At 73.5% G+C, this 55728-nt stretch carries 52 protein-coding genes (2 of these 52 cut by a window edge); 31 read left to right on the top strand and 21 right to left on the bottom strand.

Annotated elements, in window-relative coordinates:
* Positions 1–49 carry the 3' end of an MFS transporter gene (locus NLU66_RS14580; RefSeq protein WP_259360354.1) on the top strand. Its footprint begins 1289 nt before the window's first position, so 49 of the gene's 1338 nt are visible here — the last part of the coding sequence; its start codon lies off the left edge, out of view; it ends in the stop codon at positions 47–49.
* 111 nt (positions 50–160) lie between these two features.
* On the opposite strand, the gene pgi is transcribed toward NLU66_RS14580, so the two are convergent.
* A complete protein-coding gene (pgi, locus tag NLU66_RS14575) occupies positions 161–1861 on the bottom strand; it encodes a glucose-6-phosphate isomerase (RefSeq protein ID WP_259360353.1) in 1701 nt (566 codons plus the stop codon).
* A gap of 188 nt (positions 1862–2049) precedes the next feature.
* Here pgi and NLU66_RS14570 point away from each other — a divergent pair, with 188 nt between their 5' ends.
* The 7 genes from NLU66_RS14570 (at position 2050) to NLU66_RS14540 (ending at position 10611) form a co-directional block, all read left to right on the top strand.
* Positions 2050–3699 carry a peptide ABC transporter substrate-binding protein gene (locus tag NLU66_RS14570; protein WP_259360352.1) on the top strand — a complete coding sequence of 550 codons (1650 nt, stop codon included), beginning with the start codon at positions 2050–2052 and terminating at the stop codon, positions 3697–3699.
* A gap of 119 nt (positions 3700–3818) precedes the next feature.
* Entirely contained in the window at positions 3819–4748 is a 930-nt protein-coding gene (locus tag NLU66_RS14565) for an ABC transporter permease (protein ID WP_137771204.1), read from the top strand.
* A complete protein-coding gene (locus tag NLU66_RS14560; protein WP_259360351.1) occupies positions 4738–5694 on the top strand; it encodes an ABC transporter permease in 957 nt (318 codons plus the stop codon). Before NLU66_RS14565 ends, NLU66_RS14560 begins: the two co-directional genes overlap by 11 nt.
* The gene (locus NLU66_RS14555; protein WP_259360350.1) at positions 5691–7502 is read left to right on the top strand and encodes a dipeptide ABC transporter ATP-binding protein; all 1812 of its coding nucleotides are present in this window, start codon (positions 5691–5693) and stop codon (positions 7500–7502) included. The genes NLU66_RS14560 and NLU66_RS14555 overlap by 4 nt, the downstream gene beginning before the upstream one ends.
* A 162-nt stretch (positions 7503–7664) precedes the next feature.
* A complete protein-coding gene (gene typA, locus NLU66_RS14550; protein WP_259360349.1) occupies positions 7665–9581 on the top strand; it encodes a translational GTPase TypA in 1917 nt (638 codons plus the stop codon).
* Entirely contained in the window at positions 9578–10030 is a 453-nt protein-coding gene (locus tag NLU66_RS14545; RefSeq protein ID WP_259360348.1) for a hypothetical protein, read from the top strand. Before typA ends, NLU66_RS14545 begins: the two co-directional genes overlap by 4 nt.
* On the top strand, positions 10027–10611 hold the full coding sequence (locus NLU66_RS14540; RefSeq protein WP_259360347.1) for a CDP-alcohol phosphatidyltransferase family protein: 585 nt from the start codon (positions 10027–10029) through the stop codon (positions 10609–10611). The genes NLU66_RS14545 and NLU66_RS14540 overlap by 4 nt, the downstream gene beginning before the upstream one ends.
* Here the strand turns inward: NLU66_RS14540 and NLU66_RS14535 are convergent.
* On the bottom strand, positions 10550–10810 hold the full coding sequence (locus NLU66_RS14535; protein ID WP_259360346.1) for an acetyltransferase: 261 nt from the start codon (positions 10808–10810) through the stop codon (positions 10550–10552). The genes NLU66_RS14540 and NLU66_RS14535 overlap by 62 nt on opposite strands.
* Positions 10811–10951: 141 nt before the next feature.
* On the opposite strand from NLU66_RS14535, the gene fdxA reads away from it, so the two are divergent.
* From fdxA to NLU66_RS14520, 3 genes are read left to right on the top strand one after another with little or no spacing between them, the layout of a single operon-like run.
* Positions 10952–11281: a ferredoxin gene (gene fdxA, locus NLU66_RS14530; protein ID WP_259360345.1), complete on the top strand. Its 330-nt coding sequence runs from the start codon at positions 10952–10954 to the stop codon at positions 11279–11281.
* Positions 11281–12441, top strand: a complete 1161-nt coding sequence (gene dapC / locus NLU66_RS14525) for a succinyldiaminopimelate transaminase (RefSeq protein WP_259360344.1) — start codon at positions 11281–11283, stop codon at positions 12439–12441. Before fdxA ends, dapC begins: the two co-directional genes overlap by 1 nt.
* A 29-nt stretch (positions 12442–12470) precedes the next feature.
* Positions 12471–13868: a citrate synthase gene (locus tag NLU66_RS14520; RefSeq protein ID WP_259360343.1), complete on the top strand. Its 1398-nt coding sequence runs from the start codon at positions 12471–12473 to the stop codon at positions 13866–13868.
* 114 nt (positions 13869–13982) lie between these two features.
* Here the strand turns inward: NLU66_RS14520 and NLU66_RS14515 are convergent, their stop codons facing one another.
* The 5 genes from NLU66_RS14515 to NLU66_RS14495 are packed head-to-tail and all read right to left on the bottom strand — an operon-like array spanning position 13983 to position 18160.
* Positions 13983–14747, bottom strand: coding sequence for a glycerophosphodiester phosphodiesterase (locus tag NLU66_RS14515; RefSeq protein ID WP_259360342.1), 765 nt, complete (start codon positions 14745–14747; stop codon positions 13983–13985).
* A gap of 10 nt (positions 14748–14757) precedes the next feature.
* Complete coding sequence (locus NLU66_RS14510; protein ID WP_259360341.1) at positions 14758–15693, bottom strand: hypothetical protein; 936 nt, start codon at positions 15691–15693, stop codon at positions 14758–14760.
* Between the two features lies 1 nt (position 15694).
* Complete coding sequence (gene dapD / locus NLU66_RS14505; RefSeq protein ID WP_259360340.1) at positions 15695–16672, bottom strand: 2,3,4,5-tetrahydropyridine-2,6-dicarboxylate N-succinyltransferase; 978 nt, start codon at positions 16670–16672, stop codon at positions 15695–15697.
* A 10-nt stretch (positions 16673–16682) separates the two neighbouring features.
* Complete coding sequence (locus tag NLU66_RS14500; RefSeq protein ID WP_259360339.1) at positions 16683–17408, bottom strand: alpha/beta fold hydrolase; 726 nt, start codon at positions 17406–17408, stop codon at positions 16683–16685.
* A 47-nt stretch (positions 17409–17455) separates the two neighbouring features.
* The gene (locus tag NLU66_RS14495; protein ID WP_259360338.1) at positions 17456–18160 is read right to left on the bottom strand and encodes a winged helix-turn-helix domain-containing protein; all 705 of its coding nucleotides are present in this window, start codon (positions 18158–18160) and stop codon (positions 17456–17458) included.
* Between the two features lie 152 nt (positions 18161–18312).
* On the opposite strand from NLU66_RS14495, the gene NLU66_RS14490 reads away from it, so the two are divergent.
* Entirely contained in the window at positions 18313–18579 is a 267-nt protein-coding gene (locus NLU66_RS14490) for a hypothetical protein (RefSeq protein ID WP_259360337.1), read from the top strand.
* Between the two features lie 72 nt (positions 18580–18651).
* Positions 18652–20031: an APC family permease gene (locus NLU66_RS14485; RefSeq protein WP_259360336.1), complete on the top strand. Its 1380-nt coding sequence runs from the start codon at positions 18652–18654 to the stop codon at positions 20029–20031.
* Between the two features lie 10 nt (positions 20032–20041).
* On the opposite strand, the gene NLU66_RS14480 is transcribed toward NLU66_RS14485, so the two are convergent.
* Entirely contained in the window at positions 20042–20995 is a 954-nt protein-coding gene (locus NLU66_RS14480) for a hypothetical protein (RefSeq protein ID WP_259360335.1), read from the bottom strand.
* Between the two features lie 48 nt (positions 20996–21043).
* On the opposite strand from NLU66_RS14480, the gene NLU66_RS14475 reads away from it, so the two are divergent.
* The 6 genes from NLU66_RS14475 to NLU66_RS14450 all read left to right on the top strand — a co-directional run bounded on the left by NLU66_RS14475 (position 21044) and on the right by NLU66_RS14450 (position 26549).
* Positions 21044–22825, top strand: a complete 1782-nt coding sequence (locus NLU66_RS14475; protein ID WP_259360334.1) for an FAD/NAD(P)-binding protein — start codon at positions 21044–21046, stop codon at positions 22823–22825.
* Between the two features lie 5 nt (positions 22826–22830).
* Entirely contained in the window at positions 22831–23973 is a 1143-nt protein-coding gene (dapE, locus tag NLU66_RS14470; protein WP_416232161.1) for a succinyl-diaminopimelate desuccinylase, read from the top strand.
* A 10-nt stretch (positions 23974–23983) separates the two neighbouring features.
* Positions 23984–25282, top strand: a complete 1299-nt coding sequence (locus NLU66_RS14465; protein ID WP_259360332.1) for a polysaccharide deacetylase family protein — start codon at positions 23984–23986, stop codon at positions 25280–25282.
* 23 nt (positions 25283–25305) lie between these two features.
* Entirely contained in the window at positions 25306–26130 is an 825-nt protein-coding gene (locus NLU66_RS14460) for a TIGR00730 family Rossman fold protein (protein WP_259360331.1), read from the top strand.
* Positions 26127–26300: a hypothetical protein gene (locus tag NLU66_RS14455; RefSeq protein ID WP_168198113.1), complete on the top strand. Its 174-nt coding sequence runs from the start codon at positions 26127–26129 to the stop codon at positions 26298–26300. Before NLU66_RS14460 ends, NLU66_RS14455 begins: the two co-directional genes overlap by 4 nt.
* Positions 26301–26378: 78 nt before the next feature.
* Positions 26379–26549: a DUF3117 domain-containing protein gene (locus NLU66_RS14450; protein ID WP_137771188.1), complete on the top strand. Its 171-nt coding sequence runs from the start codon at positions 26379–26381 to the stop codon at positions 26547–26549.
* 74 nt (positions 26550–26623) lie between these two features.
* On the opposite strand, the gene NLU66_RS14445 is transcribed toward NLU66_RS14450, so the two are convergent.
* Entirely contained in the window at positions 26624–27277 is a 654-nt protein-coding gene (locus tag NLU66_RS14445) for an O-methyltransferase (RefSeq protein ID WP_137771187.1), read from the bottom strand.
* 146 nt (positions 27278–27423) lie between these two features.
* Between NLU66_RS14445 and NLU66_RS14440 the strand changes: the two genes are divergently transcribed.
* Positions 27424–27834 carry a twin-arginine translocase TatA/TatE family subunit gene (locus tag NLU66_RS14440; RefSeq protein ID WP_259360330.1) on the top strand — a complete coding sequence of 137 codons (411 nt, stop codon included), beginning with the start codon at positions 27424–27426 and terminating at the stop codon, positions 27832–27834.
* 34 nt (positions 27835–27868) lie between these two features.
* Here the strand turns inward: NLU66_RS14440 and NLU66_RS14435 are convergent, their stop codons facing one another.
* The 4 genes from NLU66_RS14435 to NLU66_RS14420 are packed head-to-tail and all read right to left on the bottom strand — an operon-like array spanning position 27869 to position 32477.
* On the bottom strand, positions 27869–29017 hold the full coding sequence (locus tag NLU66_RS14435; protein ID WP_259360329.1) for an Mrp/NBP35 family ATP-binding protein: 1149 nt from the start codon (positions 29015–29017) through the stop codon (positions 27869–27871).
* Complete coding sequence (locus tag NLU66_RS14430) at positions 29014–29628, bottom strand: DUF1003 domain-containing protein (protein WP_137771184.1); 615 nt, start codon at positions 29626–29628, stop codon at positions 29014–29016. Before NLU66_RS14430 ends, NLU66_RS14435 begins: the two co-directional genes overlap by 4 nt.
* A gap of 3 nt (positions 29629–29631) precedes the next feature.
* A complete protein-coding gene (locus tag NLU66_RS14425) occupies positions 29632–30939 on the bottom strand; it encodes a magnesium transporter MgtE N-terminal domain-containing protein (protein WP_259360328.1) in 1308 nt (435 codons plus the stop codon).
* On the bottom strand, positions 30936–32477 hold the full coding sequence (locus tag NLU66_RS14420) for an aminopeptidase P family protein (RefSeq protein WP_259360327.1): 1542 nt from the start codon (positions 32475–32477) through the stop codon (positions 30936–30938). Before NLU66_RS14420 ends, NLU66_RS14425 begins: the two co-directional genes overlap by 4 nt.
* 37 nt (positions 32478–32514) lie before the next feature.
* Here NLU66_RS14420 and NLU66_RS14415 point away from each other — a divergent pair, with 37 nt between their 5' ends.
* Entirely contained in the window at positions 32515–33390 is an 876-nt protein-coding gene (locus NLU66_RS14415; RefSeq protein ID WP_259360326.1) for a PHP domain-containing protein, read from the top strand.
* Positions 33372–34001 (top strand): MarC family protein, encoded by a 630-nt coding sequence (locus tag NLU66_RS14410; protein ID WP_137771180.1) that lies wholly within the window; start codon positions 33372–33374, stop codon positions 33999–34001. The genes NLU66_RS14415 and NLU66_RS14410 overlap by 19 nt, the downstream gene beginning before the upstream one ends.
* Positions 34002–34081: 80 nt before the next feature.
* On the opposite strand, the gene NLU66_RS14405 is transcribed toward NLU66_RS14410, so the two are convergent.
* The 4 genes from NLU66_RS14405 to NLU66_RS14390 are packed head-to-tail and all read right to left on the bottom strand — an operon-like array spanning position 34082 to position 38302.
* A complete protein-coding gene (locus NLU66_RS14405; RefSeq protein ID WP_416232160.1) occupies positions 34082–35824 on the bottom strand; it encodes a DEAD/DEAH box helicase in 1743 nt (580 codons plus the stop codon).
* A 1-nt stretch (position 35825) separates the two neighbouring features.
* Positions 35826–37403, bottom strand: a complete 1578-nt coding sequence (locus NLU66_RS14400) for a metallophosphoesterase (RefSeq protein ID WP_259360324.1) — start codon at positions 37401–37403, stop codon at positions 35826–35828.
* A gap of 15 nt (positions 37404–37418) precedes the next feature.
* Positions 37419–37640 (bottom strand): DUF3107 domain-containing protein, encoded by a 222-nt coding sequence (locus NLU66_RS14395; protein ID WP_137771178.1) that lies wholly within the window; start codon positions 37638–37640, stop codon positions 37419–37421.
* A 47-nt stretch (positions 37641–37687) separates the two neighbouring features.
* The gene (locus tag NLU66_RS14390) at positions 37688–38302 is read right to left on the bottom strand and encodes a TetR/AcrR family transcriptional regulator (RefSeq protein WP_259360323.1); all 615 of its coding nucleotides are present in this window, start codon (positions 38300–38302) and stop codon (positions 37688–37690) included.
* Between the two features lie 89 nt (positions 38303–38391).
* Here NLU66_RS14390 and NLU66_RS14385 point away from each other — a divergent pair, with 89 nt between their 5' ends.
* Both NLU66_RS14385 and NLU66_RS14380 read left to right on the top strand, forming a co-directional pair.
* A complete protein-coding gene (locus NLU66_RS14385; protein WP_259360322.1) occupies positions 38392–41571 on the top strand; it encodes a UrvD/REP family ATP-dependent DNA helicase in 3180 nt (1059 codons plus the stop codon).
* A complete protein-coding gene (locus NLU66_RS14380; protein WP_259360321.1) occupies positions 41568–44825 on the top strand; it encodes an ATP-dependent DNA helicase in 3258 nt (1085 codons plus the stop codon). The genes NLU66_RS14385 and NLU66_RS14380 overlap by 4 nt, the downstream gene beginning before the upstream one ends.
* 79 nt (positions 44826–44904) lie before the next feature.
* On the opposite strand, the gene NLU66_RS14375 is transcribed toward NLU66_RS14380, so the two are convergent.
* Entirely contained in the window at positions 44905–45948 is a 1044-nt protein-coding gene (locus tag NLU66_RS14375; protein WP_259360320.1) for a phosphotransferase, read from the bottom strand.
* A 49-nt stretch (positions 45949–45997) separates the two neighbouring features.
* Here NLU66_RS14375 and nudC point away from each other — a divergent pair, with 49 nt between their 5' ends.
* The 3 genes from nudC to NLU66_RS14360 all read left to right on the top strand — a co-directional run bounded on the left by nudC (position 45998) and on the right by NLU66_RS14360 (position 49623).
* On the top strand, positions 45998–46921 hold the full coding sequence (gene nudC / locus NLU66_RS14370) for an NAD(+) diphosphatase (RefSeq protein ID WP_259360319.1): 924 nt from the start codon (positions 45998–46000) through the stop codon (positions 46919–46921).
* Positions 46921–49017 (top strand): ATP-dependent helicase, encoded by a 2097-nt coding sequence (locus NLU66_RS14365; protein WP_259360318.1) that lies wholly within the window; start codon positions 46921–46923, stop codon positions 49015–49017. Before nudC ends, NLU66_RS14365 begins: the two co-directional genes overlap by 1 nt.
* Before the next feature lie 318 nt (positions 49018–49335).
* Positions 49336–49623, top strand: coding sequence for a WhiB family transcriptional regulator (locus NLU66_RS14360; protein WP_137771172.1), 288 nt, complete (start codon positions 49336–49338; stop codon positions 49621–49623).
* A gap of 135 nt (positions 49624–49758) precedes the next feature.
* Here the strand turns inward: NLU66_RS14360 and NLU66_RS14355 are convergent, their stop codons facing one another.
* Positions 49759–49917, bottom strand: a complete 159-nt coding sequence (locus NLU66_RS14355; RefSeq protein ID WP_010551122.1) for a DUF5679 domain-containing protein — start codon at positions 49915–49917, stop codon at positions 49759–49761.
* Between the two features lie 483 nt (positions 49918–50400).
* Here NLU66_RS14355 and NLU66_RS14350 point away from each other — a divergent pair, with 483 nt between their 5' ends.
* On the top strand, positions 50401–51015 hold the full coding sequence (locus NLU66_RS14350) for a M48 family metallopeptidase (protein ID WP_259360317.1): 615 nt from the start codon (positions 50401–50403) through the stop codon (positions 51013–51015).
* Here NLU66_RS14350 and NLU66_RS14345 read toward each other — a convergent pair.
* Positions 50994–51620, bottom strand: coding sequence for an NUDIX hydrolase (locus NLU66_RS14345; protein WP_259360316.1), 627 nt, complete (start codon positions 51618–51620; stop codon positions 50994–50996). The genes NLU66_RS14350 and NLU66_RS14345 overlap by 22 nt on opposite strands.
* The gene (locus tag NLU66_RS14340) at positions 51610–53064 is read right to left on the bottom strand and encodes a zinc-dependent metalloprotease (protein WP_259360315.1); all 1455 of its coding nucleotides are present in this window, start codon (positions 53062–53064) and stop codon (positions 51610–51612) included. Before NLU66_RS14340 ends, NLU66_RS14345 begins: the two co-directional genes overlap by 11 nt.
* An 83-nt stretch (positions 53065–53147) precedes the next feature.
* On the opposite strand from NLU66_RS14340, the gene NLU66_RS14335 reads away from it, so the two are divergent.
* The 3 genes from NLU66_RS14335 to ettA form a co-directional block, all read left to right on the top strand.
* Positions 53148–54224, top strand: a complete 1077-nt coding sequence (locus tag NLU66_RS14335; RefSeq protein ID WP_259360314.1) for a PDZ domain-containing protein — start codon at positions 53148–53150, stop codon at positions 54222–54224.
* Positions 54225–54235: 11 nt separating this feature from the next.
* Positions 54236–54922, top strand: coding sequence for an HAD family hydrolase (locus NLU66_RS14330; protein ID WP_259360313.1), 687 nt, complete (start codon positions 54236–54238; stop codon positions 54920–54922).
* A 137-nt stretch (positions 54923–55059) separates the two neighbouring features.
* A protein-coding gene (gene ettA / locus NLU66_RS14325) for an energy-dependent translational throttle protein EttA (protein WP_259360312.1) crosses the window boundary here: on the top strand, positions 55060–55728 show its 5' portion. The gene runs 1014 nt beyond the window's last position; the window shows 669 of its 1683 coding nt (coding positions 1–669); it begins with the start codon at positions 55060–55062; its stop codon lies beyond the right edge, outside the window.

The following is a 55728-nucleotide window of genomic DNA, read 5'->3' as shown; positions in this document are numbered from 1 at the left end:
CTCCATCACGATCGGCAAGGAGACCAAGGACGTCGACTTCCTCCAGTGAGGGCCCTCCGCCACCGACGCCGACGGGGCGCCGTCACCGGGATGCTCCCGGCGACGGCGCCCCGTCGTCATGCAGCGCAGCTGTGCCGCTCTGCCGCTGTGAGCGCTCCGATCAGGCGCGGTGCTCGCGGTAGTAGCGGATGAGCGCCGCGGTGGAGGCGTCCTCCGCGGCGATCGCGGACTCGTCACCCGCGACCGCGGGGGCGAGGCCCTTGGCGAGCTGCTTGCCGAGCTCCACGCCCCACTGGTCGAAGGAGTTGATGCCCCACACGGCGCCCTGGACGAAGGTGATGTGCTCGTACAGTGCGATGAGCTGGCCCAGCACGGACGGGGTCAGCGCGGGCGCCATGATCGACGTCGTCGGACGGTCGCCGGAGAACTCGCGGGCCGCGACGAGCGCACCCTCGGTGCCCTCCGCGCGGACCTCGTCGGCCGTCTTGCCGAAGGCGAGGGCCTTGGTCTGCGCGAAGAAGTTCGCGAGGAACAGCTCGTGCACGTCCTGCTCGCCGTCCTTGAGCGGGCGGGCCGGGGTCGCGAAGGCGATGAAGTCCGCCGGGATGATCCGGGTGCCCTGGTGGATCAGCTGGTAGAAGGCGTGCTGCCCGTTGGTGCCGGGCTCGCCCCAGAAGACCTCGCCGGTCTCGGTGGCGACGGTCGAGCCGTCCCAGCGCACCGACTTGCCGTTGGACTCCATCGTCAGCTGCTGGAGGTAGGCGGGGAAGCGGTGCAGGTACTGGGAGTAGGGGAGGACCGCGTGGGTCTCCGCCTCGAGGAAGTTCACGTTCCACACGTTCAGCAGGCCCATGAGCAGCGGCACGTTCTGCTCCGCCGGGGCGGTCGCGAAGTGCTCGTCCATCGCGTGGAAGCCGGCGAGGAGCTCCTCGAAGACCTCCGGACCCAGCACCGTCGAGAGCACGGTGCCGATCGCGGAGTCCACGGAGTAGCGGCCGCCCACCCAGCTCCAGAACCCGAAGGCGTTCTCCGGGTCGATGCCGAACTCGGCGACCTTGTCGAGCGCCGTGGAGACGGCCACGAAGTGCTTCGCGACGGCCTCCTGCTCCTGCTCCGCGGTGAGGCCCTTCGCGCGGAGGCCGTCGAGCAGCCAGGTGCGCACGAGGCGCGCGTTGGTGATCGTCTCGAGGGTCGTGAAGGTCTTCGAGGCGACGATGACGAGGGTGGTCTCGGGGTCGAGGTCCGCGGTGGTCTCGTAGGCGTCCGTCGGGTCGATGTTCGAGATGAAGCGGGCGGCGAGGCCCTCCTGCGCGTAGGGCTTCAGCGCCTCGTAGACCATGACGGGGCCGAGGTCCGAGCCGCCGATGCCGATGTTCACGACCGTCTCGATGCGCTTGCCGGTCACACCGGTCCACTCGCCGGAGCGGACCTTGGTCGCGAAGTCCGCGATGCGGCCCAGCACCTCGTGCACGTCGTGGTCGACGTCCTGGCCGTCGACCTCGAGGGCGGGGGAGGCCCCGGCGGGGCGGCGCAGCGCCGTGTGCAGCACGGCGCGGTCCTCGGTGGTGTTGATGTGGGCGCCCGCGTACATCGCGTCGCGGCGCGCGAGCACGCCGGTCTGCTCGGCGAGCTGGAGGAGGAGGTCCACGGTCTCGGCGGTGACGAGGTTCTTGGAGAGGTCGACGTGGAGATCGGCCGCGTCGTGGGTGAAGCGCTCGGCGCGCTGCGGGTCCTCCGCGAACCACTCGCGCAGGGAGCCGCTGATCTCGGCATCGTGCGCCTCGAGGGCCTCCCACGCGGGGGTGGTGGTGGGATCGACCGGCGCGGTGGCGCCGCTGACAGGGGCATCAGGAGAAGTCATGGCCCCATTCTCCACCCGGAGCGCGCGGGCGGGTGCGCGCGTGCCCTGTGTCCCTGGGAACCGTCCTGGGGTATCCGAGACCGAAGCGTTACCGCCCGGTGGACAAAGGTTGACAACCCCTGGTGCACACTTGACGTCACGGCGCCCGGTGTAGTCGGCGCCACACACAGCACTCCCAGGAGATCCACATGGCCCTTTCGCGCCGCTCCATGATGCTCGGCACCGCTGCCACCGGCGTCGCCGCAGCCACGCTCGCCGCCTGCACCGGTGGCTCCTCCGGCGGTTCCGGCGGATCCGACGGCGGATCCGGCTCCGGCGAGATGATCTTTGCGAACACCACCGAGCCCGAGAACCCGCTCATCCCGACGAACACCGGAGAGGTCGGCGGCGGTCGCGTCGTCACCTCCATCTTCGCCGGCCTCGTGTACTACACGGCGGACGGCAAGGCCGAGAACGACCTTGCGGAGTCGATCGAGTCCGAGGACAACCAGCACTGGACGATCAAGATCAAGTCCGGCCTGAAGTTCTCCGACGACTCCGACCTCACCGCGCAGTCCTTCGTCGACGCCTGGAACTTCGGTGCGAACGCCGCGAACGCCCAGCTGGGCCAGTACTTCTTCGAGCCGATCGAGGGCTACGCGGATCTCTCCAAGGAGGACGTCGCCGCCGACGCGAAGCTCCCCGGGCTCGAGGTCGTCGACGACACCACGTTCACCGTGCAGCTCGTCTCCGCGCAGTCCGACTTCCCGAACCGCCTCGGCTACTCGGCCTACATGCCGCTCCCCGCGAGCGCCTTCGGCGACATCGAGGCGTTCGGCGAGAAGCCGGTCTCGAACGGCCCCTACATGGTCGACTCCTGGACCCATGACAAGGAGATCGTCCTCGTCCCGAACCCGAACTACGACGGCCCTCGCAAGGCCAAGAACTCGGGCATCACCTTCGTCGTGTACGACAGCGACGAGACCATGTACAACGATCTCCTCGCGGACAACGTGGACGTCATCGACCAGATCCCCACGTCGCAGCTGCAGAACTTCGAGAGCGACCTCGGCGACCGCGCGGTCAACGATCCGGGCGCCGTCTTCCAGTCCTTCACCCTCCCGGGCTACGACCCGAACTTCGAGGGCGAGGCCGGTGCGCTGCGTCGCGAGGCGATCTCGCGCGCGATCGACCGCAAGAGCATCTGCGACAGCCTGTTCTTCGGCACCCGCACCCCGGCGACGGACTTCGTCGCGCCGGTGATCCCCGGTGGCGGTGCGACCGACATCGAGGGTGCTGACGTCCTCGAGTTCGACGAGGCCAAGGCCAAGGACCTGTGGGCGCAGGCGGAGGCGAAGAGCCCCTTCAAGGGACCGCTCACCCTCGCCTACAACGCGGACGGCCCCCACGCCGACTGGGTCGAGGCTGTCTGCAACTCGCTCAAGAACACCCTCGGCATCGAGGCGAACCCGACCCCGTTCCCGGCCTTCGGCGAGATGCGTGAGCAGATCCGCGCGCGGAAGCTCATGGGCACCTGGCGCTCGGGCTGGCAGGCGGACTACCCGTCCATGTACAACTTCCTGGGCCCGCTCTACGGCTCCGGCGCGGCGGACGGCAACGGCTCGAACGACGGCGACTACAAGAACCCCGAGTTCGACCAGCTCCTCTCGGACGGTCTCGCTGCCGCGAGCGAGGACGAGGCCATCAAGATCTGGAAGCAGGCCGAGGCGCTGATCATGCGCGACCTGCCCGTGGTCCCGCTCTGGTACCAGAACACCTTCGGCGGCTACTCGTCGCTCGTGTCGAACGTCGAGTACGGCTGGGACACCGTCCCGCTGTACTACGAGATCACGAAGTGATCGCCGCTTTCCACGAGTGACCTGCTGAACCACCCGACAGCGGGAACCGGATCGCTCCGGTTCCCGCTGTCGCACGCCCGGGGGTCCTCGCGCCCCGCCCGACTTCGAAAGAGAACGACGTGATCTGGTACATCGTGCGGCGACTGCTGCAGATGATCCCCGTCTTCCTCGGCGCCACGCTCATCGTCTACCTGCTCGCGTTCGCCGCCTCCGGCGATCCGATCCTCACCCTCGCGGGGGACAAGCCGATCTCCCCGGCCGTCGAGCAGCAGCTGCGCGCCCAGTACAACCTGGACAAGCCCGTCATCATCCAGTGGCTCATCTACCTCGGCAACGTGGTGCGGCTGGACTTCGGCGTGGGCTTCAACGGCCGGCCGATCGCCGATCAGATCGCCGCCGCATTCCCGGTGACGATCCGTCTCGCGATCATCGCCGTGATCGTGGAGACGGTGTTCGGCGTCATCGCTGGAGTGATCTCCGGCCTGCGCAAGGGCAAGCTCATCGACACGACGCTCCTCATCCTCTCGCTGCTCGTGATCGCCGTCCCGACCTTCGTGCTCGGCTTCGTCGCCCAGTTCATCCTCGGTGTGAAGCTCGGCATCGCCCCGATCAACGTGGGTCGCGACCCCAGCTGGCAGAACCTGCTCGTCCCCGGGTTCGTGCTCGGAGCGGTCTCCTTCGCCTACGTCCTCCGGCTGACGCGCACCTCGATCGCAGAGACGGTCGGAGCGGATCACGTGCGGACGGCGACGGCCAAGGGCCTCTCCCGGGGCGGAGTCGTCACCAAGCACATCCTGCGCAACTCCCTGATCCCCGTGGTCACCTTCATCGGTGCGGACCTGGGCGCGCTGATGGGCGGTGCGATCGTCACCGAGAGCATCTTCAACATCCCCGGAGTCGGGACCCTGCTGTTCCGCTCCATCAATGCCGGCGAAGCCCCGATGATCGTGTCCCTCGTGACCCTGCTCGTGATCATCTTCCTGCTGTCCAACCTCATCGTGGACCTGCTCTACGCCGTGCTCGACCCGAGGATCCGCTATGCGAAGTGATAACCGCGCCCCTCAGCGCCCGAAGGCCCAGCACTGGGTCGCCCCGCTCGACGAGACCCCGCTGCAGGAGGTCGATGCTGCGGACACCTCATCGACGCCTCGCTCGCTCTGGGCCGAGGCCGTGCACAATCTGGTGCGCAACCCGGTGTTCATCATCTCCGCGCTGCTGATCCTGCTCGTGCTCTTCGTCGCCGCGTTCCCCGGTGTCTTCACGAGTCAGGACCCCACGTACGGCAACCTCTCCTCGGCCAACAAGCCGGCGAGTGCGGAGCACCCCTTCGGCACGACGAGGCAGGGCTACGACACGCTGGCCCGCACGGTGTGGGGAACCCGCACCTCGGTGATCATCGGCTTCTTCACGATGATCTGCTCGACGATCCTCGGTGGCGCGATCGGAGCCCTCGCCGGCTACGTCGGCGGCTGGATCGACGAGATCGTCTCCCGCATCACGGACATCTTCTTCGCCGTCCCGATGATCCTCGGGGCGATCGTCATCGCGACCCGACTCGGCGAGATGAACATGTGGACCGTCATCATGGTCCTGAGCATCTTCGGATGGACCAACGTCGCCCGCATCATGCGCGGCGCGGTGATCTCGACGAAGAGCCAGGACTTCGTCACCGCATCGACGGCGCTCGGCGCCGGGAGCCTCACGAACCTCCTGAAGCACGTGATCCCCAACGCGATCGCCCCCGTGATCGTCACGGCCACGGTCAACCTCGGCGTCTTCATCGTCGCGGAGGCGACCCTGTCGTTCCTGGGGGTCGGGCTCCCCACGTCGGCCGTCTCCTGGGGCGGCGACATCTCCCGTGCGAGGGATGCCCTGCGCAACCAGCCGATGATGCTGTTCTACCCCTCTGTGGCGCTCGCGACCACCGTGCTGAGCTTCATCATGCTCGGTGACGCCGTCCGCGACGCCCTGGACCCGAAGGCGAGGAAGCGATGAGCGCCGCACCTGACAGCGCCACGAAGCAGCCGCTGCTCGAGATCAGGGATCTCGAGATCACGTTCACGACCTCGACCGGGCCGGTCCGAGGTGTGCGCACCGCGAATCTCGAGGTGTACCCCGGGGAGACCGTCGCGATCGTCGGCGAGTCCGGCTCCGGCAAGTCGACGACCGCGATGAGCATCGCGCACCTGCTGCCCAAGAACGGGAGCATCACCCGCGGCCAGGTCCTCTTCGAGGGTCGCGACATCACGCATGTCTCGGAGAAGCAGATCCGGGCCCTGCGCGGCGACCAGCTGGGCCTGGTCCCGCAGGACCCGATGAGCAACCTCAACCCCATGTGGAAGGTGGGCTCGCAGATCACCGAGGCGCTCGCCGCGAACGGCGTCGCCACGGGCGCTGCAGCGAAGAAGCGGTCGGTCGAGCTGCTCGAGGAGGCGGGTCTGCCGGACGCGAAGCGCCGCGCCGGCCAGTACCCCCACGAGTACTCCGGCGGCATGAAGCAGCGCGCGCTCATTGCCATGGGCCTCGCCGCCCGCCCCAAGCTGCTCATCGCCGACGAGCCGACCTCCGCGCTCGACGTCACCGTGCAGCAGCAGATCCTCGACCACCTCGACACCCTCACGGGCGAGCTGGGCGTCGCGGTGCTGCTGATCACCCACGACCTGGGCCTCGCCGCCGAGCGCGCCCAGCATCTCGTGGTGATGTACAAGGGGCAGGTCGTCGAGTCCGGTCCCGCGCTCGAGATCCTGCAGTCCCCGCAGCATCCGTACACCAAGCGCCTCATCGCGGCCGCGCCGAGCCTCGCCTCGCGCCGCCTGGTCTCCGTGGCCGAGCGCGAGGAGGTGCGCGAGCAGGCGCAGGAGCACGCCGCCGGTCAGTCCTCGGAGCAGGCGAACGGCCCCATCATCGAGGCCCGCAACCTGACCAAGGTGTTCCCGATCCGCGGCAGCGTCCCGTGGCGCACCACGCCGTTCACCGCCGTGGACGACATCTCCTTCTCCCTCGAGCGCGGCACGACCACCGCGATCGTCGGCGAGTCCGGCTCGGGCAAGTCGACCGTCGCGCAGATGGTGCTGAAGCTCCTCCAGCCCACCTCGGGGCAGGTGCTCTTCGAGGGCAAGGACGTCACCACCTACAAGGGGTCCGCGCTGAAGACGCTGCGCCGCCGTGTGCAGCCGATCTTCCAGAACCCCTACGGGACGCTCGACCCGATGTACTCGATCTTCAGCACGATCGAGGAGCCGATGCGCCTGCACGGCATCGGCGACGCGAAGAGCCGCGAGGCGAAGGTCCGCGACCTGCTCGACAAGGTCGCGCTGCCGGCGGCGATGATGCGCCGCTTCCCCAACGAGCTCTCGGGCGGCCAGCGCCAGCGCGTGGCGATCGCCCGCGCCCTCGCGCTGGACCCCGAGGTCGTCGTGTGCGACGAGGCGGTCTCCGCCCTCGACGTGCTGGTCCAGGACCAGGTGCTGCACCTGCTCAACGACCTCCAGGCCGAGCTCGGGCTGTCCTACCTCTTCATCACCCATGACCTCGCCGTGGTCCGCCAGATCGCGGACCGCACCCTGGTCATGGAGAAGGGGAAGCTCGTGGAGCAGGGCTCGACCGACGAGGTCTTCCACTCGCCGCAGCAGGACTACACCCGGCGCCTGCTCGCCGCGATCCCCGGCGGCTCCATCCCGCTCGCGGGAGCGGAGACGATCGACGTCGAGGTGCCCGCCGGGCGGGCCGACGAGACCGTCACGGAGCACGGCGAGGGTCCGAAGGACATCATCGATCCCTTCTCGCAGGCCGGTCACGTCTGAGCCGTGAGCGCGGAGGGCGTCGAAGCTCTCATCCCTGACCCCTGAGGAATCCTGGGCCGGACCGTTAGAATCGGTCCGGCCCAGGAGCATGTCGTGCGGGGGACCCGCGATGTGAGCAGCTGGACCGTGCCCCGCACCTCCGTCAGAGACGAGCTCCCGCGCATGACCCTCCAGCACCGCAACGACCTGCGAAACGTCGCCATCGTCGCCCACGTCGACCACGGCAAGACCACCCTGGTCGACGCCATGCTCACCCAGGGCGGCGCCTTCGGCGACCACGACAAGCACGACGAGCGGGCGATGGACTCCGGCGAGCTCGAGCGCGAGAAGGGCATCACGATCCTCGCGAAGAACACCGCCATCCGCTACACCGGCCCCTCGGCCGAGGCGATCGGTGAGCCCGAGGGCATCATCATCAACGTCATCGACACGCCCGGCCACGCCGACTTCGGCGGCGAGGTCGAGCGCGGCCTGTCGATGGTGGACGGCGTGGTGCTCCTCGTGGACGCCTCCGAGGGCCCGCTCCCGCAGACCCGCTTCGTGCTCCGCAAGGCGCTCGCCGCGAAGCTCCCCGTGATCCTCGTGGTCAACAAGGTGGACCGCCCCGACGCCCGCATCGACGAGGTCGTCGGTGAGGCCACCGACCTCCTCCTCGGCCTCGCCGAGGACCTCTCCGACGAGGTCCCCGACCTCGACCTGGACGCGCTCCTGGACGTGCCCGTCGTGTACGCCTCCGGCAAGGCCGGCCGCGCGAGCCTCACGAAGCCGGCCGACGGCGAGCTGCCCGACTCCGAGAACGTCGAGCCGCTGTTCAAGACGATCCTCGAGTCGATCCCCGCCCCGAGCTACGACGACGAGATGCCGCTGCAGGCCCACGTCACCAATCTCGACGCCTCCCCGTTCCTGGGTCGCCTCGCGCTGCTGCGCGTGAAGAACGGCGAGCTCACCAAGGGCCAGCAGGTCGCCTGGTGCACCCAGCACGGCACCACCAAGACCGTGAAGATCACCGAGCTGCTCGAGACCAAGGGCCTCGCCCGCGAGCAGATGACCCGCACCGCCCGCCCCGGTGACATCGTCGCCGTCGCCGGCATCCCCGAGATCATGATCGGCGAGACGCTCGCGGACGTCGAGGACCCGCAGCCGCTGCCGCTGATCACGGTCGACGAGCCGGCGATCTCGATGACCATCGGCATCAACACCTCCCCGCTCGCCGGCAAGAACGGCAAGGGCCACAAGCTCACCGCCCGCCAGGTGAAGGACCGCCTGGACCAGGAGCTCGTGGGCAACGTGTCCCTGCGCGTCGTCCCCACGGACCGCCCGGACTCCTGGGAGGTCCAGGGCCGCGGCGAGCTCGCGCTCGCGATCCTCGTCGAGCAGATGCGCCGTGAGGGCTTCGAGCTCACCGTCGGCAAGCCGACCGTGCTGACCCGCGAGATCGACGGCAAGACCCACGAGCCCGTCGAGCGGATGACGATCGATGTCCCCGACGAGTTCCTCGGCACCGTCACGCAGCTCATGGCGAGCCGCAAGGGCCGCATGGAGACCATGAGCAACCACGGCTCCGGCTGGGTGCGCATGGAGTTCGTGGTGCCCTCGCGCGGTCTCATCGGCTTCCGCACCCGCTTCATGACGGAGACCCGCGGCAACGGCATCGCCTCCTCCTACGCCGACGGCTACGAGCCGTGGATGGGTGCGATCGAGTTCCGGGCCACCGGCTCGCTCGTCGCGGACCGCCCGGGCGTCGTCACCCCCTACGCGATGATCAACCTCCAGGAGCGCGGCTCCTTCTTCGTGGAGCCCACGAGTGAGGTCTACGAGGGCCAGGTCGTCGGCGAGAACTCCCGCAACGAGGACATGGACGTCAACATCACGAAGGAGAAGAAGCTGACGAACATGCGCGCCGCCAGCGCCGACTCCTTCGAGAATCTCGTGCCGCCGCGCAAGCTCACGCTCGAGGAGTCCCTCGAGTTCACGGGCGAGGACGAGTGCGTCGAGGTCACCCCGGAGATCGTGCGGATCCGCAAGGTGATCCTCAACGCCGGGGAGCGGGCCCGCTCCCGTTCGCGCGCGAAGAAGTGAACATCCGTCGCACCGTCGGGCACGCGGCCTTCGCCGTGCTGCCCACGGTGCTGTCGGTGCTCGTCCTGGTCACCGTGCACCGCCTGACGCTCGACCTGCTCGGGATCACGATCCCGGCCGGCCTGCTGCTGTGCACGGTGTACCAGGTGATGACCTGCGCGTTCCTCTGGGCCGTCACCGGGTCCCGGCTGCCGCTCGCGGTCTCCGGGGCGCTGTGGGGCATCCTCGCCACGCCGTTCCTCGGCAACGGGGCCGGCGGGGGAGTGCTCCTGCCCGGGGTGATCGGTGACCAGGCGCAGTACTCCGGCTGGATCGTGCAGGGCCTCGGCATGGGGATCCCGTTCCTCGCGGCGGGTTTGCTGAGCCTTCCCGCGGTGCGCCGTCTCGAGCAGGCGCGCACCCGGGCCCGGGAGGCGCGGGCACGCGCGGAGGAGGCGCAGCGGTCGTGAGCACGGACGCGGCGGATCGCGGCTGGGCCACGCTGCCCAACGCCGTGACCCTGCTGCGGCTCGTCCTGCTCGCCCCCGTGTGCGTGCTGCTCGCGCGCGGCCCGGACACCCTCGCCGTGGTCCTGCTGCTGGTGTGGGCGAGCACCGACTGGGTCGACGGCCTGCTCGCCCGCACGCTCGGGCAGACCAGCCGGGTGGGGGAGATCATCGACCCGATCGCGGACCGGATCGGGCTGGTCGCGATCGTGCTGACCCTCGCCCTCGCCGGTCTGCTCCCGTGGGCGGCGCTCGTCGTGATCCTGCTCGTCGACCTCGCCGTCACGGCGCTCGCCTCGGGCGCCGCGCTCGGCGGTCGGATCCGCGTCTCCTGGCTCGGGAAGATCCGCACGGCGCTGCTCATGACCTCCGTGTTCCTGCTGGCCGCGGCCGCCGCCTGGGCCCCGGGGCTCGTGGGTGCCGTGCAGGTGCTGCTGTGGGCCGGCGTCGTGGTGCACGTGGTGAGCGGGGCCGGCTACGTGCTCAGCGCCCGCCGCTCCCGTCACGGCGCTCCGGCGGAGGCGGGACCTCCTTCGCGGCGATGACCAGGGGGCGCGGCACCCGCATCTCGCCGCGCCGGGTCATGACGGTCACCGCGCGCTCGTCCGTCGCGGTGATCGTGCCGAGCGCGTCGCTCATCCGCTCGCCGCGGGGAGCGGTCGCCGGATCGATCGCGTGGCGAAGTGTGACACGCCGTCCCACCTCGAGGAACGGTGCCCATCCGGGGCGGGTCTCGCTGGTCATCCCCCGAACATAGTGCCCGCCCCGCGGCGGCCGCGGTGTTCGACAGGTCACGTCTGCGCGGCATCCGGCGGTCGGGGCCCCGCCGCGCGCCCCGTCGGTGCGATGATGGTGCGGTCACCCCCGTGGAAGGAAGCCGCCCTCATGACGTACGTCATCGCCCTGCCCTGCGTCGACGTCAAGGACCGTGCCTGCGTGGACGAGTGCCCCGTGGACTGCATCTACGAGGGGACCCGCTCGCTGTACATCCAGCCCGACGAATGCGTGGACTGCGGCGCCTGCGAGCCCGTGTGCCCCGTCGAGGCGATCTACTACGAGGACGACCTCCCCGACCAGTGGGCGGAGTTCTACAAGGCCAACGTCGAGTTCTTCGACGAGCTCGGCGCCCCCGGCGGCGCCGCCAAGATGGGCGTGATCGACAAGGACCACGCGATCATCGAGGCGCTCCCGCCGCAGTCCGGCGCCGAGGGCTGATGCACTCCCCGCGTCGCCCCCTCGCCGCCCGCCTCCCCGCTTTCCCGTGGGACGCGATCGCCGGGGCCAAGGAGCGCGCCGCCGCCCATGAGGACGGCATCGTCGACCTCTCGGTGGGCACGCCCGTGGACCCGACCCCCGCCTCCGTGCAGCAGGCGCTCGCCGCCGCCGCGGACAGCCACGGCTACCCGACGACCGTCGGCACGCCCGCGCTGCGTGAGGCGCTCGTGGACTTCGTGCGCCGGCACCGCGGCGCCCCGGGGACGATCGACGTGGACGGGGTGCTGCCCACCGTCGGCTCCAAGGAGCTCGTGGCGCACCTGCCCTTCCAGCTGGGCATCGGGCCCGAGGAGATCGTCGCCTTCCCCGCGATCGCCTACCCCACCTATGACATGGGCGCCCGGTTCGTGGGGGCGCAGTCCCTGCCGCTGGACCTCGTCGCCCTCGCCGAGCACGGCGACGCCGCGCTGCCGGACCCGGCCGCCGTGTCGCGGATCCGGCTGCTCTGGCTGAACTCGCCCTCGAACCCTACGGGCGACGTGCTGACGGTCCCGCAGATGGCCTCGCTCGTCACCTGGGCCCGGGAGCGGGGGATCGTCGTCGCCTCCGACGAGTGCTACGCCCTGCTGCCGTGGACCGTCGACGAGGTCCCCTCCGTGCTGGACCCGCGGGTGAACGGCGGCTCGCTCGAGGGCGTGCTGTGCGTCTACTCGCTGTCCAAGCAGTCCAACCTCGCGGGCTACCGCGCGGCCTTCGTCGCCGGCGACCCCGCGCTCGTGGGGGAGCTGCTGGCGATCCGCAAGCAGGCCGGGATGATGATCCCCGGTCCCGTGCAGGCGGCGATGGCCACGGCGCTCGGCGACGACGAAGCGGTGGCGGCCCAGCGTGAGATCTACCGCGCACGGCGCGAGATCCTCGCGCCGGCCCTGCGCGCCGCGGGGGGCGAGATCAGCGGCTCCCAGGCCGGTCTGTACCTGTGGACCTCCTTCGGGGAGGACGCGATGGTCACGGTCGAGCGTCTGGCGGATGCCGGTGTGCTGGTCGCTCCGGGGATGTTCTATGGTGAGGGGGGCGGCTCCACCGTGCGCGTCGCGCTCACCGCGACGGACGAGCGGATCGCCGCCGCCGCCGGGCGCCTCGAGCACCTCGAGCGCCCCTGAAGGATCCGACAACGCACAACGGAGAGCCCATGGATCACGCGACGCCGACCTCACGCCTCGCCTACGGCGACCACACCCTCGACCTCCCCGTCGTCGACGCCGTCGAGGGGAACCCGGGCATCGCGATCGGTCCGCTGCGCAAGGAGACGGGGGCCGTCACCTACGACCCCGGCTTCATGAACACCGCCAACACCACCTCGGCGATCACCTACATCGACGGCGACGAGGGCGTGCTGCGCTACCGCGGCTACCCGATCGAGCAGCTCGCGGAGAAGTCGACCTTCCTCGAGGTTGCCTACCTGCTCATCAACGGCGAGCTGCCCACGCAGGGACAGCTGGAGAACTGGACCACCCAGGTGGAGCGCCGCTCCATGCTCGACGAGCGCTTCAAGCGCATGTTCGAGGCGTACCCGCGCGATGCGCACCCGATGGCGGTGCTGCAGGCCGGCGTCTCCGCGCTGTCCACCTTCTACCAGGACTCGCTGGACCCGTTCGACGAGGAGCAGGTGCGCCTGTCCTCGGTGCGGCTGCTCGCGAAGGTGCCGACCATGGCCGCCTACGCGCACCGCATCGCGCAGGGCCACGCGCTGCTCTACCCGGACAACCGCCTCTCGCTGATCGAGAACTTCCTCCGCCTGACCTTCGGCTTCCCGGTCGAGGAGTACGTCGCGGACCCGGTCGTCGCGCGGGCGATGGAGCAGCTGCTGATCCTCCACGCCGACCACGAGCAGAACTGCTCGACGTCGGCCGTGCGCCTCGTCGGCTCCGCGCAGGCGAACCTGTTCACCTCGATCTCCGCGGGCATCGGCGCGCTCTCCGGCCCCGCCCACGGCGGCGCGAACGCCGCGGTGATGGACATGCTCGACACCATCAGCGCCGAGGGCATGGACCCCAAGGTGTTCATGGAGAAGGTGAAGAAGCGCGAGGACGGCATCCGCCTCATGGGCTTCGGTCACCGCGTCTACAAGAACTACGACCCGCGCGCGAAGTTCGTGAAGACCATCGCGGACGACGTGCTCGAGCGCCTCGGCGTGCAGGACGAGCGCCTCGAGCTCGCCATGAAGCTCGAGGAGATCGCCCTCAAGGACGACTACTTCATCGAGCGCAAGCTCTACCCGAACGTCGACTTCTACACGGGCATCATCTACAAGGCGATCGGCTTCCCGACCGAGATGTTCACGGTGCTCTTCGCGATCGGCCGCCTGCCCGGCTGGATCGCCCAGTGGCAGGAGATGGTGCACGACCCGGACACGAAGATCGGCCGCCCGCGCCAGATCTACACCGGTGAGCCGCGCCGCGAGTACGTCGACATGGCCGCCCGCACCGGCACCACCGAGCTGCGCCTCGAGCAGCTCCACGAGGAGCTCGCCGCGCAGCACCGCGAGCACCAGGAGAAGCTCGCCAAGGAGCGCCGCTTCGACCACTGAGGCCGGGTGGGCGGCGGCATCGCGCCGCGCCCGCTGAGCGCCGCTGCGAGAGGGGCCGGGGACATGTCCCCGGCCCCTCTCGCGTGCCCGGACGTGAGGCGCCGGCGGCACGGCTCAGCGGTCGGGCCCGTCGTGTCCTGCCTCGAGGTGGGCGCGGATCGCCGCCGAGCGGTTGGAGATGATGCCGGCGACGCCGAGGTCGGCGAGCTCCGCGGCCCGCGCGGGATCGTCGACAGTCCAGCAGGTGGTCTCCATGCCCAGATCCGCGGCCGCACGGACCGAGGCGGCGGTGACCCGCGCGTGCTCGGGGTTCCAGGTGCGCGGGGCGAGGGCATCGACGAGGCCGCGCGGGGGAGCGCCGTCCTGCTTCCAGGTCAGCCAGATCTCCGCGGCCGGGGCCACGGGGTGATCGGCGTCGAGGGCGCGCACGGCGAGCAGGGCCTCGGTCTCGCCGCACCACGCCGGTGCGGGGACGCCGGGCGTCGCCCGCACCGCCGCGACCGCCGCACGTGCCGTGGCGGCGTCCGGCAGGTCCACGAGCAGCCGCGCCGGCGCCGCCGCCCGCAGCGACTCGGCGAGGGTCGGGATCCGGTGCCCGGCCTCCGTGCGCAGCGCGGAGACCTCGGCGAGGGTGAGGTCGGTGATCGGGCGGGGGTCGCCCCAGATCCGCTCGGTCGTCGCGTCGTGGAGCAGGACGACGGCGCCGTCGGCCGTGACCCGCACGTCGATCTCGACGGTGCTCGCGCCGTCGGCGACGGCCCGGCGCACGGAGGCGAGCGTGTTCTCGACCTCGGTGACGGGATCGCCGCGGTGGGCGATCACCTCGGGCGGACGAGGCGGCGCCGGCGTCGCCGTCGGGGCTCCTGCGGGTCCTGTCATGTCAGCTCCTTCAGCCTCCGGAGACCAGGATGACGACGCGGCCGTCGGCGGCGTCCTCGGCGGTGCCCCAGGTGCTCGCGTCCTCGCCGCGGGCGGAGCGGTCCCAGACCCGCCCGGCGTGCTCGACCTGGACGACGGAGTCCTCCGCCGCGCGGGCCACGGCCCAGTTGGCGACGGCCCAGCCGAGGGCCTCGTCGTCCCCGGTGTCGACGACGAGAGCGGTCGCCCCCGCACCGTCCGGGGTCCCGGCGCTCACGGAGGAGGCGGATTCGAGGGTGGTGCGGAGGGAGCCGGCCTCGGTGAGCCGCGGGAACTGGCGGGCGAGCTCGGAGCGCACGCCGTCCGGGGAGACGGTGCCGGTCGCCGCGTCGAGGGTGCACACGAGGTTCGCCTGCGAGCGGCCGGTGAGGGCGGAGGCGTAGATCCGCCCCTCGGTCTCGTGGTCGCGGTAGGCCTCGGGGTGCCCGCTGCGCTGCACCTTCTGGGCGACGTCGTTGATGTCGCCGCTCTCGTAGTCCGTGACCTTCTCGAGCGCGTCGTAGAAGGCGTTCGTGGAGTGGATCGGGTCGAGGATCTCCGCCTCGGTGCCCCAGCCCTGGGAGGGACGCTGCTGGAAGAGCCCCAGCGAGTCCCGGTCGCCGTGCTCGATGTTCCGCAGCTGCGACTCCTGGTAGGCCGTCGCGAGGGCGATCGACGCGGCGCGCGGCGGCATGCCGCGGTCCACGGCGATCGCGCTGATCAGGGCCGCGTTGGCGACCCTCTCGGTGGAGTAGCGGTGGCTCGTGCCGAGGCCCGAGGCGACGCACGTGCCCGCATGCGCGGGGGAGCCGTAGCGCTGCAGCGCGACGTAGGAGCCGCCGGCGATGCCGCCGAACAGCAGCAGCATCACCAGCGGGACCACGAGGCCGCGCCACGGCGAGCGGCGCGGGGAGCGGCCTCGTGCCATGTCAGTTCGCGTGCAGGGCGGCGTTGAGGGAGACCGTCTGCCCGGCGCGGGCGACGGCCTCGACGGCGCCGGTGAGCGAGTTGCGGCGGAAGAGCAGGTTGCTCACGCCGGAGAGCTCGCGCGCCTTGAGCACGTGCGGGGTGTCCGCGTCCTTCTCGCCCACGAGGGTGACCTTGGTGCCGGCGGTGATGTAGAGGCCCGCCTCGACGACGCAGTCGTCGCCGAGGGCGATGCCCACGCCGGCCTCCGCGCCCACGAGCGACCGCTTCCCGATGCGCACGCGCTCGGTGCCGCCGCCGGAGAGGGTGCCCATCGTGGAGGCGCCGCCGCCCACGTCGGAGCCGTCCTCGACGATGACGCCCTGGGAGATGCGGCCCTCGACCATGGAGGTGCCGAGGGTGCCCGCGTTGTAGTTCACGAAGCCCTCGTGCATGACGGTCGTGCCCTCGGCGAGGTGGGCGCCCAGGCGCACGCGGTCCGCGTCGCCGATGCGCACGCCGGTGGGGAGCACGTAGTCGACCATGCGGGGGAACTTGTCGACGCTGAGCACGGTGGGGGTGCGGCCGGCGGCGCGCAGGCGCAGGCGGGTCTCCTCGAAGCCGGCGACGGCGCAGGGGCCCTCGGTGGTCCACACGACGTTGGTCAGCGCGCCGAACAGCCCGTCGAGGTTCTGGGCGTTCGGCTCGACGAGGCGGTGCGAGAGCAGGTGGAGGCGCAGGTAGGCGTCGGAGGCGTCGGCCGGGGCGGCGGCGAGCTCGATCGCGCGGACCACGACCTCCTGGGTCGTGCCGCGCACGCCGTCCACGGCGGCGGCGGCGGCGAGCTGGGCGTGCAGCGGCTCCGCGGTCGGGTCCGCGGGGGCCTCGCCCAGCTGCGGGGCGGGGTACCAGGTGTCGAGGGTGGAGCCGTCGGCGGCGAGGGTCGCGAGGCCGATGCCCCAGGCGTGGGTGGCGGGCTCGGGCGTCGTCGTGGAAGTCATGCGGGCGATTCTACGGAGCGACGTCGCCTGCGGGCTGTGAGGTCTGCAGGGCGGTGATGATCGTCGCGGCGAGATCGGCGGGACGGGTGAGCTGCGGCCAGTGCCCCGTGGGCAGGTCCACGATCTCCCGGTCCCGGATCCGCGCCAGCTCGCTGACGTACGGGTGCCCTTGGGTGATCCATTCCTGCATCGTCGCGGCGTCGACCTCGCAGGCGATGACCGTCACCGGTACCTCGTACCGCGCCGGGTCCTGCAGCTCCTGGGGGTCGCGGGCCACGGCGGCCGGCTCCGGCACGGCACGGGCGCGGAAGTCGGCGCGGATCCGCGCGGTCATGTCCACGAGGTCCGCCTCCTCGAAGTCGTCCCACGCGGGGAGGGGGAGGTCCGATCCCCGGGTGGGCAGATGCGGGTTGACGGCGGTCCCTGCGGCGAGCGGCCCGGAGTCGACGTAGACCGCGCGCCGCACCCGGTCGGGCCGGGCGTCGACGGCGGCGTGGATGATGGCGCCGCCGCCGGAGTGGCCGACGAGCACGACCGGCTCGTCCAGGGCGTCGATCCGCTCGACGACGGCGCGGACGTGGTCCCGCAGTCCGATGCCGGAGCGGTCCGCGTCTGCGGACTCCTTCCCGGGGAGGGTCAGCGCATGCGTCCGGTGACCGGCGGCCTCGAGCGGACCGGTCACCTCCGCCCAGGAGTCGCCGTCGAGCCAGAAGCCGGGAACGAGGATGATGTCCATGGCCCCAGTGTTCGCCGTGGCGAGGACAGGAGGTGTCCGCGAACGGGTCAGCTCTCCGACGGGCGGGGGGCGCGGGCGAGCGCGAAGAGCAGCTGGAAGGTCTCGAGGGGATCGTCCGGGTCCTGGCCGGTCTCGAGGTCGACGCCCTCGGCGTCCCGGTTCATGTCCTTGAACCGGACGATGGCCTCGTCGACGGTGCCGACGAGCTCCCGGACCTGGGCCCGCGTCAGGCGGACGGTCGTGCCGAACAGCGAGCCGTCCCCGGGTCGGGTGAGCGGGTTCTCCTGGTGGTGGGCCATCTCTGCGATCCACGCCGAGCGCATCCAGTCGAACATGGCGAGGCTCGTGGCGCGGGAGGCGTCGAGGTAGGCCGGATTGGTCGCAGCGGGGTCGTTCGCCGGAGCCGTGCGGAAGTCGTCCGTCGCGAGCTTCCAGACGCGGTCGCGGCGGTCCCGTGCCGCCTCCGGCGCCTCGACGACGACCCCGCCGCGGGCGAGGGTGCGCAGGTGGTAGCTCACGGAGTTCGGCGGGATGCCGAGGTCCGCGGCGAGGTCCGCGGCGCGCGCGGTGCCTCGTCGTCCGAGGGCCTCGGTGAGGGAGATGCGGAGCGGGTGGGCCATGGCCCGCAGCTGATCGCGGGTCGCGTGCTCGGGTGCCGCCGGGGGCTCCGGCGGGGCGGGGGGATCCGGGGCGACGGGCGGGACCGGGGCGTGGGGTGCGCCGGTCGAGGCCGACGGGTCCGTGGAGCTCATGGGCACCTCCGTGGGGTGGTCGGGACAGGAGCGTCCGATGCCCGCACTCTACTCACCATCTGTTGCGCAAGAACTATTGCGCAAAGAATGGTGCGGGACTATGGTCCGGAGGAGCGGGCGACCGCCGCGCCGCATCACGGAAGGAGCGGACCATGGAACGGACCCTGCGGACCCCGATCCCGGGACCTGGCGCCGACCTCATGGCTCCGGTGCCCGGACTCCCGCCCGCCGTCGAGGGCGGGACGTCGTCTCCCGCACCCGATCAGGCACCGCCGCGCACGGCGCTCGGCATCGTGCTGACGGCCCTGCGCGGCGACCTCGGGGACGCCGCCCCCCGCCGCCGGCGTGCGCACCGCGAGCGCCAGGCGGCCGAGCAGACGGAGCGCCTGCTGCGCACCGGACTGCACCACCTGCGCTGAGCGCGGGGCGAGCCGGGGGAGAACGGGCGGGGCTCGCGACGGGTCGTCGGCGCGGAGCAGAATGGCCGCACCATGACTGCCGACCCCACCCCCGCACCCTCCGCCCCCGATGCCGGGCAGCCGGCCCTGCGCCGCGAGATCGGCTTCGGCCAGCTCGTCGCCTACGGTCTCGTCTTCATCGGCCCCGCCGCGGCGGTGGGGGTCTTCGGGACCCTCGACGCCCGCTCCGGCGGCGTCGTCCCCGTCGTCTACCTCGTCGCGACGCTCGCGATGGCGCTGACCGCCTCGAGCTACGTCGTCATGTCCCGTGCCGTGCCGCGGGCGGGATCCGTCTTCGCCTACGCGAGCGAGGGGATCGGCCAGCGCGCGGGGCACATGGCGGGCTGGATGATGCTGCTGGACTACCTGCTCATCCCCTCCGTCGCGTATCTCTTCTCGGGGATCGCGCTGAACTCGCTGATCCCCGCCGTGCCGATCTGGGTGTTCGTGCTCGCCGCGGTGGTCCTCACGACCGCGCTGAACCTCTCCGGCGTGAAGGTCACCGCCCGCGTCTCGATGGCCGTCGTGATCGTCGAGGTGGTCGTCCTGCTGATCGTCCTGGCCGCTGCGGCCGGGGTGCTCGCCACCACCGGCCCCGTGCGCGGCTGGCTCGAGCCGTTCACGGGCGGCGCGGCCGGGATCTCCGTCGCCGCGGTGCTCGGCGCCGTCTCGATCGCGGTGCTGTCCTTCCTGGGCTTCGACGCGCTCGCGACCTTCGCCGAGGAGACCCGCGGGGACTCCCGCGCGATCGGCCGCGCGACCCTCGTGTGCCTCGTGATCATCGGCGTGCTGTTCATGGCGCAGACCTACGTGGGCGCGCTGCTCAGCCCCGCGAGCGCCGAGGAGCTCGCCGCGCACCCCGAGCTGCAGGGCGACGCCTACTACGCGATGGTCGACTCCGCGCTCGGCTCCGCGCTCCACGGCGCGCTCGCCGTCGCGAAGGCCGTGGGTGCGGCGTTCTCCGCCCTCGTGGGGCAGGCCGCCGCCTCCCGCGTGCTCATGGACATGGGTCGTTCCGGCTCGCTCCCGACGGGCCTCGCGCGGGTCTCGCCGCGCACCGGCGCGCCGCTCGTGGGCACGCTCGTCGCCGCGGGCGGCAACGTCGCCGTGGCCCTGTGGGCGGCGACCCGGGCCGACGGCCTCGACCACGTCGTCTCCGTGGTCGACGTCGGCGCGCTCACCGGCTTCGTGGTCCTCCACGTCTCGGTGATCGGCTACTTCGCGGTGCGGCGCCGCGGTGGGGGAGTCGACCCGCTGCGCCACCTCGTGATCCCCGTGCTCGGGGCGCTCGTGCTGCTCGCCGTGCTCGTGAGCGCCTCCGCGATCGCGCTGATCGTCGGCGGCCTGTGGGCGGTGATCGGGCTCGTGATCCTGCTCGTGCGGGGCGTCGGCCGCCGACCGGAGCCCGCCTGAGCGGGTCCGTTCAGACCGCCTCGTCCCCGCCCGGCTCCCCGGCGGCGGGATCCTCGTCGACCCAGCCCTCGGCCCGCCACTCGATCGCCTGGCCCCGGCGCAGCAGCAGCTCGGTGCGCCGGGAGCGGAGGGCGCCCAGGGCGACCACCACGACCAGGCCCACCGCCCCGGAGACGAGCAGGGTGAGCGCCGGGGCGAGGCCCAGCAGGCCCTCGCGCAGCAGCAGGTCCACGAGCAGCAGCGCGGCGCCCACGAACACCGAGAGCACCGAGGCGACCAGGAGCGCGCCGACACCCAGCGAGATCGCGAGCTCGGTCGGCGCGGAGGCACGCTGCAGGGGGTGGCGCACGGGCACGCCCCGTCCCAGCTGCCCGGGCCGGGCGACCGCCCAGTCGAGCATCGCCCTCGAGCGGCGGTGCACGGCGAGCGAGGCCGCGACCGCCGCGACCACGAGGGCGAGGGCGGCGCCCGCGAGCAGCGGTCCGATCCGCACGGCGAGCTCCGCGGGCGGCGCCGGGTCCCGCAGGGTCATCACCGCCGCGAGCACCACGAGCAGCAGCAGGGCGGCGACGGCCACACCCTCGAGGACCCGCAGGCCCGTCTGCCGCGCGGCGTCCTCCGCATGCGCGGCCGCGTCGATCTCGTCGCCGACGGGCTCCGCGCCCTCCTCGAGCACCACCCGCCGCTCCTCGGCGAGTCGCGCCACGAACGCGTCGAGGTCGCCGACGGCCCGCAGGCTCGGGGCGTACCGCTCGCGCTGCGCGGCGGAGAGCCACGCGGCGAGCACGGTCGCGTCCGCCGCCGCACGGTCCCGCGGCTGGGCGTCCGAGGCCGCCTCCGCGCGCAGCCGCGCCGCCTGTCGGCGCATCGCCGCTCCCAGCTCCGGCCCGCCGGCCGCGTGCCGGAGGTGCCGGGCCGATCCCGTCGGCCCCGTCGGATGCGTCGACCCCGTCGTCCCGCTCATGCGTCACATCGTCGCAGACCATTCGCCGATCCGCGCGATACTGGGCGGATGACCGCGAGCTCCGATACCCCCGCCCCTCTCCGGACGGTGGCCGTCGTCGGCGCCGGGCCCCGGGGCACGGCGATCGTCGAGCGCCTCGTCGCCGCCTCGACGCTGCCCGACTGGCAGGGCCGCCTCACCGTCCACCTCATCGACCCGTACGTGGGCCTCGGCGGGGCGGTCTGGCGCCACGACCAGTCCGAGGTGCTCCTGATGAACACCGCGACCTGCCAGACCACGATGTACCCGGATCCGTCCTGCCACCCGCGGCTGCCCGTGACGCGCACCGAGACGCTCGCCGACCAACTCGCCGGCGAGGGGCTCGCCCCCGCGGACATCGCCTCCCGCGCCGCGCACGGCCGCTATCTCGCCCACGTGCTCGACACCGCCCAGGCCGACGCCGACCCCGACCGGCTGCGGATCGTGCGCCATGCGGCGGAGGTCGTCGACGTGACCGGCGCGCCCGACGGCCCCCAGCGGGTGCGCCTCGACGACGGCCGCGTGCTCGCCGCCGACGCCGTCGCCCTTTCGCTCGGCCACCTCTCCACGGCGCTCGGCCCCCGCGCCCAGCAGTACGCCGACGCCGCCGACCGCCACGGGCTCGTGCACGTGGGCCCCGCGAACCCGCTCGAGGTGGACTACCAGCGGCTGCTGGGCCGCGAGGCGATCGCCGTCGCCGGCATGGGCCTGAACTTCTACGACATGATCGGCATGCTCACCGAGACCGCGGGCGGGCGCTTCGTGCCCGATGCGGGCTCCGCGGCCGGCCTCCGCTACGAGCGCGGCGGCGGTGAGCCGCTGCTCGTCGTCGGCTCCCGCTCCGGCATGGTCTACCGGCCCAAGCCCGACCTCCGCCCCGCGCTGCCCGAGCCGTACACCCCGCAGGTGCTCACCTCCGAGCGCGTCCTCGAGCTCGCCGTCCGCAGCGCGGGCGTGGACCACGAGCGCGACGTCATGCCGCTCATCCTCGCCGAGCTGCGCCGCGCCCTCCAGGGCATCGGGGAGGACGAGCTCGCGACCGACGAGGCCCTCATCCACCTGCTGTTCCCCTTCGGCCGCCGCGGCGGGGTCACCGACGACGCGCACCGGCGCACCCGGGAGGCGCTCCGCGAGGCGCTCGCCGCGGCCGCCGGCCCCGACCCCGTGTGGCTGCTCGTGTTCCGTGTGCTCGTCGCCATGCGGGTGCAGGTCAACCGGCTCATCGACCTCGGCGCGTATACGACCGTGAGCCTGCGCCGCGACATCGACGGCCACCTGCGCAACGCCTTCGCCTCCTGGGCCTCCGGCCCGCCCGTGCTGCGCGTGCGCCAGCTCGTCGCCCTCGAGGAGGCCGGGCTCGTGCGCTTCCTCGGTCCCCGCATGCACGTCGACATCGACGAGGAGGCCGGGCGCTTCGCGGTGCGCGGCGGCGAGAACCCGCCCGTGCTGTGCGACGGCGTGTTCGAGGCGCACCTGCCGCCCGTGGACCTGCCCGCCTACCGCAGCCCGCTCCTGGGCGCGTGGCGCGAGCGCGGCGAGGTGCGCAAGGACTCCTGGGCCTCGCGCGGCAGCGGCACCCGCGTGCTCACCGGCTCGATCGAGGTGGACGGCCTGTACTGCCCGATCGCCGTGGACGGCACCGTCCACGAGCGGCGCCTGCTCACCGGGGTCCCCGTCTCCACCGCGCAGCCGGGGTCCGCGATCACCGCCGAGCCCGGCACCTCCCCGCAGCTGCTGCAGCACGCCGAGGCGGTCGCCCTGCGCCTCGCCGCGCACGGCGGCGCACTCGAGGAGCCGCTCGTGGCACGATGACGGGCATGCCCGCCACCTCTGCCGCCACACCTCCCACCGGCTCCGCCCCCGCCCTCGACCCCTTCGCCGACATCGTCGACCTCACGGCCGCGATCGTCGACGTCCCCAGCGTCTCCGGCGACGAGAGGGCCCTCGCCGACGCCGTCGAGCAGGCGCTGCGCACCCACGCCCCGCACCTCGAGGTGATCCGCGACGGCGACACGGTCATCGCCCGCACCGACCGGGGCCTCGACCGCCGGGTGCTGCTCGCCGGTCACCTCGACACCGTCCCGATCGCGGACAACCTCCCCTCGCACCGACGGGAGCGGGACGGCCGCGAGGAGCTCGTGGGCCGCGGCAGCTGCGACATGAAGGGCGGGGTCGCCGTTCTGCTCGCCCTCGCCGTGCGCGCCGACGCCGCCCCCGTCGACCTCACCTGGGTCTTCTATGACCACGAGGAGGTCGCCGCGGCGGACAACTCCCTCACCCGCCTCGCCGCCGAGCGCCCCGAGCTGCTGCAGGCGGACTTCGCGATCCTCGGCGAGCCCACCTCCGCGGGCGTCGAGGGCGGCTGCAAGGGCACGATGAAGCTCGAGGTCACGGCCCGCGGCATCGCCGCCCACTCCGCGCGCGACTGGGTGGGCGACAACGCCATCCACCACCTCGCCCCCGTGCTCGGCCGGCTCGCCGACTACGAGGCCCGCCGCGCGGTGATCGACGGCCTCGAGTACCGCGAGTGCCTCAACGTCGTCGCGATCTCCGGCGGCATCGCCGGGAACGTCATCCCCGACCGCGCGAGCGCGACCCTCAACTACCGCTTCGCGCCGGACACGAGCGTCGCGCAGGCGGAGGCCCACGTGCGCGAGGTGCTCTCCGGGCTCGACGTCACCATCGAGGTGACCGATGCCGCCGCCGGCGCGCTGCCGGGCCTGGACACCCCCGCCGCCCGCGACTTCCTCGCCGCGATCGGGGAGGGGACGAGCGTCGCCGCGAAGCAGGGCTGGACCGACGTCGCCCGCTTCTCGGCGCTCGGCACGCCCGCCGTGAACTTCGGTCCGGGGGACCCGCTGCTCGCCCACACCGACGACGAGCACGTGCCCACTGCGGACCTCCGACACGCCCTCGCCGGGCTCGCGCGATTCCTCGGCACGGAGGTGCCCACCGCGTAGCGTGACGGGCATGAGAGCGCTGACCCGCCGCACGCTGACGACCTCTCTGATGGTGGCCGCGCTCGCCGGCTGCACCGACGGCTCCGGATCGGATCCCGGCTCCGGGTCCGACGCCGGCGGGGCCTCGGACTCCACGGCGGCGCCCGCCGCGGGCGGCGCGGCCCCCGATCCCGCGGCGAAGCTCGCGACCGCGACCCGCCAGGCCGACCAGTTCGACTACGACGCCGCCCTGGACACCGTGGAGGGGGTCGACGGGAAGGACGCCGAGGACCTCCGCACCCGCTGCCACGAGGAGAAGGACGCCCTCGTCCCGTGGCCCGAGGACGAGCCCGTCAGCCACCTCTTCTTCCACAGCCTGATCGTGGACCCCTCCCGCGCCTTCGACGGCGACGACAAGCAGCAGGGCTACGACGACTACATGTGCACGATCCCCGAGTTCACCGCCGTCATCGAGCGGATGCACGAGGACGGCTACCTCCTCATCAGCCCCCACGACCTCGCCGAGCCCGCCGAGGACGGCACCATGCGGCCGCGCGAGCTGCTGCTCCCCGAGGGGCGCACCCCGCTCGTGCTCTCGCAGGACGACGTCTCCTATTACGAGTACATGGACGGCGACGGCTTCGCGGCGGACCTCCACCTCGACGCCGACGGCGCCGTCCGCAACCGGTACGTCGACGCCGACGGGACCGAGCACGAGGGCGCGTACGACATGGTCCCGCTGCTCGACGACTACCTCGAGGAGAATCCCGGCTTCTCCTACCGCGGCCGCAAGGGCATCATCGCGCTCACCGGCTACAACGGGATCCTCGGCTACCGCTCCTCGCCCCGCGAGTACGGCGAGGACCCCGACGCGCTCTCCGCGGCGCGGGACTCCGCCGCGGAGGTCGCGGGCGCGCTCACCGACTCCGGCTGGGAGATCGCGAGCCACACCTGGGGCCACATCGACATGGGGGAGAAGCCGCTCGAGAAGGTCGACGCGGACCTGCAGCGCTGGGACGAGGAGGTGGGCACCCTCGTGGGGGACACCGACCTGCTCATCTACCCGTTCGGCGCCGACATCGCCGGCCCCGAGCAGTACGAGGAGGGCGACGTCCGCTACCGGCGCCTGCGCGACCACGGCTTCTCCTACTTCTTCACCGTCGACGGCTCCACCCTCGCCTGGCAGCAGCGCCACGGCGAGTACCTGCGCCAGGCGCGGATGAACATCGACGGCATCCGGCTGCGGGCCACGGCGGCGGGGGAGGAGCACGTTCTCGATCCAGTGCTCGACGCCGGCGCGATCCTGGACCCCGCCCGCCCCGGTCTCTAGGGCCCAGCCGCTACCCTCGGCCCATGAGCGCATCCGACGAGAACGCCCACCGCAAGGGCCCCATCACGCTGCGCGGGCGACAGCGTCCCGACCGCACCACCGACCAGCGCCTGCTCGAGGACTCGGGCCCCGGCGATTGGGTGCACGGCGACCCCTGGCGGGTGCTGCGCATCCAGTCCGAGTTCGTCGAGGGGTTCGGCGCGCTCGCCGAGCTCGGCCCCGCGGTCTCGATCTTCGGCTCCGCGCGCGTCGCGCCGGACCATCCGGACTACCGCTGCACCGAGGAGATCGCGCGCGGCCTGGTGGAGATGGGCTACGCCGTGATCACCGGCGGCGGCCCCGGGATCATGGAGGCCGGCAACCGCGGTGCCCGCGAGGCCGGCGGGGTGAGCGTGGGGCTCGGCATCGAGCTTCCCCACGAGCAGGGGATGAACGCCTATGTCGACCTCGGCGTCGACTTCCGCTACTTCTTCGCCCGCAAGACGATGTTCGTGAAGTACTCGAGCGGCTTCGTGGTCATGCCCGGCGGGCTGGGCACCCTCGACGAGCTGTTCGAGGCCCTCTGCCTCATGCAGACCCACAAGATCTCGATGTTCCCCGTGGTGCTCGTGGGCCGCGCCTACTGGCAGGGCCTCATCGACTGGATCTCCACGACGCTCGTGGAGCGCGGCATGATCGCCCCGACCGACCCTGACCTGCTGCGGGTCGTGGACACGGCGGAGGAGGCGCTCGCCGTGCTGCGGGAGGCCTCCCGCCGCGAGGAGGGGTCGGGCCGCGTCGAGGTGCCGGCCCCCGACGCCACCGGCGCCGGCGGGCCCGCGGACGCCGAGGAGGCGGCCGGCCGATGACCGCCGCGAGCCCGATGGTGATCCTGCTGCTGCTCGTCGCGATCGGCGTCGCGGTGGCCTTCGTGGGCATCGCGACCGGCCGGTTCGGGGGCGGGATCGCCCTCCCGCCGAGGCCCCCGCGACGCTCCCGACGGGCGCGGCGCACGACCAGTGGTCAGGACCTGAGATAATAGCCACCGTACCCGCGCTGCCCGAGGTCCCGTCCGGGGGATCGTACGAGAGGCAGCGACAGCACAAGGAGGCACGCCATGGCTGCTATGAAGCCGCGCACCGGTGACGGTCCGCTCGAGGTCGTCGAGGAGAGCCGCAGCATCATCATGCGCGTTCCGCTCGAGGGGGGCGGTCGCCTGGTCGTCGAGATCGCCGCGTCCGAGGCGGTCGAGCTGCGTGATGCGCTCGAGGGCGTCATCAAGGAGTGATCCGTGACGAAGGGGCCCCGCACCATCCGGTGCGGGGCCCCTTCGTCATGCCCGGCGGCGGGCGGTGAGGCGGCTCAGGGGCGCAGCACCGCGGCGAGCACGCCGTCGCCGCTGCCGGTGAGCGCGGTGACGAGATCCTCCGCCTCGGTGACGGCCTTCAGCAGCTCGCGCACCGCGCGGGTGCTCGCGTCGCGCGCCGCGGGATCCGCGACGCGGTCGTGGAACAGCGCGTGGGGGATGACGAGCACGCCGCCCGGGCGCAGCAGCCGGCGGGCGTGCTCGAGCAGGTCCAGGGCGTGCGGGGCGTGCGCGGGGAACGAGACGAGGTCGTAGGCGTGGTCGGTGAGACGGCCGACGACGTCCCGGGGGGCGCCGGCGATCGTGCGCACGCGCGGCCCGCGGATCCGCGCCTCCGCGAAGGACTCTCGCGCGGCGCGCTGGTTCTCGACCTCGGGATCGATCGTGGTGAGCACCCCGTCCGGGTGCATCCCCGCGAGGAGGTAGAGGGAACCGACGCCGGCCCCGGTGCCGATCTCCACCGCGGAGCGCGCCTGCACCGCGGCCGCGAGCACGCGCATCAGCGCGCCGGCCCCCGGCAGGACGGGCGTCGCCCCGAGCTCCGCACCGCGCTCGCGGGCCCGCTCGAGGACCCCGGCATCGGCGAACAGCCCCGCCTCGTCGACGAACTCCTCGCCGTGGGCCCAGCTGGCCACCTTTCCCGACGCCATCGCGCTTCCTTCCCCGTGTCCGGACAGTCGCCTAAGGGTACGACAGGCACGGCTCGCACCCAGCCTCCGCCCCCTCTCCCTCTGCCATAATGGGCCGGCAGGACGCGTGCACGACCGTGCGCGCGAGGACCAGGACAGGTGACGACGTGACGTTCTTCGGGATCGGCGGCTGGGAGTTCATCGTCATCCTGCTCATCTTCGTGCTGATCGTCGGTCCGCAGCGCCTGCCCGAGTACACGCGCAACGTCGTGCGCTGGGTGCGCCAGGCCCGCCGCTGGGTCGAGGACTCGCGGGCGACGGTCGAGGACGAGATGGGCATCGCCATCGACGACCTCCGCAAGTACGACCCGCGCCAGTACGATCCCCGTCGCATCATCCGCGAGGCCTGGGGCGACACGAGCCCCGAGGACCTGCTCCCGTCCAAGGAGGCGCTCGCGATCGGCACCGGGGCGGCCGCCGCCGGTGCGGGCGCCAAGCGCAAGCCCTCCGGCAGCGCCAAGAAGTCCGCCAAGGACGCGGCCCCGCAGGGCACCCCCTGGGACCCCGAGGCCACCTGATCCGCGCCTGAGCCCGCCCCTCGGGGCGGGAGCGTCAGCGCCGCGAGACCGACAGCGGCAGCTTCATCCCCGTCAGGCCGCGCGGCCGGTGCGTGAGCGAGCGCGCGACGTCCCGCAGCGCGATCGCCGCCGGGTTCCCGGGATCGGAGACCACGAGCGGCAGGCCCGTGTCCGCGCCGTGCCGCAGCGCCGGCTCGAGCGGGATCCGGCCCAGCACCGGCACCGGATGCTCCACGGCGCCCGCGAGAGTCGCGGCGACGCGGTCCCCGCCCCCGGAGCCGAAGACGTCCATGACCGTGCCGTCGGGCAGGGTCAGCCCCGCCATGTTCTCGACGACCCCGGCGATCTCCTGCTCCGTGGAGGTGGCGAGCGAGCCCACCCGCTCCGCGACCGCGGCCGCGGACTGCTGCGGCGTCGTCACGACGACCATCTGCGCGCTCGGCAGGAGCTGCGCCACGGAGATCGCGACGTCGCCCGTCCCCGGCGGGAGGTCCAGCAGGAGCACGTCGAGGTCGCCCCAGAAGACGTCGGAGGCGAACTGCTCGATCGCCCGGTGCATCTTCGGGCCGCGCCACACCACGGCCTGCCCCTCGGGGACGAACATGCCGATGCTCATGACGGCGACGCCGTGCGCCTGCGGCGGCATGAGGAGGTCGGAGACCTTCGTCGGCTGCTCGGTGATGCCGAACATGCCGGGCATCGAGAAGCCGTGGATGTCCGCGTCGATGACGCCCACCCGCAGGCCGTCCGCCGCCATCGCGGCGGCGAGGTTCGCGGTGACCGTCGACTTGCCGACCCCGCCCTTGCCCGAGGAGATCGCGAGGATCCGCGTGAGCGAGCCGGGCTGGTTGAAGGGGATCTGACGGCGGCCCTGGCGCAGGCGGGCCGTGAGCTCGCGGCGCTGCTCCTCCGTCATCCCGGAGGTCGAGACCTCCACCCGGGTCAGGCCCGGCACGGTCGCGGTCGCCTCGGCGGCGTCCCGCTCGATGCGGTCCCGCATGGGGCAGCCCTCGATGGTCACGAGGACCTTCACGGTCGCCGCGCCGTCGGCGTCGACCTGCACGTCCTCGACCATGCCGAGCTCCGTGATGGGCCGGTGGATCTCCGGGTCGATGACGTGCGCGAGGGCCTCGTGGATGAGGGCGACGCGCTCGTCACCGCCCGTGGTGTCGGTGGTGCTCATCGCTGCTCCTCCTCCGTCGCGGGCTCTCCGGCCCCTCGGCCCGTGCCCGGTCCGTCCGTGGTGCCGAGCGCCGCGGCGATCTCCTCGCGGACGATCCCGCGCATGCGCTCCAGCTCGTCCTCCCGGGAGTCCTCCTCGAGCTCCTCGAGCAGGTCCCGCAGCTCGCCGCGCACGAAGTCGCGGGTCGCGACGTCGTTCAGGGCGAGGCGCAGGCCCGCGATCTCCCGGGTGATGAAGTCCGTCGTCGCATGGTTGCGCTCGTTGGACTGGCGGTCCTGCTCCGCCTGCACCCGGTCGCGGTCGTCCTGACGGTTCTGCGCGAGCAGCAGCAGCGGCGCCGCGTAGGACGCCTGCAGCGACAGGATGAGCGTGAGCAGGGTGAAGTTCATGGCCCGCGGGTCGAACTGCGCGGACTCCGGCATGACGGAGTTCCAGGTCAGCCAGACGGCGCAGATGACGGTCATCCCGACCAGGAAGGCGGGGGTGCCCATCGCGCGGGCGAAGGTCTCGGCCATGCGGCCGAAGGTGTCCCCGGAGAAGGGGCTGCGCGGCAGGAGACGACGGTTCCGGGGTGCCGGGTCGTCGAGGGCGGGAGCGTTCTTCTCCGCCATGGCTCACCCCTTCCTGGTGGCGCGGGCGATCTCGCTGAGGTCGATCTGTCCCGTGGTGGTCATCGGCTCGTCCTGCTCGCGCCAGTCGTCCGGGAGGACGTGGTCCAGCACGTCGTCCACGGTGACCGCGCCCAGCAGGCGGGCGTCGGCGTCGACCACCGGGATCGAGACGAGGTTGTAGGTCGCCATCTCGCGGGTGACCTGTGACAGCTGCATGGTGGGCGGCACCGTGACGGTGTCCTGCGCGATGAGGTCGCCCACGAGACGGTCGGGGGGTTCTCGCAGCAGCAGCTGGAAGTGCACGATGCCCAGCAGGCGGCCGGTCGGCGTCTCGAGCGGGGAGCGGCACACGTGCACGGTCGAGGCGAGCGCGGGGTGCAGCTCCTCGCGGCTGATCATCGCCAGGCAGTGGGCGACCGGGGTCTCGGGGGAGACGATCAGCGGCTCGGTGGTCATCATGCCGCCCGCGGTGTACTCGTCGTACGCGAGCAGGCGGCGCACGTCCTCCGCCTCCTCGGGCTCCATGAGGCTCAGCAGCTGCGAGGCGACGGACTCGGGGAGCTCCTGGACGAGGTCCGCGGCGTCGTCGGGGTCCATGACGTCCAGGACGTCCGCGGCGCGCTTCGCGTCGAGACCGGTGACGACCTCGACGCGGGTGTCCTCGGGCAGCTCCTCGAGGACGTCCGCGAGGCGCTCGTCGGGCAGCTCGTCCGCGAGCTCGACGCGGCGCTTGGAGTCCATCTCCTGGAGGATCTCGGCGAGGTCCGCGGGGTTGAGGTCCTGGTAGGAGGCCGCGAGCAGGTGGGCGGACTGCTCCGCCTGGGTGCCGTACAGGCCCGTCACCTCGGAGGGGCGCACGGTCACCGACTCGCCGCGAGAGACGAACCGCGAGAGGGACCCGCCGCGGCGGCGGCGCACGTGCAGGCGGGAGAGCTCCCAGTCCTGGTGGCGATTGCGGTCCAGCGCGACGTCCTCGACGGTCCCGGTGCCCGAGCCGTCGACCATCGTGACCTCGCGGTCCAGCATGTCGCCGATGACCAGCAGCTCGCCGGAGCGCTTCTCGAAGCGGCGCACGTTGATGACGCCGGAGGAGATGACCTGCCCCGGCGAGATCGAGGTGACCCGGGTGGCGGGCAGGAACACGCGCCGCTTCCCGGGCACCTCGACGACGAAGCCGACGGCCCGCGCCTCCCCGCGCGACTGCGGCATCACCACGACGTCGCGCACCTTCGCCACCGAGTCCCCGATGGGGTCGAAGACGGTGGTGCCGGCGAGGCGGGCCGCGTAGAAGCGCTGGAGGTTGGTGCTCACGCCCTCAGACTAGCGATCCAGGCCTCGACCTGGTCGGCTCCGCGGGGCGCGTTGATGGAGAGGTTCTCCACTCCGTCCTCGGTGACGAGGACGTCGTCCTCGATGCGCACGCCGATGCCGCGCAGCTCCTCGGGGACGAGCAGGTCGTTCTCCTTGAAGTACAGCCCCGGCTCGATCGTGAAGACCATGCCGGGCACGAGCTCCGCGTCGAGGTACATCTCGCGCCGCGCCTGCGCGCAGTCGTGGACGTCCATGCCGAGGTGGTGGCTCGTGCCGTGCACCATCCAGCGGCGGTGCCACTGGCCCTCGGGGGAGAGGGACTCCTCGGCGGTGCCGGGCAGCAGGCCCCACTCCTCGAGCGTCGCGGCGACGACCTCCATGGCCCGCGCGTGCAGGTCCCGGAAGCGGATGCCGGGGCGGGCGATCGCGAAGACCGCGTCGGAGGCCTCGAGGACGGCCTCGTACACCTTCCGCTGGGCGGGGGAGAAGGTGCCGGAGACCGGCAGGGTGCGGGTGACGTCGGCCGTGTAGAGCGAGTCGACCTCGACGCCGGCGTCGACGAGCACGAGCTCGTCCCCGCGCACGGCGCCGTCGTTGCGGATCCAGTGCAGGGTGCACGCGTGGTCGCCGGCGGCGGCGATCGTGTCGTAGCCGACCCCGTTGCCCTCGGCGCGCGCGTTCGCCGCGAACACGCCCTCGATGATCCGCTCGCCGCGGGGGTGGCCCACCGTCTCGGGGAGGTGGCGCACGACGTCCTCGAAGCCGCGGAGGGTCGCGTCGACCGCCTCGCGCATCCGCTCGATCTCGAAGGCGTCCTTGACGAGGCGCTGCTCGCTCGCGGCCTCGCGGAGGCGGTCGTTCTCCGCCTCGAGCTCGGTGCCGCCGGGCAGGCCGTTCTGGGAGCGGATCTCGGCGACCATCGACTCCACGCCCGCGTCGACGCCGGGCATGACGGCGAGGGACAGCTGGGCGCCGACGTCCTTGGCGAGGTGGTCGCGCAGCTCGTCGATGTGCCGCACCTCCACGCCCAGGCGCTGGCCGGCCTCGGCGATCGTGAGCCGGCGCCCCACCCACATCTCGCCGTAGCGGGAGTCCGAGAAGAACTCGGCGGAGTCGAAGCCCGCGCGGGGGCGGAAGAAGTAGGTCGCCACGGAGCGCTGCGGGTCCTGGGGGTCGGGCTCGACGACGAGCACGCTGTCGGGCTCCTCGTCCGTGCCGAGCCCCGAGTAGTACGCGAAGGCGGTGTCCGGGCGGAACGGGTAGTCGGTGTCGTTCGAGCGCACCTTCAGCACGCCGGCGGGCAGCACCAGACGGGTCGCGGGCACGGCGGCGACGAGCGCGTCGCGGCGGGCCGGGGTGAAGGCGGCCGACGGCAGCGGCTCCGCGTCCGGCACGGTCTCGTCCCAGCCGGAGGCGATGAAGCGTCGGAACACGTCGTTGGTGGGGCGCTGCGAGCGCGAGTCGCCGCGCGAGGCCAGATCGTCGGAGGAGGGTCCCGTCGCGGGGCCGGACTTGATCTCAGGGTTCTGGGTGTTCACCCCAGGATCGTCCCACACGCCCCACTACGCTGGGCCCATGAGTGATCGCATCGATCTGCATGCCCACTCGACCTGGTCCGACGGCACCCGCGACGTCGCGGAGCTGTTCGAGGACGCGAGGGCTGCAGGGCTGTCCGCACTGGCGCTGACCGACCACGACACCACGGCGGGCTGGGCGGAGCTGCCCGACGCCGTGAGGTCGACGGGCGTCGCCGCCGTGCCCGGGATCGAGGTCTCCGCGGAGCACGAGGGGCTCAGCGTGCACGTGCTGGCCCTGCTCGTCGACCCCGACCCGGGGTCCCGGCTGGCCGGGGAGATGGAGCGCGCCTGCCGGTCCCGCGAGGAGCGGGCCCGCTCCATGGTCGAGCTGCTGGGCCGCGACGTGCCCATCAGCTGGGACCTGGTCCAGGAGCAGGTGGCCGACGAGACCACGGTGATCGGCCGGCCCCACATCGCCGACGCCCTCGTCTCCGCCGGTGTCGTCCCGGACCGCTCCTCCGCCTTCACGGAGCTGCTCGCCCCCTCCGGCCCCTATTACGTGCCCTACTACGCCCCGTCGCCGACGGCCGTCGTGGAGCTCATCCACGCCGCGGGCGGCGTCGCGGTGATCGCGCACCCCGGGTCGTCGAGCCGCGACGGGGGACTGCCGCGCGAGCTGCTCGAGGACATGATCGCGGCGGGGCTGGACGGCATCGAGGTGGACCACCGCGAGCACGACGAGGCCGAGCGCGCGTCGCTGCTGGCGCTGGCCCGCTCCCACGGGATCCTGGTGACGGGCGGCAGCGACTACCATGGCGCGGGCAAACCCAACCGGCTCGGGGAGAACCTCACGCAGCCGGACGTCCTGGCCGCGATCACCCGTCGCGCCACGAGCACCACCGAGGTCATCCGTCCATGGACCTGGTCGACCTGAGCTTTCTCACGGGAGTCTTCGTCACCCTCTTCGTCATCATCGACCCCCCGGGCACGATCCCGATCTTCCTGTCGCTGACGAGCAGCATGACCGCGAAGCAGCGGTCCCGCGCCGCGCTCGTCGCCGTGGGCGTCGCGATGCTCATCATCAGCACCTTCGCCCTGTTCGGCCGGTTCATCCTCGACTACATGCACATCTCGCTGCCGGCCCTGCAGTTCTCCGGAGGCCTGCTGCTGCTGATCATCGCGCTGCAGCTCCTCGCCGGGAAGGAGGGGGAGATGGCCGCGAGCGAGGGTGTGAACGTGGCCCTCGTGCCGCTGGGCACCCCCCTGCTGGGCGGTCCGGGCGCGATCGTCGCGATGATGCTCTTCGTGGACCAGACCGGCGGCGAGGGCCCCCGCATCGCGGCGCTCGTCATCGCGCTCGCCCTCATGGCCGTGGTCATGTACTCGGTGATGCGCTTCTCCGGGATCATCGCCCGCATGCTCGGCAAGGGCGGCGTCACCCTCGTCACCCGCATCTCCGGGGTGCTGCTCGCGGCGATCTCCACGCAGATGATCTTCGACGCCGTGCACTCGTTCATCGAGAGCTGGGGCGTGCTCGGCGCCTGAGCGCCCGCGACCGGACGGAGGAGGGCCCGGACCACGCTCGCGCGCGATCCGGGCCCTCCCTCGCTGTCCGGTGCCGGGGCTCAGCCCTCGGCGGGAGCCTGGCCCTGCTCGCCGCCGGCGCTCGCGCCGCCGTTGCCGCCGCGACCGCGACCGCGGCCGCCGCGCGAGCGACGACGGCGGGGACGATCGCCCTGCCCGCCGGAGCCGCCCTCGGTGCTCGCGGCGCCGCCCTCGACGACCTCGCCGTTCACGCGGCGAGTGCGGGTGCGGCTGCGCTCACGACGAGGACGCTCGCCGCCCTCGGCCGGCGCGGAGCCCTCGGCCCGCTCGACCTTCTCGGTGCGCGGACGACGATCGCCACCGCGCCCCCGGCGCTCGCCGCGGCCGCCGTCACGGTCCCGACCCCGGCCGCCGCGATCACGATCACGGTCGCGCGGGCCCTCGGGGCCGCCGAGGTCCTCGATCTGCTCCGCCTCGAGGCCCGCGCGGGTGCGGGCCTCCTTGGGCAGGGTGCCCTTCGTGCCCGCGGGGATGTCGAGATCGCTGAAGAGGTGGTCCGAGGTCGAGTAGGTCTCCACGGCCTCGGTGGACTCGAGCCCCAGCTGGCGCGCGATGAGGGCCCAGCGCGCGAGGTCCTCCCAGTCCACGAAGGTGACGGCGGTGCCCTTCTTGCCCGCGCGGCCGGTGCGGCCGGTGCGGTGCAGGTAGGTCTTGTCGTCGTCGGGGCAGTTCCAGTTGATGACGTGCGTGACGTCGTCCACGTCGATGCCGCGGGCGGCGACGTCGGTCGCGACGAGCACGTCCACCTTGCCGTTGCGGAAGGCGCGCAGGGCCTGCTCGCGCGCGCCCTGGCCCAGGTCGCCGTGCAGCGGGGCGGCCGCGAAGCCGCGGTCCGCGAGGTCGCCGGCGACCTTGTCGGCCTGGCGCTTGGTGCGCATGAAGATGATCGAGAGGCCGCGGCCGCGGGCCTGCAGGATCCGCGCCATGACCTCGATCTTGTCGAGCTGGTGCGCGCGGTAGACGACCTGCTTGATGTCCGCCTTGGTGCGGGAGACGTCGCCCGGGTCGTGGGCGCGGATGTGCGTGGGCCGGCTCATGAAGCGGCGCGCGAGGGCCATGATCGGCCCCGGCATCGTCGCGGAGAACAGCATCGTCTGGCGCTGCTCGGGCACGGCGCGCAGCAGCTTCTCGATGTCCTCGAGGAAGCCCAGGTCGAGCATCTCGTCCGCCTCGTCGAGCACCGCGGTGCGCACGTGCGAGAGGTCGAGGTACTTCTGGCGCATGAGGTCGATGAGACGACCCGGGGTGCCGACGACGACCTCGACGCCCTTCTCGAGGGCCTCGATCTGCGGCTCGTACGCGCGGCCGCCGTAGACGGTGAGGATGCGCACCGGGCGCTTCGCGGAGGCGGCGATGAGATCCTCCGCCACCTGCACGGCGAGCTCACGGGTGGGCAGGACCACGAGGGCCTGCGGCTTGCCGATCGGGCGGTCGTCGGGGTTGGGCTCGCCGGGGGCGACGGTGCGCTGCAGCAGCGGCAGGCCGAAGCCGAGGGTCTTGCCCGTGCCGGTCTTCGCCTGGCCGATGATGTCGCGGCCCTTGAGCGCGACCGGCAGGGTCAGGGACTGGATCGGGAAGGGGTGGATGATCCCCTTCGCGGCGAGCGCCTCGACGATGTCGCTGCGGACGTCGAAGTCGGCGAAGGTCTGTGCGGGTTCGCCGGAGCTCTGCTCGACGGCGGGGGAGGCCGACACGGCCTCGTCGGTGGTCAGTGTGGTTTCGGGCACCGTTGGACTCTCTGATATACGGATGTGCCCGGCCATCCTATCCTTCGCCGGAATCGCTCGGGCCGGGGAGCGGGCTGGACGGGTCCGTCGGCGTGACGCGCTCCTCGTCCGGGAGCCCCTCGCCGGGGGCGACCTCCTGCTCCGTGGGGACGGGTGCGGCCGGGGTCTCCGCATCCGCGGGGACCTCGAGCTCCGGGGTCTCGGCGGGCATCCGCGTGCGGTGGATCGCGACGGAGACCATCCCCAGGCCGCCCATCGTCACGTCGTCGTAGGAGACCAGCCGGCCCGTGGCCGCGTCGAAGCGCAGCAGCCGCGCCGTGAGGTCGAGCGGCTCCCCGCCCTCGAGGACGGGGCGCACCCCGCCCGAGGCGAGCGCGCCGCCCGTGGAGCCGACCGTCAGCCAGTCGGTGCCGGAGCCGTCGCGGTCCAGCTCGACCTTCGAGGTGTGCATGTGCCCGGAGAGCACGAGCGGCACCCGGCCCTCGAGGCCCGCGGGCTGGGTGGGGTCGTGGAGCAGGGCGAGGTCCACCGGGTCCTCGGGATGCGCCGCGTCCCAGTCCTCGACGGTGTCGCCCAGCTGGAAGGCGGCGCCGGAGACGGCGTCCTTGCCCGCGGTCCAGCCGCCCTTGTCGGAGTCGTCGTCCGCCGCGAAGCGCGGGTCGCCGATCCCCGCGATCGTCAGGCCGGCCACCTCCGTGACCTGGTTGTCGAGCACGGTCGCGTTCGGCTGGGCGGCGATCACCGCGGAGGTCGCGGCGCCGTCGTGGTTGCCGGAGACGAACACGTAGGGCACGTCGAGGGTGCCGATCCGGGCGACCATGTCGTTCTCCCACGGCGTGCCCCAGGAGATGATGTCGCCGGTGTCGATCACGAGGTCGAGGTCGAACTGGTCGTCGAGCTGGGCGATGACGTCGAACGCCTGCGGGTTGTCGTGGATGTCGGAGACGTGCAGGACGGTCACGAGGTCGGCGTCGGCCCCGGCCGAGGGCAGCGAGTCCGCGGCGATGTACAGCGCGGAGACCTGCCCCACGAACTCCGCGAGCGTCGCCCGGTAGTCCTCGTAGTCGGCGAGGGTGCCCGCGCCGATGTCCGCGACGTTCGCGGCCTCGGAGAGCAGCCCCTCGAAGGTGGGCTGGTACAGCGCCTGCGGTCGGAAGGTCACCGCGGTCGCCGCGACGGACAGCGCGACGAGCCCCGCCGCGGAGCCCCCGGCGACCAGGGACCGACGCGCCTGCCGGAACGTCAGGGCGACGGCGAGCGCCGCACCGCCCGCGGCGAGGAGGGCGTTCAGCAGCGCGTTGATCGCGGCGGCCCGGGTGAGGTCCTCGGGCGCCGTGCGGGCGAGGTCGCTCAGCCCGCTCGCGGAGGAGACCAGCTGCTCGGCCGCGGCCACGTCGACCCCCTGCACGCGCGCCTCGATGCGCACGGGCGCCGTGTGGGTGTCGAAGTGGACCTCGCCGACCGGCGGCAGCAGGATCACGGTGTCGGAGGCGAGGGAGGGGATCAGGTGCACGGACGCGGTGAGCGGCCCCACCTGGGTGGTCGTGGCGGGGACGAGCAGCACCCCGATCACGGCGCCGAGCACGGCCACGACGAGGCGGGCCGGTGCGGGCACGCTGAAGGGGGGACGTCAGCCGAGGAAGCCCACGCGGCGGGGCTCCTCGGTGGAGACCTCCGCGTAGGCGAGCTTCGCGCCGGGGACCAGCACGAGGCGGCCCTTGGTGTCGCGCAGCGTGACGGGGGAGCCGTCCTGGACGGCGGAGGCGAGCGAGCTCAGGACGTCCTCCGAGGACTCCTCGGACTCGATGACGATCTCTCGCGGGGAATGCTGGATGCCGATGCGGATCTCCATGACCTGCGCCTTTCTGTGTCCGACGGATGCGCCGTCACTCTATCGGCTCACTCGGCGGGAGCGGGCGCGTCTTCGCGCAGGGCGAATCCGGTCAGGCCGTCCACGACGAGGGCGGTCGTGGTGCGGAGCAGGTCCTCGCGGCTCGCCTCGTCCCCCGCCTCATGGGCGAGGCGCGCGGTGGACTGGGCGATCGCGATCATCGTGCGGCCGATGACCCGGGCGTGCGCGGGGGTGACGTCGCGGTAGGCGATGAGCACCCCGGCCACCTCGAGCGCGAGCGCGTCCAGGAGGCCGGCGACCTGCTGCTCGATCTCCTCGGAGACGTCGCCGCGCCCCGTGAACAGCCGCAGCGTGTTCTCGACCTCGACCATCTCGGTGAAGCGTCGCAGCCCCTCCTCGACCCGGGCCTGCGGCGGGCCGGGGACGTCCCGCAGCGAGCGGGCGACCTCGAGGAGCGACGCGCCGAGCACGTCGATGACCTCGGTGTAGAGGGTCTCCTTGGAGGTGAAGTGCTGGTAGAGCACGGGCTTCGTGACCCCGGCCGCGGCGGCGATGTCGTCCATCGAGGTGCCTTGGTAGCCGCGGGCGCGGAACACCTCGGTCGCGATCCCCAGCAGCTGGGCGCGCCGCTCCCGACGGGGCATGCGGACGGTGGGCGCCATGGCTGTCCTCCAGGACCGGGGAGAGATGATCCGCCACACTCTAGCCCCGTGTCCCGTTCGTCCGCCTCATGGGGTGGAATGGGGGAGCCATGACCAGCACCGCCCCCGCCCTCCGCCTCCTCGGCCCCGATCTCGACGCGCTGCCCGCCCTGCACACCCCGGCCACGCTCCGGGCACCTCAGCGGGAGGCGCTCGAGCGGTTCGGGGCGGGCACCGACGTCCTCGTCCACGGGGCACCCCGTGCGGGTCGCACCGCGCTCGCGCTCGCCGCCGCGGCGACGGGGGAGCCGGTCCTGCTGCTCGCGCCGCGCCGCGCGGCCGCCGCGCGGCTGCGGGACGCGCTCGCCGTGCACGGGGCGCGGGAGGCGCGGGTCATGACCCCCGCCGCGCTCGGCTTCGCCCTCGTGCGCTCGGACGCCACCCGCCGCGGGCTCGGGGAGCCGACCCTCGTCACGGGCGCGGACCAGGACGCGCTGCTCGCCGAGCTGATCGCCCAGCGCACCGACTGGCATCTCGAGGTCGATCCCGCCGCCCGCACCCTGCCCGGATTCCGGACCGAGCTGCGTGACCTCGTCACGCGGGCCACGGAGCTGGGGCTGGGACCCGATGACCTCGAGGAGCTCGGGCGGCGGCGCGGACGGCCCGCCTGGCGCGACGCGGCCGCCCTCCTTCGCGACTACCTCGGCGTCCTCGACCTGGAGGCGGCGACCGCGCTGGACGCGGGGCCGCGGCTGGACAGCGGCGGCCTCGTGCGCCGCGCCGCGCGGCTCGTGGCCGCCGGGGCCGTCGAGCTCCCCGCCCCGAGGGTCGTCGTCGACGACGCCCAGGACCTCACGAGCGCGGGCATCGCGCTGGTCCTCGCGCTCGCCGGCGCCGGAGCGCGGGTGCTCGTCACCGCGTGCGCCGACGAGGCGGTCGACACCTTCCGCGGCGCGCTGCCCGACGCCGCCGCCCGCCTCGCCGAGGCCCTCGGCCGGCCCTTCACGGAGGTGGTCCTCGACGGGGGAGGCACGGACGACGTCGTCCCCGCCGGGCCGGCGCTCGCCGTGGACTCCCTGCGGTCCCGGCTCCCGCTCGCCGGGGCCCCGGGTGCGCTCCGTCGCCCGCGGGAGCTCGCGGGCCCGCGCGACGGCCTCGCCGTGCTGCGGGCGCGCTCCCCGCTCGACGAGGCCCGTCTGCTCGCCTCGGCCCTGCGCGACCTCCACCACCGCGAGGAGATCCCCTACGACGACATGGCGGTCGTGTGCCGCTCGGGGAGCGCCGTCGCGGACGTCGCCGATCTGCTCGCCCGCAGCGGCCTCCCGGTGCGCACGCCCCGCCGGCCGCGGCCGCTGCGCGAGGAGGCCGTGGTCGCGGACCTCCTGCGGATCGTCGAGCTGGGGCTGGACGAGCTGTGCCGCGAGCCCGATCCGCTCGAGGCGCTCGAGCTGCTGCGCGGGCCCTTCGGCGATGCGGACCAGCTGCGCCTGCGCCGCATCCGTCGGCTCCTGCTCGCCGCCCGGCCCGAGGGGGACGAGGCCCCGAGCGAGCAGCTGCTCGCGCGGGCGCTCGTCGCCGAGGAGGTCCCCGGGCTGCCGGCCGCCGAGGCGCGCGACCGCGCCGCGGCGCCGGTGCACCGTGTGCGCGCCATGATCGCGGCCGTCCGCGCGCAGGCCGAGGAGGGTGCCCAGGAGGTGCTGTGGGCCGCGTGGGACGCCTCCGCGCTCGCCGGCGGCTGGCGGCGTGCGGCCCTCGGCGCGGCGGAGGACGCCGACGGCGCCCGGGCCCGCCTCGCCTCCGGGCGCCTCGACGCCCTGCTCGAGCTGTTCGCCGCCGCCGAGCGCCTCGCGGACCGCCGACCGGGCGCCGGGGCCCTCGACCTCGTCGAGCAGATCCGCGGCCAGGCCGTGGTCGAGGACACCCTCGCCGCCTCCGCGACGCCCCGCGGCCGCCTCGCCGTGCTCACACCGGCGCAGCTCGCCGGGGAGGACCGCGACACGATCGTCCTCGCGCGGCTCCAGGAGGGGGCCTGGCCGAACCTGCGCCTGCGCTCGACGCTGTTCGGCGCGGCCGAGCTCTCCCTCGTCGGCGCCGCCCGGCCCGGGCAGGAGCCGCCCCCGGACCCGGACACGCTGCACGCCGCCCAGCGCGCGCAGGTCGTCGCCGACGAGGTCCGCCTCGCGGTGAGCGCCCTCTCCCGGGCCCGGGCCCGCGTGCTCGTCACCGCCGTCGAGGACGGGGAGACGAGCCCCTCGGCGCTGCTCGAGGCGCTCGAGGCGCTCGGCCTCCCCGCCTGGACGGACGCGGAGACCCTCCGGCAGGACCCCGGACCCGCCCCCGATGCGCGCACCCTCGTCGCGACCCTGCGACGGCGCCTGCGGGAGGCCGACGACGCCTCGGGTCCCGACCTGGACGCCGCGGTCGCGCTGCGCGCCCTCGGCGAGGCCGGGGCGCCCGGCGCGGACCCCGCCGACTGGTACCACCAGCGCCCCTCGAGCGAGGAGGCGCTGCAGGAGCCCGGGACCGCCGTGCCGCTGTCCCCCTCCGCCCTCGAGCGCGCCCACGCCTGCCCCCGCGCCTGGCTGCTCGAACGGGCCGGCGGCTCCCGCGCCTCCGGCCCCGCCCAGGTCCTCGGCACCGCCGTGCACCGCCTCGCCCAGGAGGACCCGCGCGGCGAGGCGGGGGAGGAGGACCTCCTCGCCCGCCTGCACACGCTGCTGCGCGGCGTCCCCGGGCTCGACACCTGGTCCGGCCGACGCCGCGTGCGCCGGGCCGAGGACGCCGCCCGGCTCCTCGCCGAGCACCTGCGCACCGCCGCCGCGCCCCCGCTCGCGATCGAGGCGCCCTTCGAGGTCGAGCTCGCGGGCGAGCACCCCGTGCGCCTGCGCGGCACCGTCGACCGCATCGAGGGGGACGCGACCGGGGTGCGCGTCGTCGACCTCAAGACCGGCGCCCCCAAGACGAAGGCGGCGGCCGCGGAGGACCTCCAGCTCGCCGCCTACCAGACGGCCGTGCAGGAGGGCGCCTTCGCCGAGGCGCTCGGGGAGGACGCGGGCGAGCGCCTGGGCGGGGCGGAGCTCGTCTATCTCGGCGGCGGGGGGCGCCGGGCCGCCGTCCGCGGCCAGGGCGCGCTCGCCGCCTCCGAGGACCCGGAGTGGTTCGCGCGCGCCGTCGCGCTCGTCGCCGAGGAGGTCTCCGGGACCCGGGTCGTCGCCCGCCGCAACCCGCACTGCACGCACTGCGCGGTGCGCGCCTCGTGCCCGCTCCAGCCCGAGGGGGAGCAGCTGTGACCGCCACGCCCGCCGTGCGCCTGCCCGCGCTCGAGCTCGCCGCCCTGCTCGACCAGCCGCCGCCCACCGAGGAGCAGCGCGCCGTGATCGAGGCGCCGCTCGCGCCGATGCTCGTCGTCGCCGGCGCCGGATCCGGGAAGACCGAGACCATGGCCTCCCGCGTCGTCTGGCTCATCGCCAACGGGATCGTCGAGCCCCGGCACGTGCTCGGGCTGACCTTCACCCGCAAGGCCGCCGGGGAGCTCTCCCACCGGATCGGGGCGCGGCTCTCCGCGCTCGCCGCCGCGCTGCGCGCCGAGGGGCTCGCCCTCCCGCCGGGGCTCGAGCGGGGGGCGGACGAGCTCGTGGGCCAGCAGCCGACGGTCGCGACCTACAACGGCTTCGCCCTCGACCTCGTGCGCGAGCACGCGCTCGCCGTCGGCCTCGACCCCGAGCTGACGATGATGTCCGCCTCCGCGTCCTGGCAGCTCGCGCACACCCTCGTCGAGTCCGCGGACGACTCCCTCGACCTCGATGCCTCCCCGGCGACGCTCACCGCCGCGCTCATCTCGCTGACCTCCTCCCTCTCCGACCATCTCGTGACGCCCGAGCAGCTGCGGGAGCACCTCGCCCGCATCCGGGACCACCTCGCGGGGATCCCGCTCCAGGTCGAGGGGCGGCGCCGGGTGACGCCGAGGAAGGTCGCCGGCGTGCTCGACGCGCTCGAGCAGCGCCTCGCCCTGATCCCCCTGCTCGAGCGCTTCGCCGAGGTCCGCCACGAGCGCGCCGCCCTCGACTTCGCCGACCAGATCGGGATCGCGGCGAGGATCGCGGCGGAGGTCCCCGCCGCGGCGGAGGACGCCCGACGCCGCCACCGCGTGGTCCTGCTCGACGAGTTCCAGGACACCTCCGTGGCGCAGCTGCGCATGCTCACCGACCTCTTCGGCCCCGGGCACGCCGCCTGCGCGGTGGGCGATCCGCAGCAGGCGATCTACGGCTGGCGCGGAGCCTCCGCCGCCTCGCTCGCCGGCTTCGCCCGCTCCTTCGCGGCGCCCGGCACCCCCGTGCTCCAGCGCTCCCTGTCCACCTCCTGGCGCAACGACGAGGCCCCGCTCGCCGTCGCCAACCGGCTCGCCGGACCGCTGCGCGCGGCCGGCGCCGGGGTCGACATCCCCGAGCTGCGCTCGCGCCCCGGCGCCGGGGAGGGCGCGGTCGAGGTGCACGAGGCGGCCGACGAGTCCACCGAGGCGGCCGCGATCGCCGCCTGGATGCTCGAGCGGCGCGCCGAGGCCGGCCCGGACGAGGACGTGCCGAGCGCCGCGGTGCTCGTGCGGGCCCGTCGGCAGATCCCCGCGCTCGTCGCGGGCCTCGAGGCCGCAGGTCTCGAGGCGGCGGTCGTGGGGCTCGGCGGGCTCCTGCACCGTCCCGAGGTCGCGGACGTCCGCGCCCTGCTCACGTGCGCCCACGACCCCTCGCGCGGGGACGCGCTGATGCGCCTGCTCACCGGACCGCGCGTGAGCCTGGGCGCCCGTGACCTCGCGGTCCTGGGCCGCTGGCGCGACCGCCTCGCGCGGCGCTCGGGCGGCGGCCCGGGCGCCGCCGACGAGGCCGTCCAGGTGTCCCTCGTGGACGCCCTCGACGACCTCCCGCCCCGCGGCTGGGAGGACCCCCAGGGCCGGGAGCTGGGGGAGGAGGGCCGGGCCCGGCTGGTGCGCCTGCAGTCCGTGCTGCGCGCCGTGCGCCGGCTGCTCCCGCTGCCGCTGCCGGACCTCGTCACCGCGGCCGTCCGCGCGCTCGACGTGGACCTCGCGCTGCTCGAGCGGGACGCCGACCCGGCCGTGCTGCGCGACCTCGAGGCCCTGCGCGACCACGCCGCCGCCTTCGAGTCCGGGGCGCAGCAGGGCGGACTCGGCGCCTACCTCGACCTCCTCGAGATCAGCGAGGACGAGGAGGCGGGGCTGTCCGTCTCCGCCGCCGCACTGACCGAGCCGCCGCCCGGGGCGGTCACGGTCGTGACCATGCACTCCGCGAAGGGCCTCGAATGGGACCTCGTCGCGGTCGCCGGACTCACCGAGGGGTCCGTGCCCTCCTACGACCTGCGCCGTGCGCGCACCGACGAGGAGGGGCGGGTGCGCGTGCCCGCGAGCGGCTGGCTGGGCCCGCTCGCCGACGCCGCCGTCCCCACCGCCCTGCGCGGCGACGCCGACACCCTCCCCGAGCTGCGCTGGGCCGAGGCCGACACCCAGGTCGACGCCGAGGAGCTCGTGGACGAGTACCAGCTCGCCCAGGGGGAGGAGTCGCTGCGGGAGGACCGCCGGCTCATGTACGTCGCGGTGACCCGTGCGCGGCGCCGGCTGCTGCTGACCTCCGCCGCCTGGCGGCAGGACGCGAGCCGGCCCCGGCCCCGCTCCCGCTATCTCGCCGAGATCGCGGACCTCGTGCCGCCGGCCTTCCGCCGGGTCGAGGAGGTCCCCGAGGAGAACCCGCTGGTCTCCTCCCGGCGCACCGCGCTGTTCCCCGCCGACCCGGGTCCCGAGGAGGCCGCCCGCGACCGTGCGGCCCGGCTCGTCGCGGAGGCGGGCGCCGCCGATCGGGAGATCGCGGACCCGGCGCTCGCGACCCTCGTGGAGCGGGCCCTCGCCGACCTCGCCGAGCATCGCGCGCGCCCCGAGGTGCACTCCCCGGCCCGGCTCTCCGCCTCCCAGGTCGTCGCCCAGGCGCAGGACCCGACGGGCGCCGCGCTGGACCTGCTGCGCCCGCTCCCGCGGCGGCCCTCCGCCGCCGCCTCACGGGGCACCGCCTTCCACGCCTGGCTCGAGCACCGCTTCGACGCGGGGGCGCTCCTGGACCTCGAGGACCTCGCCGATCTCGCGGACCACGACGACGAGGGGCCCGCCGGGTCCGCCGCGGCGCTGCGGGACGCCTTCGCGGCCTCGGAGTGGGCCGATCGCACGCCGATCGCCGTGGAGCACCCCGTGACCACGCGGATCGGCGAGGTGGCGGTGCGCGGCGTGATCGACGCCGTCTTCCCCGATCCGGACGGCGGGGACGGCGTGATGATCGTGGACTGGAAGACGGGGCAGGTGCCGCCCCCGGCGCGGCTGCGGGCGCTCTCGCTGCAGCTCACGCTGTACCGCCTGGCCTGGCACGAGGCGACGGGCACGCCGCTGTCGCGGATCCGCACCGCCTTCCACTACGTGGCCGCGGGCGTCACGCACGAGGTGACGCGGCATCCCTCCCGTTCGGCGGTCCAGAGCAGGCTCCGCGGCGACTGAGGACGGGACCCGTCACCGGGTCGATGCCCGGGCGCCCGGTGTGGTCGAAGCCCTCGATGTGGTCGAGGTGCTCGGTGCTCTAGCGCTCGGTGCGGTCGGGCTGCTCGACGTCCTCGGGGGCGTCGGACCGCTGCTCGGGAGCGGGATCCTGGTCCGCGGCGACGGGCTCGCGCCGATCGGCGTGGAGCTCCTCGTAGGTGCGCTCCGCCTCCTCGCGCGCGAGCTGCGCGAGATCGTGGTCGAGGTCGGAGATCATGACCCGGGCGTCCTGGACGATCTCCTGGTCCTCGGTGTCCAGCCCGTGCAGGAGCCACTCGCACACGGCGAACTCGCCGATCGCCTGCGCGCGCTCGACCAGGCGCGGGTGCACCTCGGTGGGGAGCTCCTCGCGGTAGGCGGCGTACAGCTCGTCGAAGCGCGCCGTGTCGAGCGAGGAGATGAGCCAGGCGAGATCCGTGGCGGGATCGGCGACCTTCGCCCCGTGCCACGAGAGCACGGCGCTGATGCGGTCCTCCGCGGCGAACAGGGACTCCTCGGAGAGGTCCGCGTGGATGAACTGTGGCGAGAAGTCCCACAGGTCGGCGTCGGCCAGCAGGGACTCCCAGCGCTGGGAGACCGCGGCGGGGAGGTGGCCGCCCTCGCGGGCGCGGCGCACGCGGTCCGCGTGCTCCGCGAGCAGGGCGGCGGCGGTGAAGCTCTCGACCCCGGCCGCCTCCGCCGCGTAGCGGGGCACGGTGTGGATGCGGGCGAGCACCTGGCCCAGGGAGCGGGCGAGGTCGGGGGAGTCCTGCAGCTCGTCGAGCATGAGCGGGTGCCCGGCGGGGGCGGCGCTCACCGCGGCGCGACCGCCCTCGGCGAGCTTGACGAAGCCGAGCACGGGCGGCACGACGCCGCGCAGAGGGGTGCCGGTCAGGGCGTCCGCGACGGTGAGATCGCGGTCCAGTCGCACCCCTGCGGCGGTCGACGCCGGGGAGCGGACCACCACGCGCTGGGAGTCCTCACCGACGACGCCCGCGACGTCGAGGTCCTCGACGGGCGTGGCGATCGGCGTGGTCTGCGCGGGCACCAGGCCCGGGACCGCAGCGGCGGCGAGGGCGGCCAGGGAGTAGGAGTTGCGATGCACTCGTCCACCGTACCCGCCCGACCTCCGTGGTCCGCGTAGGCTCGAGGCCATGCCGACGCTCCGTGGACCGCACCTGCGCACACCCCTCACCCTCCTGGACCCCGACCGCAGCGCGCTCGAGCGCTCGGACCCCTCGATCCTGGAGCCGGGGGAGGACGCGCGCTACGTCGTGACCCGTGCCGGAGCGGCCGCGATGAGCGAGGACGAGGACGGCCTGCTGCACCTCGTGCTCGAGACCGACGACCCCCGCGGCGGCACCGTCCAGCCGCTCGTGCTGCTGGGTCGCCGTGAGGGCCGGCGCGTGCTGGGCGTCGAGATCGCCGAGCCGAGCCCCGAGCTCGACGACCCCGGCCGTGACCTCCGCGACCTCCGCCACGTCGCCTCCGAGCTCGCCGAGGAGGACGCCGATCTGGCCCTCGCCGCGACCTCGATGGGCGCCTGGCACCGCTCCATGCGCCACTGCTCGCTGTGCGGGGCGCTGCTCGCCGCGGAGATGGGCGGCTGGGTGCTGCGCTGCACGGAGGACGGCAGCGAGCACTTCCCGCGCACCGATCCCGCCGTGATCATGTCCGTCCGCGACGGCGCCGGCCGCCTGCTGCTCGCCCGCAACGCCCACTTCCCCACGGGCTTCCACTCCGTGCTCGCCGGCTTCGTCGAGCCGGGGGAGACGCTCGAGGGCGCGGTCGCGCGCGAGGTCGCCGAGGAGGTCGGGCTGGACGTCGCCGAGGTGCAGTACGTGGGCAGCCAGCCCTGGCCCTTCCCGCGCTCGCTCATGCTCGGCTACCGCGCCTGGATCCGCGGCACCGACGCCCTCACCCTGGCCGACGGCGAGATCGCCGAGGCCCGCTGGTTCACCCGCGAGGAGCTGCGCGCCGCGGTCGAGTACGGCTCCGTGGGCATCCCGGGCACGGCGTCCCTGGGCCGCGCCCTGATCGACGACTGGCTGGACGAGGCGGAGGACCCGCGCGCCTGATGGACGAGACCACCCCTCCCACCGCGGAGCAGCTCCTGGAGGCGCTGGACCCCGAGCAGCGAGAGGTCGCCACGAGCTTCGGCGCGCCGCTGTGCGTGCTCGCCGGCGCCGGCACGGGCAAGACCCGCGCGATCACGCACCGCATCGCCCACGGCGTCGCGACCGGCCGCATGGACCCCAAGCACGTGCTCGCCGTGACCTTCACCGCGAAGGCCGCCGCGGAGATGCGCTCGCGGCTGCGGGACCTCGGCGTCCCCGCGGTGCAGGCCCGCACCTTCCACTCGGCGGCGCTGCGCCAGCTGCGCCACTTCTGGCCGCGCGTGGTGGGCGGCCCCATGCCGGAGCTCATGCCGCAGAAGTACGCGGGCATCGGCGAGGCCTGCCAGCGCCTGCACATGAGCGTGGACCGCGCGGCCCTGCGCGACATCGTCGCCGAGGTCGAGTGGTCCCGTGTGTCGATGCTGACCCCCGAGTCCTACCCGGCCGCCGCGGAGGCCGCCCAGCGGCCCGGGGTCGCCGGCTTCGACTCCCGCTCGATCTCCCGCATCCTCACCCAGTACGAGGAGGTGAAGAAGGAGCGCGGCGTGCTCGACTTCGAGGACGTCCTGCTGCACATGGTCGGCTTCCTCACCGAGAGAGCCGACGTCGCCCGCGAGGTGCGCTCCCAGTACCGCCATCTCGTCGTCGACGAGTACCAGGACGTCTCGACGCTCCAGCACGCGCTGCTGCGGCTGTGGCTCGGCAGCTCCGACGACCTCTGCGTGGTGGGCGACGCCGCGCAGACGATCTACACGTTCGCCGGGGCGCGCGCCTCGTTCCTGCTGGACTTCGGCAAGGAGTTCCCGCGCGCCCGCACCATCCGCCTCGAGCGCAACTACCGCTCGACCCCGCAGATCGTGCGGGTCGCGAACACGGTGCTCGACGGGGCGCGCGGGCGCACCCGCGCCTCCCGGCTGACCCTCGTCGCGCAGCGGCCCGACGGCCCCCCGCCGGTGGTCGAGCACTTCGCGGACGACGACGCCGAGGCGCAGGGCACGGCGGCGCGCATCGCGGAGCTGATCGAGGAGGGGCGCAGCGCCTCCGACATGGCGGTGCTCTTCCGCACCAACAGCCAGTCCGAGGCGCTCGAGCAGGCGCTCACCGCCCGCGGCATCGGCTACCTCGTGCGCGGCGGCGACCGGTTCTTCGACCGGCAGGAGGTGCGGCGCGCGATGGTCACCCTGCGGGCCGCGACCCGCGTCGAGCAGCTCGAGCCGGACCGCGCGGTGCGGGACGTGCTCACCCAGCTGGGCTGGTCCCCGAACCCGCCCGAGGGGACGGGGGCGCTCCGCGAGCGCTGGGACTCCCTGCAGGCGCTCGTCGGTCTCGCGGACACCGTCCTCGCCCGGCCCGGCGCCGGGCTGCCCGAGGTGGTCCGCGAGCTCGAGGAGAGGGCGGAGGCGCAGTCGGCGCCGGTGGTCGACGGCGTCACCCTCGCCTCTGTGCATGCCGCGAAGGGCCTGGAGTGGCCGGTCGTGCACCTGGTCGGCGCGAGCGACGGCCTGCTGCCGATCTCCATGGCCCGCACGGCGATGGAGATCGAGGAGGAGCGGCGGCTCTTCTACGTGGCGCTCACCCGCGCCCGCGACCTGCTGACGATCAGCTGGGCGGCCGCGCGCACGCCGGGGGCCCGCGGGTCCCGCAAGCCCTCACGCTTCCTCGACGGCATCATCGCCGCCCCCGCGGAGTCCGCGTCCGCGGGCGGGGGAGGGGTGACCGCGCGCCGCACGGGGCGCTGCGGCGCGACCGTGTACAGCGAGTGCACGGTGTGCGGCGAGGCGCTGGTGTCCGCGCGCGAGCAGCGGGTGGGCCGCCACGGCGGCTGCCCCGCCGGCGCGGGGGAGAAGGTGCGCGACGCGCTCCGCACGTGGCGCGCGCAGCGGGCACGGGAGCAGGGCAGCCCGCCCTTCGCGGTGCTCACCGACGCCGCGCTCGAGGCGATCGCCGAGCGGAACCCGCGCACCCCCCGCGAGCTGCTGGCCGTGCCGGGGCTCGGGGGGACGGCGATCCAGCGCCACGGGGAGGCCATCCTGGCCGTCCTCGACGACCTGCGCTGAGGGGCGAAAACCCAGGTCAAAAAAAGATTGGCCCCGTCCTGCGGGGTGTGTAGACTCGCACTCGTCCATCGTTGATCGTCGTGAACCGGGAGACCGGGCCGCGCGCAGAGAGAAGAAGGAGGTGTCGTCGTGATCGATTATGCAGATCTCATCGGAGGAAGCTCCGTGCCCACCGGCGGCACTGCCCGCCTGCGCACGCTCTCCCCCGTGGTGCCCACGCGCAGCTGACGAGAACGCTCTCTCGCTGCCGGGGCCGCCACTACCGCCGCCCCTCGGAGCCCACCGGCTCCCCACGACGATTCCTGAAGCAGCGAGACGATGACCTCCTCCACCTTCACCACCGCATTCCCGTTCCCGACCGCCCTCGCGGCGGATCTCCTGCCCTGCCATGAGCCGGAGGCGGCCGACCTCTTCTTCTCGGAGCGGCCCGCCGATCTCGAGCAGGCGAAGGTCCTGTGCACCGGTTGCCCGCTCCTCGAGGAGTGCCGTCGCGGCGCTCTCGAGCGCTCCGAGCCCTGGGGCGTCTGGGGCGGGGCCATCTTCGACGCGGGCCGCATCATCGCCGTCAAGCGCGGCCGTGGACGTCCCCGCAAGAACGCCGCCTGAGCCGATGCGCGCGGCGCACCGACCGGGCGCGAGCACCGATACCCGACGTCCCGGACGTCGCGGCACGCCGCCCGGGAGCACCGACGGGGCGGGACACCAGCTGGTGTCCCGCCCCGTCCGGCGTCGTGGTCGCGATCAGGCCTTGCCGAGGATCCGGTTCAGCTTGGTGCCGCACTCGGGGCACACGGCCTTCGCCATGCGCCGACCGTTGGAGACGACGACGTTGCCCTCGGCCTCTCGCTTCTCCCGGCACTTGACGCAGTAGAACTCTCCGGCGTAGGTCTCGTCGGCCATACCCGCTCCTTGAAATCGGTGATTCGGTGAAGGCGATCCGCTCATGGGGATCGCCGGCCGTTCACTGTAACGCTCCGCGGGGCGGCCCGTCGCACGCTTCGGGTTCAAGGGGCTCCCGGAGGAGCGGAGGAAGTGCGTGCGACGGGCCCGCGTCGGGTCCAAAGGAGGCCGACATCGGCCCTTCGGGCCGTGGGGCCCCGGGGGCGCTCAGCACCACGCGCACCTTCCCCGTGTGCGTCCTGCTAGTTATCCCGGGGTCCCACGTCCTGCTGAACGTATCCCCACCGGGCGCCGTCGGTCAAAGGTGGGTCGGGGACGGATTGTGGACAAGCGCCCACAGGCTGTGGACGACACGTGGGCGGTGGTGCGCCCGCTGTGGAGGAGAACCGGGATATCTCCGGGAAAGGTCTGTGACCTGCAGGTCTCGAGCGCACACCTGTGGATGGAAGATTCATCCGTCCCCCACGTGACAGGCTGTGCGCCATGCCCCGTCGCGCCTCCGCCGTCCCTGCCCCGTACCGCGTCGACGCCCGCGGGCCGCGCGGGGAGGAGGTCTGGGTGCGCCGCTCGGCGCAGCGCCGGCGCAGCGTGGAGATCCGCCTGCGTGAGGGTCGCCTCGTCGTCGCGATCCCGTCCACCTACAGCGCGGCCCAGGAGCGGGAGGCGGTCGAGGGTCTGCTGGCGCGGTACGGGGCGAAGATGGAGGCCCATGCCCCCAGCGCCCGCAGTGACGAGGACCTCGTCGCGCTCGCGCGGGAGATCTCGGCCGACCACCTGGAAGGGCGCGCCCGTCCGCGCTCGATCACGTGGACCTCGCGGCAGAACCAGCGCTGGGGATCCTGCACCCCCTCCACGGGGACGATCCGCCTCTCCGACCGTCTCCAGGGCATGCCGGACTGGGTGGTGCGGGCCGTGGTCATGCACGAGCTCGTGCATCTCCTGGAGCCGGGGCACGGCCCCGCCTTCCAGGCGCTCCTGCACCGCTACCCGCTCGCCGAGCGGGCGGACGGCTTCCTGCGCGGCTACGCCTGGGCTCTCGACGAGGCCGGTGGGGAGCAGGGTCTCGGGGACCCCGATCAGGACGACGTCGAGAGGTAGCGCGCGATCGCCGCGAGCTTCTCCGGCATGTCCTCGACGGTCCCCTCGGGGAGCTCCGCCACCGAGCGCTCGGGGCCGGTGCCGAGCAGAGGCCAGGGCACCCAGCGCACCTCCGGCGACTCGTCGCTCGGACGCAGGGTCAGCTCCGCCGCGGGGGCGCCGGCACGGAACAGGTGCTGCACGTCCCAGTGCTCCCGGCAGCTCCCGAAGGCGGCCGAGAGCGCATGGCGGTGCAGCACCGCGGGCCCGGGGCCTACGCGCTCGAGATCGTCCAGGCCGATCTCCTCGGAGACCTCGCGCCGCGCGGCGGCCTCGAGGGAGAGGTCGGCCGCCTCGAGGTGACCGCCGGGCTGCACCCAGAAGCGGCCCTTGCGATGCCAGACGAGCGCCACGTGCTCCGCCGGGGCGTCGATCACCACGGCGCTCGCGGTCAGGTGCCGCGGGCCGCCGTCGCGCCACAGCGCCCCGGGCTCGGCGCGGAGCACGGCCAGATAGTCGGCCGCGCCGTCGATGCCCGCGTCACGGGCCGCCGCGAGCTCGAGGAGCGCCCGGTCCCGCAGGCCGCCGGTGCTCCCGTCGGCGGCCGGAGTCTGCTCAGCGCCCATCGCCGGAGGCGTCGGTGCCGCCCTCCTCCTCGCGCAGCAGCTTCTCGAGCTCCGCGTCGAAGTCCGCGGGCAGCTCCACGGCCTCCGCATCCTCGCCGGCGGCCTCGGGGGTCGGTCGCGGCGCCTGCGGCGTCCCGGAGAGCACCTCGGAGCCCGGCAGCAGGTCCGGATGCGCCCACTTCGCCTCGCGGCCCTCGATGCCCTCCGTCGCGAGCACGCTCTCCCACCAGCTGAGCGCCTCGCGCACGCGGCGGGGACGCAGCTCGATGCCGACGGTGCTCGCGAGCATCTGCTCGGCCGGGGAGCCGGAGGCGCGGCGGCGCCGCAGGACCTCGCGCAGCGCGTCCAGCTGGGGCAGCTTGCCCTCGAGCGCGCGGGAGGTCACGTGGTCGACCCACGCCTCGACGAGCGCGAGGGTCGTCGCGAGCTCCTCGAGCGCCCGCTCCTGGGCGGCCCGGCGGGTGAAGACGAAGAGGTCCTCGGGGCGCCGGGACTGCAGCGACTCGGGGTCGGAGAGGTCGAGCTCCCGCACCGCCTCGTCGAGCGCGTCGAGGTCCAGGGTGATCCCGCGGGCGTAGTCGTCGATCGCGGAGAACAGCGCCCTCCCGAGCCAGGGCGCGGCCGCGAACAGGGCCGTGTGCGCGATCTCCCGGGCGGCGAGGAAGATCCGCGCCGCCGGGGCGTCCAGCGAGTTCTCGCCCACGAGATCGGCGACGTTCGCCGCCACGAGGGCCGGCTCGCCGTCGCGGCCCAGCGGCAGCGAGAGGTCCGTGGTGCCCATCGCCTCACGGGCGAGGGTGCCGATCGCCTGGCCGTACTGGACGGCGAAGAGCGTCCCGCCGATCCGCTCCATCATCCCGGCGGGATCCGCGCCGCCCGGCAGCTCCGCCTCGCCCAACTGGGCGGTCTGCGCGGCGATCGCCTCGCCGATCGCCCCGGCCATGTAGGCCGCGACGGGCTCCACGAGGGAGCGCCAGCGGGGGAGCGTGCGGTGCAGCCAGGTGCCGCGGCTGAACGCGGCGAGCTCCGCCGCGGGCACGTCGATCGCGAGCACGGGGTCCAGCCACAGCCGCGCCACCTGCGCGGCCTCCCGCAGCTCCTGCACCTGGGCGGGGGTGGGATCCGGGTCGCCCGGGGAGCCGGAGGGCGCGGGGGCACCCGGCACCTGCAGGGCGCCGACCGCGGCGCGGCGCGCGAGGTCCTCCGCCATCGTCCAGTTCACGGGGCCCTCGCCGGAGCCCATGAACATCTGCTGCATCTGCGCCGCGGCGGCGCGCAGCTGCGCCGGGTCCTGCGGCAGGTTCGCCTGCGCCGCGATCGCGCCGAGGTCGAGGCCGTCCAGCGCGCCCTCCGGCAGCGCGTCGCCGAAGGTCTCCTTCAGCAGGCGCTTCAGGGCTTCCTCGTCCATGTCGCCGGACCCTCCCGGCATCGGGTTCTGGCTCATCGCCACCTCCAGAGGTTCGTCGTCGCCCAGCGTACCGAGCACAGCCTGGGGGTGGCGTGCGCGCGGTGCGGCACAATGTCCCGGTGAGCTCTCCCGCCCCCTCCACCCTGCACCGCCCGGTCCTGGCCGGGGTGAGCCTCGCCTCGCTGTGCGTGATGATCCTGGGCGCCTCGCTGCTGCCGGTGCCGTACGTCATCGAGAGCCCGGGCCCGGCGATCGACGTCCTCGGCGACTACGAGGACGAGAAGATCCTCACGATCGACGGCGGCGCGGAGCACCCCACCTATCCCACCGACGGCGAGCTCATGATGACCACGGTCTCCGTGGACGGCGGCCCCGGCTACCGGGTCACCGCCGCGGAGGTCCTCGTCGCCTGGTTCGACGGCACCCGCTCGGTGCTGCCGCGCGAGCTGCTCTACCCCGAGGACCAGAGCGCCGAGGAGAGCAGCCTCGAGACCTCCGTGCAGATGAGCACCTCCCAGCAGGACGCCGTCGCCGTGGCCCTCGACGAGCTCGACATCCCCTACGAGGACACGGTCATCGTCGCCGGCGTCGAGACGGGCGCCCCCGCGGACGGCGTCCTCCAGCCCGGCGACCGCGTGCTCCGCATCAACGGGGAGTCCGCCTCGGACACCGCGGGCTTCCAGGCGCTCGCCGCCGCGACGCCCGCCGGCCAGGACGTCGAGATGACCGTCGAGCGCGAGGGGGAGGAGCAGACGCTCCAGGTGCCCACCGAGCAGGCCGACGGGAAGCCCCGCATGGGGATCGTGCTCGGCGCCGGCCACGACTTCCCGATCGACGTCGGCATCTCCGTCGGCGACGTCGGCGGTCCCAGCGCCGGCACCATGTTCGCGCTCTCCGTGTACGACGAGCTCACCCCCGGCGCGCTCACCGGCGGCAAGGACATCGCCGGCACCGGCACGATCGACGCGGAGGGCGCCGTCGGCGCGATCGGCGGGATCCGCCAGAAGATGGTCGGCGCCCGCGACGCCGGCGCCGACTACTTCCTCGCCCCCGCGGAGAACTGCGACGAGGTCACGGGGCACGTCCCCGACGGCCTCGCCGTCGTCAAGGTCGCCACCTTCGAGGAGGCCCGGCACGCGGTCGAGACGATCGGCTCCACCGGCAGCACCGACGACCTGCCCACCTGCAGCTCCTGAGGAGGACACCCATGGCCCGCAAGCGCCGCACCCCCGCCCGCCCCACCGTCGTGCTCGACTTCGGCGGCGTGCTGAGCGCGGGGCACGACCCCGTGCCGGACCTGCACGAGCTGCTCGGCGGCGACGCCGCGACCCTCGGCGAGTCCCTCTGGTCCCACCGCCCCGACTACGACCGCGGCACCGTCGACGCCGCGACCTACTGGGGCAGCGTCGCCGCCGCGAGCGGGATCGGAACCCTGAGCGCCGAGGAGGTCGCCGAGCTGCAGGCGGCCGACGACCGCTACTTCCTGCGCCTGGACCCCGAGTCCCGCGCGCTCCTGCACGACCTGGCCCGCAACGAGGTGCGGCTCGTGCTGCTCTCCAACGCCTCGGTGGGCTTCGGCGAGGCCGTGCGCCGCACCGACTGGTTCGAGGCCTTCTCCTTCGCCGTGATCTCCGGGGAGGAGAAGGTCGTCAAGCCCGAGCGCGAGATCTACGAGATCCTGCTCGAGGTGCTCGCGCACGAGAACGGCGGGGTGGCGCGGCCCGGGGACGTCGTGTTCTTCGACGACCGCGAGGACAACGTCGAGGCCGCCCGCGCGCTCGGCATCGACGCGCACCTGTGGCCGCGCAACGGTGATCCCCGCCCCGAGGGCGTCGAGCACGGCGCGGTCCAGGCGCGGCGCGTGCTCGCCGAGCGCGGCATCCCGCTGGACTGACGCCCCCTCACGCGCCGGGCCGCCTGGGTGAGCCGGGGACGGGCTCCGGGTAGAGTCGGGGATCGCCCGTCCCGTGCGGCGCCCCGCTGTGGCGCGCCGGTGCGGACCCCCGACCCCTCTTCGAGAAGGAACCTCAGGTGGCAGAGTTCATCTACACGATGTACAAGGCCCGGAAGGCCGTGGGAGACAAGGTCATCCTCGATGACGTCACCATGAGCTTCTACCCCGGCGCCAAGATCGGCATGGTGGGCCCCAACGGCGCCGGCAAGTCGACGATCCTCAAGATCATGGCCGGCCTCGACCAGCCCTCCAACGGCGAGGCCCGCCTCAGCCCCGGCTACAGCGTCGGCATCCTGCTCCAGGAGCCGCCGCTGGACGAGACCAAGACCGTCCTGGAGAACGTCCAGGAGGGCATGGGCGACCTCTACCGCAAGGTGCAGCGCTTCAACGCCATCGGCGAGGAGATGGCCCTGCCGGACGCGGACTTCGACGCGCTCATGGAGGAGATGGGGAAGCTCCAGACCGAGATCGACGCGGCGAACGGCTGGGACCTCGACTCCCAGCTCGAGCAGGCGATGGACGCCCTGCGCTGCCCGCCCGGCGACGAGCAGGTCACCCACCTCTCCGGCGGTGAGCGCCGCCGCGTGGCGCTGTGCAAGCTCCTCCTGGAGAAGCCGGACCTGCTCCTCCTCGACGAGCCCACCAACCACCTCGACGCGGAGAGCGTGCTCTGGCTCGAGCAGCACCTCCAGCAGTACGAGGGCGCCGTCATCGCCGTGACCCACGACCGGTACTTCCTGGACCAC

Origin of the sequence: Brachybacterium sp. NBEC-018, from assembly GCF_024860185.1 — a bacterium.
Lineage (GTDB): Bacteria > Actinomycetota > Actinomycetes > Actinomycetales > Dermabacteraceae > Brachybacterium > Brachybacterium rhamnosum.
Note: the sequence above shows the minus strand (reverse complement) of the source record. Positions and strands in the feature narration are given on the sequence as shown.

Excerpts from the sequence above, each read along its gene's own strand:
- pgi (WP_259360353.1), bottom strand. The coding sequence starts at position 1,861 with ATGACTTCTCCTGATGCCCCTGTCAGCGGCGCCACCGCGCCGGTCGAT.
- NLU66_RS14570 (WP_259360352.1), top strand. The coding sequence starts at position 2,050 with ATGGCCCTTTCGCGCCGCTCCATGATGCTCGGCACCGCTGCCACCGGC.
- NLU66_RS14560 (WP_259360351.1), top strand. The coding sequence starts at position 4,738 with ATGCGAAGTGATAACCGCGCCCCTCAGCGCCCGAAGGCCCAGCACTGG.
- NLU66_RS14555 (WP_259360350.1), top strand. The coding sequence starts at position 5,691 with ATGAGCGCCGCACCTGACAGCGCCACGAAGCAGCCGCTGCTCGAGATC.
- typA (WP_259360349.1), top strand. The coding sequence starts at position 7,665 with ATGACCCTCCAGCACCGCAACGACCTGCGAAACGTCGCCATCGTCGCC.
- NLU66_RS14535 (WP_259360346.1), bottom strand. The coding sequence starts at position 10,810 with ATGACCAGCGAGACCCGCCCCGGATGGGCACCGTTCCTCGAGGTGGGA.
- fdxA (WP_259360345.1), top strand. The coding sequence starts at position 10,952 with ATGACGTACGTCATCGCCCTGCCCTGCGTCGACGTCAAGGACCGTGCC.
- dapC (WP_259360344.1), top strand. The coding sequence starts at position 11,281 with ATGCACTCCCCGCGTCGCCCCCTCGCCGCCCGCCTCCCCGCTTTCCCG.
- NLU66_RS14520 (WP_259360343.1), top strand. The coding sequence starts at position 12,471 with ATGGATCACGCGACGCCGACCTCACGCCTCGCCTACGGCGACCACACC.
- NLU66_RS14515 (WP_259360342.1), bottom strand. The coding sequence starts at position 14,747 with ATGACAGGACCCGCAGGAGCCCCGACGGCGACGCCGGCGCCGCCTCGT.
- NLU66_RS14510 (WP_259360341.1), bottom strand. The coding sequence starts at position 15,693 with ATGGCACGAGGCCGCTCCCCGCGCCGCTCGCCGTGGCGCGGCCTCGTG.
- dapD (WP_259360340.1), bottom strand. The coding sequence starts at position 16,672 with ATGACTTCCACGACGACGCCCGAGCCCGCCACCCACGCCTGGGGCATC.
- NLU66_RS14500 (WP_259360339.1), bottom strand. The coding sequence starts at position 17,408 with ATGGACATCATCCTCGTTCCCGGCTTCTGGCTCGACGGCGACTCCTGG.
- NLU66_RS14495 (WP_259360338.1), bottom strand. The coding sequence starts at position 18,160 with ATGAGCTCCACGGACCCGTCGGCCTCGACCGGCGCACCCCACGCCCCG.
- NLU66_RS14490 (WP_259360337.1), top strand. The coding sequence starts at position 18,313 with ATGGAACGGACCCTGCGGACCCCGATCCCGGGACCTGGCGCCGACCTC.
- NLU66_RS14485 (WP_259360336.1), top strand. The coding sequence starts at position 18,652 with ATGACTGCCGACCCCACCCCCGCACCCTCCGCCCCCGATGCCGGGCAG.
- NLU66_RS14480 (WP_259360335.1), bottom strand. The coding sequence starts at position 20,995 with ATGAGCGGGACGACGGGGTCGACGCATCCGACGGGGCCGACGGGATCG.
- NLU66_RS14475 (WP_259360334.1), top strand. The coding sequence starts at position 21,044 with ATGACCGCGAGCTCCGATACCCCCGCCCCTCTCCGGACGGTGGCCGTC.
- dapE (WP_416232161.1), top strand. The coding sequence starts at position 22,831 with ATGCCCGCCACCTCTGCCGCCACACCTCCCACCGGCTCCGCCCCCGCC.
- NLU66_RS14465 (WP_259360332.1), top strand. The coding sequence starts at position 23,984 with ATGAGAGCGCTGACCCGCCGCACGCTGACGACCTCTCTGATGGTGGCC.
- NLU66_RS14460 (WP_259360331.1), top strand. The coding sequence starts at position 25,306 with ATGAGCGCATCCGACGAGAACGCCCACCGCAAGGGCCCCATCACGCTG.
- NLU66_RS14455 (WP_168198113.1), top strand. The coding sequence starts at position 26,127 with ATGACCGCCGCGAGCCCGATGGTGATCCTGCTGCTGCTCGTCGCGATC.
- NLU66_RS14450 (WP_137771188.1), top strand. The coding sequence starts at position 26,379 with ATGGCTGCTATGAAGCCGCGCACCGGTGACGGTCCGCTCGAGGTCGTC.
- NLU66_RS14445 (WP_137771187.1), bottom strand. The coding sequence starts at position 27,277 with ATGGCGTCGGGAAAGGTGGCCAGCTGGGCCCACGGCGAGGAGTTCGTC.
- NLU66_RS14435 (WP_259360329.1), bottom strand. The coding sequence starts at position 29,017 with ATGAGCACCACCGACACCACGGGCGGTGACGAGCGCGTCGCCCTCATC.
- NLU66_RS14430 (WP_137771184.1), bottom strand. The coding sequence starts at position 29,628 with ATGGCGGAGAAGAACGCTCCCGCCCTCGACGACCCGGCACCCCGGAAC.
- NLU66_RS14415 (WP_259360326.1), top strand. The coding sequence starts at position 32,515 with ATGAGTGATCGCATCGATCTGCATGCCCACTCGACCTGGTCCGACGGC.
- NLU66_RS14410 (WP_137771180.1), top strand. The coding sequence starts at position 33,372 with ATGGACCTGGTCGACCTGAGCTTTCTCACGGGAGTCTTCGTCACCCTC.
- NLU66_RS14405 (WP_416232160.1), bottom strand. The coding sequence starts at position 35,824 with ATGGCCGGGCACATCCGTATATCAGAGAGTCCAACGGTGCCCGAAACC.
- NLU66_RS14395 (WP_137771178.1), bottom strand. The coding sequence starts at position 37,640 with ATGGAGATCCGCATCGGCATCCAGCATTCCCCGCGAGAGATCGTCATC.
- NLU66_RS14390 (WP_259360323.1), bottom strand. The coding sequence starts at position 38,302 with ATGGCGCCCACCGTCCGCATGCCCCGTCGGGAGCGGCGCGCCCAGCTG.
- NLU66_RS14385 (WP_259360322.1), top strand. The coding sequence starts at position 38,392 with ATGACCAGCACCGCCCCCGCCCTCCGCCTCCTCGGCCCCGATCTCGAC.
- nudC (WP_259360319.1), top strand. The coding sequence starts at position 45,998 with ATGCCGACGCTCCGTGGACCGCACCTGCGCACACCCCTCACCCTCCTG.
- NLU66_RS14365 (WP_259360318.1), top strand. The coding sequence starts at position 46,921 with ATGGACGAGACCACCCCTCCCACCGCGGAGCAGCTCCTGGAGGCGCTG.
- NLU66_RS14360 (WP_137771172.1), top strand. The coding sequence starts at position 49,336 with ATGACCTCCTCCACCTTCACCACCGCATTCCCGTTCCCGACCGCCCTC.
- NLU66_RS14355 (WP_010551122.1), bottom strand. The coding sequence starts at position 49,917 with ATGGCCGACGAGACCTACGCCGGAGAGTTCTACTGCGTCAAGTGCCGG.
- NLU66_RS14350 (WP_259360317.1), top strand. The coding sequence starts at position 50,401 with ATGCCCCGTCGCGCCTCCGCCGTCCCTGCCCCGTACCGCGTCGACGCC.
- NLU66_RS14345 (WP_259360316.1), bottom strand. The coding sequence starts at position 51,620 with ATGGGCGCTGAGCAGACTCCGGCCGCCGACGGGAGCACCGGCGGCCTG.
- NLU66_RS14340 (WP_259360315.1), bottom strand. The coding sequence starts at position 53,064 with ATGAGCCAGAACCCGATGCCGGGAGGGTCCGGCGACATGGACGAGGAA.
- NLU66_RS14330 (WP_259360313.1), top strand. The coding sequence starts at position 54,236 with ATGGCCCGCAAGCGCCGCACCCCCGCCCGCCCCACCGTCGTGCTCGAC.